Genomic DNA, 57,671 nt, shown 5'->3' with positions numbered 1-57,671 from the left:
GAGTCCTTCATCGCCTCCCTGGATGAAACCATCCAGCGCGCCGGTGAAAAGGGCGTGCAGGAAATCGTGATCGGCATGGCCCACCGCGGTCGCCTGAACGTGTTGGTCAACATCCTGGGCAAGACCCCGCAGGAACTGTTCTCCGAGTTCGAAGGCCGTCACGCTGACGACCTGCCGGCCGGTGACGTCAAGTACCACCAGGGCTTCTCCTCGGACGTGTCCACCCCGGGCGGCCCGGTCCACCTGTCGCTGGCCTTCAACCCCTCCCACCTGGAAATCGTCAACCCGGTGGTCGAAGGTTCGGTCAAGGCCCGTATGGATCGCCGCGGCGACAAGGATGGTTCGCAAGTGCTGCCGATCCTGGTACACGGTGATGCCGCCTTCGCCGGCCAAGGCGTGGTGATGGAAACCCTGAACCTGGCCCAGACCCGTGGCTACGGCACCGGTGGTACCGTCCACATCGTCATCAACAACCAGATCGGCTTCACCACTTCCGACCCGCGCGACTCCCGTTCGACGCTGTACTGCTCGGACGTGGTCAAGATGATCGAAGCCCCGGTGCTGCACGTCAACGGCGATGATCCGGAAGCCGTCGTGTTCGCCACCCAGATCGCTGTCGACTACCGCATGAAGTTCAAGAAGGACATCGTGGTCGACATCATCTGCTTCCGCAAGCTGGGCCACAACGAGCAAGATACGCCTGCTCTGACCCAGCCGCTGATGTACAAGAAGATCGCCCAGCACCCTGGTACCCGCAAGCTGTACGCCGACAAGCTGGTCACCCAGCAGACCATCCCCGCCGATGGTGGCGAAGAGCTGGTCAAGGCCTATCGCGCCGCGATGGACGCCGGCAAGCACGCCATCGACCCGGTGCTGACCAACTTCAAGAGCAAGTACGCCGTCGACTGGCTGCCGTTCCTGAACCGCAAGTGGACCGACGCTGCCGAGACCGCCGTGCCGATGGCCGAGCTGAAGCGCCTGGCCGCCAAGATCACCACCGTGCCGGAAGGCTTCAAGGTCCACTCGCTGGTCGAGAAGGTCCTGAACGACCGCGCCACCATGGGTCGTGGCGAGATGAACCTGGACTGGGGCATGGGTGAACACCTGGCCTACGCCAGCCTGGTTTCGTCCGGCTATGCCGTGCGCCTGACCGGTCAGGATGCCGGCCGTGGCACCTTCACTCACCGTCACGCCGTGCTGCACGACCAGAACCGCGAGCGTTGGGATGCCGGTACCTTCATCCCGCTGCAGAACGTGGCTGAAAACCAGTCCACCTTCACCGTGATCGACTCGGTGCTGTCCGAAGAGGCCGTGCTGGCCTTCGAATACGGTTACTCGACCGCTGAACCGAACACCCTGACCATCTGGGAAGCCCAGTTCGGCGACTTCGCCAACGGCGCCCAGGTCGTCATGGACCAGTTCATCAGCTCCGGCGAAGTGAAGTGGGGCCGTGCCTCGGGTCTGGTGCAGATGCTGCCCCACGGCTACGAAGGCCAGGGTCCGGAACACTCCTCGGCACGTATCGAGCGTTACCTCCAGCTGTGCGCCGACAACAACATGCAGGTCGTGCAGCCCACCACCGCTGCGCAGATCTTCCACCTGCTGCGTCGCCAGATGATCCGCCTGTTCCGCAAGCCGCTGATCATCATGACGCCGAAGTCGCTGCTGCGTAACAAGGATGCCGGTTCGCCCCTGTCCGACCTGGCCAAGGGTTCGTTCCAGACCGTGATCCCGGAAGTCGATGAAACCATCGACGCCAAGAAGGTCAAGCGCATCGTCGCCTGCTCGGGCAAGGTGTACTACGACCTGGTCAACGCCCGCAAGGAACGTGGTCAGACCGATACCGCCATCATCCGCGTCGAACAGCTGTATCCGTTCCCGCACAAGGCGTTCGCGGCTGCACTGAAGCAGTTCCCGAACTTCAACGAACTGGTGTGGGCGCAGGACGAGCCGCAGAACCAGGGCGCATGGCTGCAGATCCAGCACAACATCTTCGAGAATCTCTCCGAAGGTCAGAAGCTGGCCTATGCAGGCCGCCCGGCCAGCGCCTCGCCGGCCGTCGGTTACTACGACAAGCACTACGCACAGCAAAAGGCGCTGATCGAAACCGCCTTCGCCAAGCTCAAGGGCTTTGTCCTGACCAAGTAAGCATTGTTGCGAACGGGGCGTACTGCGAGGGCAGTACGTCCCTGTTTTCATAAAACGAATCACCCGAAAATCGGAGAACCCTAATGGCTCAAATCGAAGTAAAAGTCCCGCAGTTGTCGGAATCCGTCGCAGAAGCGACCCTGTTGCAATGGCACAAGAAGGTCGGCGAACCTGTCGCCCGTGACGAAAACCTGATCGACATCGAGACCGACAAGGTCGTCCTGGAACTGCCCTCGCCGGACGCCGGCGTCATCACCCAGATCATCAAGGCTGACGGCGCTACCGTCGTGGCCGGCGAAGTCATCGCCATCCTCGACACCGACGCCTCCGCTCAGGTCGCCCCGACCGAAGTCAAGGCTGCTCCTGCTCCGCAATCGACCAACGAACCGACCCCGGTGGCTGCTCCCGAGCTGGCTTCCAAGGGCGATGTCGCCATGCCCGCCGCCGCCAAGCTGCTGGCCGACAACAACCTGTCGACCTCGCAAGTCACCGGTACCGGCAAGGATGGCCGCGTGACCAAGGGCGACGTCCTGGGCGCACTGTCGGCTCCTGCTGCGGCACCCGCTGCTGCCGCCAAGCCGGCCCTGGCTGCTGTTGCCGCACCGGTCAAGGCTGGTCTGGAAAGCCGTCCGGAACAACGCGTGCCGATGAGCCGCCTGCGTGCCCGTGTGGCAGAGCGTCTGGTGCAGTCGCAATCGACCAACGCCATCCTGACCACCTTCAACGAAATCAACATGCAGCCGGTCATCGACCTGCGCAACAAGTACAAGGACAAGTTCGAGAAGGAACACGGCGTCAAGCTGGGCTTCATGTCCTTCTTCGTCAAGGCTGTCGTGCACGCCCTGAAGAAGTACCCGATCGTCAACGCCTCGGTCGACGGTAACGACATCGTCTACCACGGCTACTTCGACATCGGCGTGGCCGTCGGTTCGCCGCGCGGCCTGGTAGTGCCCATCCTGCGTGATGCGGACCAGATGTCGATTGCCGACATCGAGAAGAAGATCGGTGAATTCGGCCAGAAGGCCAAGGACGGCAAGCTGTCCATCGAAGAACTGTCGGGCGGTACCTTCACCGTCTCCAACGGCGGTACCTTCGGTTCCATGCTGTCGACCCCGATCATCAACCCGCCGCAATCGGCGATCCTGGGCATCCACGCCACCAAGGAACGTGCAGTGGTCGAAAACGGCCAGGTCGTGGTGCGTCCGATCAACTACTTCGCGCTGTCCTATGACCACCGCATCATCGACGGCCGCGAAGCCGTCCTGTCGCTGGTCGCGATCAAGGAAGCCCTGGAAGATCCGGCGCGTCTGCTGCTGGACCTGTAATGACCGCCGGAGGGGCTACTGCGCAACCCGATCTCGCTGCTGCGATGCTCGCCGTACGACAGTACGGCTGCGCTTCTCGCAGCGACCTCGGGCTGCTCGCTACGCCCCTCCGACGGCCCACAGAGTCAACTAGGCGCTGAAAAGCTCAAAGCGTTCAGCGCTTTTTTTTATCCGCGGATAGCTTGTCCGCGACAAACAGAATTGGAAATAACATGAGCAAGAATTTTGACGTCGTCGTCATCGGTGGCGGCCCCGGCGGCTACATTGCCGCCATCCGTGCAGCGCAGCTGGGCTTCAATACCGCCTGCATCGACGAATGGAAGAACGAGAAGGGCGGCCCCGCACCGGGCGGTACCTGCACCAACGTCGGTTGCATCCCCTCCAAGGCGCTGCTGCAATCGTCCGAGCACTACGAACATGCCAACCACGGCTTCGCCGAGCATGGCATCGAAGTCAAGGGCCTGGGTCTGAACCTGGAAAAGATGCTGGGTCGCAAGAACACCGTGGTCAAGCAGAACAACGACGGCATCCTGTACCTGTTCAAGAAGAACAAGGTGTCCTTCTTCCACGGCCGCGGCTCCTTCGTCAAGGGTGATGCCAACGGCTACGAGATCAAGGTTGCCGGCGCTGCCGAAGAAACCATCATCGCCAAGCACGTCATCGTCGCTACCGGCTCCAACGCCCGCGCACTGCCGGGCGCCGAGTTCGATGAAAAGCTGATCCTCTCCAACACTGGTGCACTGGCCATCTCCGAAGTGCCCAAGAAGCTGGGCGTGATCGGTGCCGGCGTGATCGGCCTGGAAATGGGTTCGGTCTGGCGTCGCCTGGGCGCGGAAGTGACCGTGCTGGAAGCCCTGCCGACCTTCCTGGGTGCCGTCGATGAACAGATCGCCAAGGAAGCCCAGAAGCTGCTGACCAAACAGGGCCTAGCCGTGAACCTGGGTGTGAAGATCGGTGCCATCAAGGCCGGCAAGAACAGCGTCTCCGTGGAATACACCGATGCCAAGGGTGAAGCCCACACCGGCGAATTCGACAAGCTGATCGTCTCCATCGGTCGTACCCCCAACACCATCGGCCTGAACGCCGAAGGCGTGGGGCTGAAGCTGGACGAGCGCGGCTTCATCGCCGTGGACGGCGACTGCAAGACCAACCTGCCCAATGTGTGGGCGGTGGGTGACGTGGTGCGCGGCCCGATGCTGGCCCACAAGGCCGAAGAAGAAGGCGTTGCCGTGGCCGAGCGTATCGCCGGTCAGCATGGTCACGTCAACTTCAACACCATTCCCTGGGTCATCTACACCTCGCCGGAAATTGCCTGGGTCGGCAAGACCGAGCAGCAACTGAAGGCCGACGGCGTGCAGTACAAGGCCGGTACCTTCCCGTTCCTGGCCAATGGTCGCGCCCGCGCGCTGGGCGATACCTCGGGTATGGTCAAGTTCCTGGCCGATGCCAAGACCGACGAAATCCTGGGCGTGCACATTGTTGGCCCGATGGCTTCCGAGCTGATTTCCGAAGCCGTGGTGGCCATGGAATTCCGCGCTTCGTCGGAAGACATCGCCCGCATCTGCCACGCTCACCCGTCGCTGTCCGAAGCGACCAAGGAAGCGGCCCTGGCCGTCGACAAGCGCGCATTGAACTTCTGATGCGCGATCAATGCGACAATACGCGTCGCCCGCACCTGCCACGCTCGTGTTGCACGCGTATTGAGCATTGAGATGCCAACCCAATGGGCGAGCCTGGCTCGCCCATTGTCGTTTTACAAGACCACACCATGGATGTCCGTCAATTCTACGAACAGTCGCTGTCCCAGCGCGGTTATCAATCCGACGAGGCGCAATTGCGCGCCATCGAGCGCCTGCAGCGCGCCTATGAGGAATGGGTCGCCTACAAGGCCCAGCGTGCCTCGACCTTCAAGCGCCTGATCAGCCGGCCGGCCGTGCCGCGCGGCGTCTACATGTGGGGCGGGGTGGGGCGTGGCAAATCCTTCCTGATGGACAGCTTCTATTCGGTGGTGCCTGTGGTGCGCAAGACGCGCCTGCACTTCCACGAATTCATGCGCGATGTGCATCGTCAGCTGGATGAGCTCAAGGGCATCGCCGATCCGTTGGACGAGGTCGCCAAGCGCATCGCCAAGAAATACCGCCTGATCTGCTTCGACGAATTCCATGTCTCCGACATCGCCGATGCGATGATCCTCTACAACCTGCTCAAGGGCTTGTTCGATCATGGCGTATCCTTCGTCATGACCTCCAATTACGAGCCCAGCACGCTCTATCCGGACGGCCTGCACCGCGACCGCATGCTGCCCACCATCGCACTGCTGAAGGAAAAGCTGGACGTCATGAACATCGACGCCGGCATCGATTACCGCAAGCGCGTGCTGGAACAGGTCAAGGTCTATCACACGCCCTTGAACGCCAAGACCGATGAGGAGTTGCGCAGTGCCTTCGCCGCCGTGGCCGAGGCGGCCGATGAAGATCCTCGGGTGCACATCGAGGCGCGCGAGATCCGCGCCCTGCGCCGCGCCGGCAGCGCCATCTGGTTCGATTTCGCGACCCTGTGCGGCGGCCCGCGTTCGCAGAACGACTATCTGGAGCTGGCCAGCCGTTTCCAGACCGTGATCCTCTCGGGCATCCCGCGCATGTCGGCGGCCATGTCTTCCGAGGCGCGCCGCTTCACCTGGCTGATCGACGTGTTCTACGACCACAAGGTCAAGCTGATCATGTCGGCGGCCGTAGAGCCGGACGAGCTTTATACGGTGGGGACCCTGTCCAACGAGTTCCACCGTACCGTTTCACGTATCATTGAGATGCAATCGAAGGAATACCTGGACGCGGACCGGCGCTCAATTGCCGACAGCCTCTCCTGAACATTTACCTGATGGACAAGAACCACATGCAAGGTCTTTTCGCCGATGCCAAGGGCGTCACCTCTTCCCTGTGCGGCCTGATGCTGGCGCTGGCCAGTGCCACCTGCGTGGCGCAGGCACAGGGGACGACTGCCGCCAGCCCCGAGGCGGCTTCCCCGTCGCTGCCGGTGCGAGCAGCCACGGCACCGGTGGCCGCGACACCTTCGACATCCTCGGCCACACCGGCAACCTCGGCCGCGCCCATGAGCCGCGAGCGGTTTGACGAACTGGAAGCCCGCGCACCGATTACCACGCGTTTCCCGGCCGGCACCATCAAGTCCGACGAGCAGGCGCAGAAGGCGCTGGACGAAGCCGCCGAAGACCGGCAGGCAATGGACCTGCGTTACATCCTGGACCAGCGCGCCTGCTACCCCAAGTTCCTGGTGGCGGATTGCCTGGAAGCAGCACGCGACCGCAAGCGTCTGGCTGAAAAGCGCATCAAGCAGGTGGAGTACGAGGCCAAGGTCTTCCAGCGCCAGGCGACGGTGGACGATCGTGACCGTTCTCTGGCCGATCAACGCGCCAAGGATGAGCAGGACGCCGCCCGCCGCCAGCAGGAACAGAAGGACAAGGAAGCCAGTTCCGCACGCAAGGTGGAGGAAAGCAACGCCAAGAACCGCGAGGTCCAGCAACGTATCGACCAGAACAAGGATGTACCGGCCGATTACCGCGTACGTCAGCATGAAGCCGAAGTGCGTCGTCAGCAGGCCGAGGAGGCCGCCCGCGCACCCGAGCGCGCAGCCAATGCCGCGCAACGCCAGCGGCGCATCCAGGAAGCAGAAGAGCACCGTCTGGAAGTGGAGCGCAAGAAGGCCGAGAACGAGCGCGAACGTGCCGAGCGCAAGAAGAAGCAGCAACAGGATTCGTCGACCACTGCTCCGGCAGCCAAATAACTGCTTAAGCAGGGTGGCGACCCAGCGGTACGCGCGCGTCGATTGGCGCGCGCGTGCCACTGGATTACACTAGCAAGCACATCCGTAACCAGCCAGCCATCATGACCAGTACGCATCGCGAAGATATCCAGCGCCGCATCATCGAACTTGAAGTCGAGCACCGTGATCTCGACAGCGTGATCGACATGCTCATCCGCGATGCCCGTTCCGAGGATCTGCAATTGCGACGCCTCAAGAAGCGCAAGCTGCAATTGAAGGATCACATCGCCCTGCTGAAGATGCAGCTGGTTCCCGACATCCCTGCCTGAGCGCCTGTTGCTGGCGCCGCCACCGCTGCGTGCGCCCACCGATGAGGCTCTCCCTCGAATTGCCGCGAGTGCGGCGCTACCGCTTTCTCACCACTTCGAAGTGACCGGCCGAGTCCGCGTAGAATAGCGGCTTCTTCCATTGACGTGCTGAAGCCGCAGGTAGCTGATCAAGCCTGCCTTCCCGTTTTTTCTACAGGTTTGCCGCAGTGACTGCTCCAGAAACTCCCACCGATATCGTCGATAGCAGCGCCAGCATGGTTCCCGCGGGTGACGAGGATGCGTCTCCTGGCGTACACGATGCCGAGATCGATCGCCTCTTCGGTGCCGGCGGTCCGCTGGGTGGTGCCGTGGGCAGCTACCGGCCACGCCATGCCCAGACCGAGATGGCCAAGGCCATTGCCACGGCCATTGCCGAGCAGGGAACGCTGATCGCCGAGGCCGGTACCGGGACCGGCAAGACCTTCGCCTACCTGGTCCCCGCCTTGCTGTGGGGCGGCAAGACCATCGTCTCCACCGGGACCAAGACCCTGCAGGACCAACTGTTCAACCGCGACATTCCTACCGTGCGCAAGGCGCTGCATGCGCCGGTGTCGATAGCGCTGCTGAAGGGCCGCAGCAATTACGTGTGCCATTTCCACCTGGAGCGCACGCTGCAGAATGGCCGCCTGACCGCGCGCGAGGATGTTGGCTATCTGCGCGAGATCTCCCGCTTCGTCAAATCCACCTCGTCGGGGGACAAGGCCGAACTGACCAAGGTCCCCGAGACCGCCTCCGTGTGGAACCTGGTGACCTCGACCCGCGATACCTGCTTCGGCGCCGAATGCCAGTATTACCAGGATTGCTTCGTCATGAAGGCGCGCAAGGAAGCGCAGCAGGCCGACGTGGTGGTGGTGAACCATCACCTGTTCTTCGCCGACGTCGCCCTGAAGGACAGCGGTATCGCCGAGCTGCTGCCCTCGGCCAATACGGTGATCTTCGACGAGGCGCACCAGTTGCCGGATACGGCCACGCTGTTCTTCGGCGAGACCATCTCCACCTCGCAGATCCTGGAGCTGTGCCGCGACGTGCTGGCTGAGGGCCTGAGTCATGCCCGCGACGGCGCCGACTGGGCGCGCCTGGTGGCACCGGTGGAGCGTGCCGCGCGTGACCTGCGCCTGGCGTTCCCGGAGGATTCGATCCGCCTGGCCCTGAACCAGATCGCCCCGTCCAGCGCATTCTTCCCGGCCCTCGACACGCTCAAGGATTGCATGGACGACATGATCGCCGTGCTGGACAAGCAGGCCGAGCGTGCCGAGACCATCGAACAATGCCGCGACCGCGCCAATGAGTTGCTGCGCCAGCTGGAAAACTGGGGCACGCCCGACGAAATCGCCAAGGCACAGGCGGAGGCGGCCGCCAAGGCGAGCGCTGCCGCCAAGTCTGAAGGTGAGCCTGGCGAGCCTGGCGAAGCCGGCACCGAGCCTGCCCAGAAGCCTTTCTATGTGCTGTGGATCGAGGCCTTCCAGTCGTCGCTGCAGTTGCATCGCACACCCCTGTCGATTGCGCCTATCTTCAACAAGCAGCGGGAAGGCACCCCGCGCTCATGGATCTTCACTTCGGCCACTTTGGCGGTGAAGAAGGATTTCAATCACTATGCGGCCCAGATGGGGCTGTGGAACGCGCCGGCGCAGTCCTGGCCCAGTCCCTTCAACTATGGCGAGCAGGGTCTTCTGTATGTGCCGCAGAACCTGCCGCAACCCAATTCCTACGAATACACCGACGCCGTCATCGACGCCGCGCTGCCCACCATCGAAGCTGCGGGCGGGCGCTGCTTCTTCCTGTGTACCACGCTGCGTGCCGTCAATCGTGCCGCCGAACGCTTGCGGGCGGAGTTCGAGGCGCGCGGGCACGCGTTTCCCCTGTTCGTGCAGGGCGAGGCCGGTCGGACCGAGCTGCTGGACCGTTTCCGCGCCGCTGGCAATGGCGTGCTGATCGGCAGCCAGAGTTTCTGGGAAGGCGTGGATGTACGTGGTGACGCGCTGTCGCTGGTGATCATCGACAAGCTGCCGTTCTCGCCGCCGGACGATCCGGTGCTGGCAGCGCGGATCAGCGAGATGGAAAAGCAGGGCTTGAACGGTTTCGTGCATCATCAGTTGCCGGCGGCCATCATCAATCTCAAGCAAGGTGCCGGACGCCTGATCCGGGACGAGGGGGATCGCGGGGTGCTGATGATCTGCGATCCGCGCCTGATCACCAAGAACTACGGCCGTCGCATCTGGCAGAGCCTGCCGCCGTTCAAGCGTACCCGCGAGCTGGAGGTGGTACAGGCCTTCTTCCGCGAGCAGGATGAGCGCCGGGCGGCCGCTGCAGCGGGCGAGGGCAACGGCCCGGAAGCCGGCTGAGATGGCCGACCTCACCTCCCTGGTGCCGGTACGGGCCTCCGCGCTGATGGTAGGCAAGCCGGCGCCCTGGCCGATCTACAACGAAGCCGGCAAATTGTTGCTGGCGCGCGGTACCTTGATCGACACTGCCGATCAGTTGGCTGGGCTGATCGAAAACGGTCTCTATCGCAATGCCCGCTGGATCGCCGAGCCTGATACCGAGTCGGTGCCGCTGCCGCAGGCGCGTGACGTACTGCGCCGCAAGCAAGGTGGCAAAAAGGCGGTCAAGCCCACGGCAAACGTGCGTGGCCAGGAAAGTGTGATCACGCTGGACGAGGTGCGCTGGAATATCGGTGACACCCTGTGGCTGCAGTTTGCCGACGATGCGACCCAGCGCTATGCAGTCTCGCTGGTGGGCTGCCTGCCCAATCGGAGCATCCTGGTCACCGCGCCACAGAAGGAGGGCAAGCAGCTCTTCGTGCGCGATGGCCAGCCCTTTGTGGTGCGTGCTCTGACGGGGCGTCGCGCCTATGCCTTTGCAGCCCAGTTGCTGAAGTACCAGCAGACACCGTTCGTCTACCTGCATCTTTCACTGCCCAAGGAAATACGCTCCACCGTGATCCGCCAGGCCACGCGGGTGGCGGTGGGTGCCGAAGGCTATCTGGCGCTGGACGGTGCCAATCCGCTGCCGGCCAGCGTGATCGATCTCAGCCTGGGCGGGGCCTCGCTGGTGGCGACCTCGCCGTCGGGCAAGGTGGCGGCGCAGAAGGGCGTGGTGGGGCAATTGCGCTTCGTGGCGGCCGTGGCCGACCAGCAACTGAGCCTGGACCTGCGGGTGGTGCTGCGCGCCGTCGAGGCGCTGGGCGAGGCTGATTTCCATCAGTACGGCGTGGAGTTCTCCGGCCTGAGCGTGCGCGACAAGCTGGTGCTTGCGGCCTATGTCTACCAGGAACTGAGCCAGCAGGAGTAGGGCCGCAGCAGGGTGCCAAGAATGTCGCTGGCGGGGGCTGCCCAACGCCCGGCTTCGGTTAAAATTCAGGCCATGAAAATCCTCATCAGCAACGACGACGGCTACCTCGCCCCGGGCATCAACGCCCTGGCGGAGGCACTTGCCCCCATCGCCGACATTACCGTCGTCGCGCCGGACAGCAACCGTTCCGGCAGCTCGAATTCCCTGACCCTGGATCGTCCGCTGTGGGTGGAGCAGGCCGCCAACGGCTTCTACTACCTCAATGGCACGCCATCCGATTGCGTCCACGTGGCGTTGACCGGCCTGCTCAAGGAGCGTCCGGACCTGATCGTCTCCGGCATCAACCAGGGCCAGAACATGGGCGACGATACGCTGTATTCGGGCACCGTCGCGGCGGCCACCGAGGGTTTCCTGTTCGGGATTCCATCGATCGCGTTTTCGCAATTGCACAAGGGCTGGGCCGAGCTGGATGCGGCGGCGCGCATCGCCCGCGAGATCGTGGAGCGTCGCTTCGACGCCCTGCCGCAGCCGTATCTGCTCAATGTCAATATTCCCAACCTGCCGTATGCGCAGATCAAGGGCAGCCTGGCCACGCGCCTGGGCAAGCGGCACATGTCCGAGCCGGTGCACAAGCTGACCGATCCGCATGGTCGCGACCTGTACTGGATCGGTCCGGCCGGGGCCGCTCGCGATGGCGGTGAGGGAACCGATTTCCACGCCACCGCCAATGGCTATGTCTCGATCACGCCGCTGCAGATCGACCTGACCCACGCCACCCAGCTGGACAACCTCAAGAAAGCGCTTGCATGAGCGACAAGTCCAGCCGCTTCCCGCTGAGCCTGTCCTCGGTGGTGGACAAGAAAAAGACCTCTGGCGGCGGCCGGGATCGAGATGTGGCAGGCCGGCCCCAGGCGACGACCCAGACTGCGGCCAAGAATGCCGCCCAGTCATCCCAGCGGGCCGCGCTCAAGCCGGTTCAGCAGGGGCTGGCACAGGCCCTGCGCGCGCCGCCGGTGCCACCACGGGCTCCGGTGGTTCCCGCCCAGCGTCTGCTCAGTGCCGCACCGGCGCCGCGTACGGCGATCAAGAACGTCATGACGGTGACCCAGACCAACGATTCCCACCATGCCTCGCCGCTGGCCTCGGAAGCCGTGCGCAAGGCCATGGTGGCGCGCGTGGCCAAGCAGGGCGTGGCCGATGCCAAGGTGCTGGCAGCGATGGAGGCGGTGCCGCGGCACATGTTCGTGGAGCCGGGCCTGGCCAGCCAGGCCTATATCGACGCTTCGTTGCCGATCGGCCATCACCAGACCATTTCCCAGCCCTACATCGTGGCACGGATGATCGAGATCATGCGCCAGAACCGCCACGGCGGACGCCTGGACCGCGTGCTCGAAATCGGCACCGGCTGCGGTTACCAAGCCGCAGTGCTATCGCGGGTGGCCGGCGAAGTCTATTCGATCGAGCGCATCAAGCCCCTGCATGAACTGGCCAAGACCAATCTGCGTCCATTGCGGATAGCAAATATCCGCTTGCATTACGGAGATGGTATGCTTGGCCTGCCGCAAGTGGCGCCTTTCGACGGCATCATCCTTGCCGCAGCCGGACTGGAAGTGCCGCAGGCCCTGCTGGAGCAGTTGGCCATCGGTGGCCGGCTGGTCGCCCCGGTGGGCGAACGTCAGCAAGTGCTGGAATTGATAGAACGCGTCGGCCAGCGTGATTGGCGGCGCAGTACCCTGGAACAATGCCATTTCGTGCCGTTACGGCCGGGTACGGTGTGATGCGGTCGCCCCGGCAAGGGGCGATGGTCACAGGTGGCAGGCAGCATCGGCGGATATCAGGATCCGCCAGGCATCATCGAAACAGGGAACGGGCGGCAACAAGCACAAGCATCCAAGCCGCGGATCGATGAAGAGAGCGGATGGGCAGGCAAGGGGGCCGCATTTCCCTGATGAACTTCTGGCGCTGGCTGCGTGTCAACTAGCGTCGTACAAAATCTTACGTAAGAGCATGAAGAAAATTCGTTTGGCTGTATTGGGCAGTGTCGTCAGTTTGCTGGCCGCCTGCGGCTCGACACCGAATCAGCAGCCGGCGCCCGTCGTCGACCGCACCACCAGCACCGTCAAGCCAGTGGACAATGCCGTCGTGCCACCGGCTCCGGTTCCTTCTGGGCGTGGCTATTACACGGTCAAGAAGGGCGATACCCTGTATCGCATCGCGCTGGATGTCGGGCAGAACTGGCGTGATATCGTGGCCTGGAACAACCTGACCAACCCGAACGACATCAAGGTCGACCAGGTGTTGCGGGTGGCGCCGCCTGATCGCGTCGGCGGTGCGCCGCAGACCGCTGCCGTGGTCGCGGCACCGGGCGCTGGTCTGGATGTGAGGCCGCTGGGCGCGCCGGGAGCAGCGGCGCCCGCAACGTCAGCGCCGATGGCGTCGGGCGGCAACAAGACCGGGCCGCGTGGTGACAAGCGTGCCTATTCGGACAGCGCCCTGGCCGAGCTGGAAAAGCCGGATGCAGCCCCGGCGGCGGCTCCGGTGCCTCCGGCAGTGGCCACGGCCAAGCCGGAGGCTCCGCATGCCGCCGACAAGCCGGCAGCAGCAAGCCAGCCGGCAGCCGGTGACGATGAGGGTGTGTCCTGGATGTGGCCGGCCGACGGCAAGGTGGTCGGGACCTTCGAAGGCGGCAAGAAGGGGGTCGATATTGCGGGCAAGGACGGTCAGTCGGTGCTGGCGGCCGCCGGTGGCAAGGTCATGTATGCCGGTAGCGGTATTCGTGGCTATGGCAACCTGGTGATCATCAAGCATACCAACAACCTGTTGTCGGCCTATGCCCACAACAAGACCATCCTGGTGAAGGAAGGCCAGAGCGTGACCAAGGGTCAAAAGATCGCTGAGATGGGTAAATCCGACAGCGACAGCGTCAAGTTGCACTTCGAGATCCGCCAACAGGGCAAACCTGTTGATCCCTCCAAATACTTACCGCCACGTTAGCGTATGACAAGCAATCGCCGCGATCACTTGCCAGACCAGGACCCTCGCGAAGAGGACATCGACGATCCCATTGATGAGATCGATGAACCGGAAGTGATCGATGGCGATGCCGATGCGGCCGCCGAGCAGCCCCAGGAAGCGGCACCCGCCGAGGGAGTGGACGAGCTCAAGAAGGTGCTGGCCGCCGAACTCTCCACCGACACCACCCAGCACTACCTCAACAAGATCGGCGCCAAGCCCTTGCTGACGGCCGCCGAGGAGCTGCATTTCGCCACCCTGGCCAAGCAAGGCCAGTTCGAGGCGCGCCAGAAGATGATCGAGCACAACCTGCGACTGGTGGTGTCGATCGCCAAGCACTACATCAATCGTGGCGTGGCCCTGCTGGATCTGATCGAGGAGGGCAACCTGGGCCTCATGCGCGCCATCGACAAGTTCGAACCCGAACGCGGTTTCCGTTTTTCCACCTACGCCACCTGGTGGATACGCCAGAGCATCGAGCGCGCCATCATGAACCAGGCGCGCACGGTGCGCCTGCCAGTCCACATGGTGCGCGAGCTGAACCAGATCCTGCGCGCCAAGTACCACCTGGAAGCACAGCATCGAGATGGTCGCGATGCCGGGGCGGAAGATATCGCCCATCTGGTGGGGCGGCCGGTGGAAGAGGTGCAAGACGTGCTGGCCTTGTCCGAACATGCGGCCTCGCTGGACACGCCGTTGGACAACGATCCCCAGGCCAGTCTGATGGACCTCTTGCCCAGCGCGGTGGAGGAGCATCCCGATACCCGTGCCGAAAGCCAGGAAACCGCTTTGCTGATCCGGGAGTGGCTGAAGAGCCTGTCGGAAAAGCAGCGGGTGGTCGTGGCCCGTCGTTTCGGCCTGGATAACGACGATCCCTCGACCCTGGAACAGCTCGCCGGCGAGATGGGCATCACCCGGGAGCGCGTGCGCCAGGTGCAGCAGGAGGCACTGGTCAAGCTCAAGCGGCTGCTGACTTCGCGCGGAGTGGGACGGGACGCCCTGTTCTGAGTCGACCTGCGGGGCGTGGCTCATCTGCGCTCCTGCTGAATTTTCGCTGATTTCTTTCGATTTCCTTCATCCAGCCGTGTCCGGATGTGCGACGCGCTTCCCTCCCGGTCCCGGATCGCGGACAATACCGCTTTTGTTTTCGGCCGCGGACTTCGGTCCCACCCAGTGGTTTCCCTCATGCAACAAGACATCATCATTGAAATCAAGTCGCTCGATATGGACGGGCGCGGCGTTGGTCATCTCGAAAACGAGGATGGCACGCAAGGCAAGGTCATCTTCGTCGAAGGTGCGCTGCCCGGCGAGCGGGTCAGTTTCCAGTCCTATCGCAAGAAACCGAAGTGGGAAGCCGGCGAGATGACCGCGCTGCACCGTGAGTCCTCGCTGCGGGTCAAGCCGCGCTGCGACTATTTCGGCACGTGCGGTGGCTGCGCCATGCAGCATCTGGAGCCTTCGGCCCAGGTTGCCATGAAGCAGCGCGTGCTGGAAGACAATCTCTGGCATCTGGGCAAGACCAAGGCAGAGGTCATGTTGCGGCCCATCTATGGTCCGACCTGGGGTTACCGTTACCGCGCCCGTATTTCGGTGCGCCATGTGGCCAAGAAGGGCGGGGTGCTGGTGGGCTTCCACGAAAAGCGCTCTTCCTTCATCGCCGATATGAAGACCTGCGAGATCCTGCCCCCGAATGTCTCGGCCATGCTGGTGCCGCTGCGTGAGCTGGTGGCCGCGCTGACCATCCGCGACCGGATGCCGCAGATCGAACTGGCGGTGGGCGAGGGTGATGATGGCAACAAGGTTACCGTACTGGTGTTGCGCATCATGGAGGCCCTGGCCCCGGCCGACGAGGTCTTGCTGAAGGCCTTCGCCGACCAGTACCGGATCGAATGGTGGTTGCAGACCAAGGGGCCGGACACGGCCGCGCCGTACTACCCGGCCCAGTCGAAGTTGCAGTACACGCTGCCGGAATTCGGCATCCGCATGCCCTTCAAGCCTACCGATTTCACCCAGGTCAACCATCAGATCAACCGCGTGCTGGTGGCGCGTGCGCTGCGCCTGCTGGATGTACAGCCGCAAGACCGCGTGGCCGACCTGTTCTGTGGGCTGGGCAACTTCACGCTGCCGATCGCCACGCTGGCGCGTGAGGTGGTGGGTATCGAGGGCAGCACGGCCTTGACCGAGCGCGCCCTGGACAATGCCAAGGTCAATGGTGTGGATGCCAAGACCAGCTTCTACTGCCGCAATCTCTTCGAGGCCAAGCCCGAGGATTTCGTGGCCCTGGGCAAGTTCGACCGCATGCTGATCGACCCGCCGCGAGAAGGTGCCATGGAAGTCTGCAAGGCCCTGGTGGAGTTGCCGCCGGAGCAACAGCACCTCAAGCCCAAGCGTATCGTCTATGTCTCCTGCAATCCCGCTACCCTTGCGCGCGATGCCGGAATGCTGGTCCATCTCGGCGGTTATTCACTCAAGTATGCGGGCGTGGTGAACATGTTCCCGCATACCGCCCACGTCGAGTCGATCGCGGTGTTCGACCTGCCGGAGTAAGGCCGGGGTCGGTTGATCCGGCGTACCAATGAAAAAGCCGGCTTGCGCCGGCTTTTTTGTTGCTCAGGATGCAAGAGGCATCGTTTGTCAGTCGCGGTTACCGCCCACGATACCCAGGATCGACAGCAGGTTGGCGAAGACGTTGTACACGTCCAGGTAGATCGCCAGCGTGGCGGAGATGTAATTGGTTTCGCCGCCGTTGACCACCTGTTGCACGTCAAACAGGATGTAGGCCGAGAAGATGGCGATGGCCACCACCGAAATGGTCAGTTGCAGCGCTGGCAAGTGCAGGAACATGTTGGCCAGCGAGGCGACCAGGATCACCAGCACGCCCGCGAACAGGAATTTCCCCAGGCCCGAGAAATCACGCTTGGAAACGGTGGCGATGGTGGCCATGCCGCAGAAGATGATCGCGGTGCCGCCGAAGGCGGTCATGATCAGCCCGGCGCCGTTGGAAAAGCCCAGCGTGAACTCGATCAGGCGCGACAGCATCAGGCCCATGAAGAAGGTGAAGCCCAGCAAGAAGGCCACGCCCCAGCCGGAATTCTTGGTCTTCTCGATGGCGTAGAAGAAGCCGAAGGCGATCGCCAGGAACAGCACGAAGCCGATCATCGGGCTGGCGGCAAAGAGGTTCAGGTGCATCTGCACGCCCAGCCAAGCGCCCAGCACGGTCGGGATCATCGACAGCGCCAGCAGCCAGTAGGTGTTGCGCAGCACGCGGTTGCGGGTGGCCAGGCTCGTGGTCGAGTGGCCGAAGGTCGTGTCCAGTTGGTTCATGTGTCCTCCGAAGCGTTGAATGCGAGCCAGAGAATAACACGGCGGCTCGTTGTTAAGACAAGTCTTCCCTCCTCATGGTTCGCGCCCACTTTGCTGACTTGTTCTGCCACTTGAACCGACAAGCAATGCCCCACTGCAGTGCACGCCGTGAAAGATGTGTGCCAGACATCTCAAAGGAGGTGAATTGACATGATATCTGATGGTTTCATGCTAAAATACAAGGTTCATTGAATTATCAATTCTTGGCTTTAAGCCATTATTTTTATTGGAGTTTTTCTCATGGCAATTGAACGCACCCTGTCGATTATCAAGCCCGACGCCGTCGCCAAGAACGTGATCGGCCAGATCTACACCCGTTTCGAAAACGCTGGCCTGAAGGTCATCGCTGCCCGTATGGCACAACTGTCGCGCGCCGAGGCGGAAGGCTTCTACGCCGTGCACCGCGAGCGTCCTTTCTTCAAGGATCTGGTGGACTTCATGGTTTCCGGTCCGGTCATGATCCAGGTGCTGGAAGGCGAAGGCGCGATCCTGAAGAACCGCGACCTGATGGGCGCTACCGATCCGAAGAAGGCTGACAAGGGCACCATCCGCGCCGACTTCGCCGACTCCATCGATGCCAACGCCGTGCACGGTTCGGACGCTGAAGAAACCGCCAAGGGCGAAATCGCCTATTTCTTCCCGGCGCTGAACGTCTATTCGCGTTAATCTGTTCCTGTTTTCCATCGGTCTTCCGGATCGGAGCGGAAACCGGCGCTGCAATTCCTGTCGCGTCTTTCCGTCCTGGTCCCGACCGCAAGCATCATGACTACAGCTCTCACCAATCTGCTGGATATGGATCCCGCGCAACTCGTCGCCTACTGCGGCGAGTTGGGTGAGAAGCCGTTTCGTGCCAAGCAGTTGCAGCGTTGGATACACCAGTTCGGGGTGTCTGATTTCGATCAGATGACCGATCTGGCCAAATCGCTGCGCGACAAATTGAAGACCCGCGCCGAAGTGCGTGCGCCGGCCATCATCAGTGACCATACCTCCACCGACGGTACACGCAAGTGGCTGGTCGACGTGGGCCAGGGCAATGCGGTGGAAACCGTGTTCATTCCTGAAGAAAACCGCGGCACGCTGTGCGTTTCCACGCAGGCGGGCTGTGCCGTGAATTGCCGTTTCTGCTCGACCGGCAAGCAGGGCTTCAACCGCAATCTGACCGTTGCCGAGATCATCGGCCAGCTGTGGATGGCGGAATTCGAATTACGCAAGACCAAGGGTATCGAGGGCGGTCCCAAGGGCGAGCGCCAGATTACCAACGTGGTGATGATGGGCATGGGCGAGCCGCTGCTCAACTTCGAGCCGACCGTGACCGCCTTGCGCCTGATGCTGGACGACAATGCCTATGGCCTGTCGCGCCGTCGCGTGACCTTGTCCACCAGCGGCGTGGTGCCGATGATCGACAAGCTGTCCCAGGAGTGCCCAGTGGCGCTGGCGGTGTCGCTGCATGCCTCCAACGACGCGCTGCGCGATTCGCTGATCCCGCTGAACCGCAAGCACCCCCTGCGCGAGCTGATGCTGGCATGCAAGCGCTATCTCGAATTCGCGCCGCGTGACTTCATCACCTTCGAGTATTGCATGCTTGATGGCGTCAATGACACCGACACCCATGCCCGCGAACTGGTCGCGCTGGTGAAGGAAGGCGAGACGGCCATCCCCTGCAAGTTCAACCTGATCCCCTTCAATCCCTTCCCCGAGTCGGGCCTGAAGCGTTCCCACAATCCCCGCATCAAGGCGTTCGCGCAAATCCTGATGGATGCCGGTATCGTGACCACCATCCGCAAGACGCGTGGTGACGACATCGACGCTGCCTGCGGGCAGTTGGCCGGTGAGGTCAAGGACCGCACCCGGGTGCAGGAGCGCATGCAGAAGATGGCGGAGTATCAGGACAAGTACGGCCGTGATTTCGGCCGCATCGTGGAGATCTCCGGGTGACGGCAAGGGGCCTGGATACCCTGGCTGGTTGCGCATCACCAGCCCTTGCCGTGGTGGCGAGGGCAGATGCACCTCTTTTTTTCGAATCCGTTGCAGGGGCGTCGATGTTGCGCTGGGGCGCAAGCATCGCACGTCCTTTTTGTGTTCTTGTTGAAATGATTGCGTGTGCTGCCGCTGAGCGGCAGGGCATGCTGAAGTGGTCGAAATTCCCGGGAGGGGCGCGACGCGGGTCGCGCAGGGACGCTCCAGAAGAATCCGGCCAGGGCCGGTTAAAAAAAGCTTTTCCATGTGGAGCATTTGATGAGTGATCAACAAATGAACGAAATGTCGTCGCAACAACCGCAGGATGCAGGTCAATCGTCCCAGGCCGTCCTCTTGCCGGGTGCCATGCTGGCCGCAGCACGCCAGAAGAAGGGCTGGTCGGTGGAGCAGGTGGCCAGCCTGGTCAAGCTGGCGCCGCGCCAGATCCAGGCCATCGAGGCCGACAATTACGCCGCCCTGCCTGGCCTGGCCGTGGCGCGGGGCTTCGTGCGCAGCTATGCCAAGGTGCTGGGGCTGGACGCCAATGCCTTGACCGCTGCCATGCCGCAGGAGTCGGCCGTGGCGCAGCGCGATCACATCGTGCCGCAGCATTCGCTGTCCACGCCTTTCTCGGAAGGACCGTTGCCGGCCATGATGATGAGCACCCGCGGCAATAGCTCGGCCTTGCCCATCCTGGCGGGCGTGATCGTGGTCGCCTTGCTGGCCGGTGCGGCTGCGGTGCGCTGGACCGATCTGGGGGCAGCCGTGCCGCAACTGGCCTGGTTGAAGTCGCACAAGAGCGAAGCGTCGGCCCCGGAAGCGGCGCAGAACGCTGAAGCCGTCTCTTCCGATACACCGGTCAATGCCCGTGTCGATACGATTGTCGAGCCGACCGGAAATGAGGCGGCCAAGGAATCATCGGCTGCTGCCACCGCAACGCCCGCGCCCGCTCCGGTAGCGTCCGTCGCTGCTCCTGTGGAGGCGGCGACTCCGGCCGCTGCGCAACCGGCTTCGACCGTGACGGCGGCGCCTGCTTCGGCCACATCGTCCTCATCGTCTTCATCGTCTTCATCGCCCTCGTCGTCTGCCCAGATGGCCGCGACCACTGTTCCCAGTGGCCTGAACATCGTCAACAGCAAGGACCTGCTGCGTCTGACCTTCCGCGAGGACTCCTGGGTCGAGATCCGTCGTGCCGACAAGAGCACCGTGATTTCGCGCCTGCTCAAGGCTGGCACCACCGAAACCTTCGACGTCTCCGACGCCACGACCCTGATCATCGGCAATGCCTCCGGCGTCGACGCCACCTTGCGCGGCCAGCCGCTGAACCTGAAATCCCCGGGCGGCAGCAACGTCGCACGGCTGAACCTGAACTGAACCGTCTGCCTATCATGTCTTCCTCCCCGATCGCTTCCGGGCCGCTGGCCCGCCGCAACAGCCGCCGCGTGATCATCAGCCACGGTGCGCGGGAGATCGTTGTCGGCGGTGGTGCGCCGGTGATGGTGCAATCCATGACCAACACCGATACCGCCGACGCCATCGGGACGGCGATCCAGATCAAGGACCTGGCCCGCGCCGGTTCCGAAATAGTCCGGCTGACCGTCAATACGCCCGAAGCGGCGGCAGCGGTGCCGGCCATTCGCGAGCAACTCGACCGCATGGGCGTGGATGTGCCGCTGGTGGGCGATTTCCACTACAACGGCCACACCCTGTTGACCGACTATCCCGAGTGTGCCCAGGCGCTCTCCAAGTACCGCATCAATCCCGGCAACGTCGGCAAGGGTGCCAAGCGCGACACCCAGTTCGCCCAGATGATCGAAGTGGCCTGCAAGTATGGCAAGCCGGTGCGCATCGGCGTCAACTGGGGCAGCCTGGACCAGGCGCTGCTGGCGCGCATCATGGATGAGAACGCCGGGCGTGCCGAACCTTGGTCGGCGCAGGCGGTGATGTACGAAGCACTGGTCACCTCGGCCATCGAAAACGCCCAGCGTGCAGAAGAGCTGGGCATGGCCGGCGACAAGATCATCCTGTCCTGCAAGGTCTCCGGTGTGCAGGACCTGATCGCGGTCTATCGCGAACTGGCACGCCGTTGCGACTATCCCTTGCACCTGGGTCTGACCGAGGCCGGCATGGGCAGCAAGGGCATCGTGGCCTCCACTGCCGCGCTGTCGGTGCTGCTGCAGGAAGGCATCGGCGACACCATCCGTATTTCGCTCACCCCCGAACCGGGCGGCGACCGTACCAAGGAAGTGGTGGTCGGCCAGGAAATCCTGCAGACCATGGGCCTGCGCAAGTTCACCCCGATGGTGATCGCCTGCCCCGGTTGCGGTCGTACCACCTCCACCGTGTTCCAGGACCTGGCAGACAAGATCCAGACCTTCCTGCGCGAGCAGATGCCGGTGTGGAAGGGCAAGTACCCTGGCGTGGAAGCCATGAATGTGGCCGTGATGGGTTGCATCGTCAACGGCCCGGGTGAGTCCAAGCACGCCAATATCGGCATCAGCCTGCCTGGCACCGGCGAATCCCCGGCGGCACCGGTGTTCATCGATGGGGAAAAGAAGATGACCCTGCGCGGCGAACGCATCGCCGAGGAATTCCAGAATGTGGTGCTGCAATACGTCGAATCACACTATGGCCAGGGCAGCCATGCCTGATTGAGCTGCAGGATTGGGCTGCAGCTTGGGCCGCCCAGCGTGGCTGGAGGCGGCAGGCCATGCGTTACACTTGCCCACTTGCGCTGGACCGCTCGCATGAATGATGCGACAGGTGACAGCTTCCAGAATTGAAGTTTCAAGACAACACTCTCCGGTATTCGGTATGTCAGAACAAAAGAAAGTCGAAAAAATCGTTGGCGTCAAAGGGATGAACGACATCCTGCCCGCCGATGCGCCCTTGTGGGAGCTGTTCGAGAACACCGTGCAATCGGTGCTCAAGAGCTATGGTTTCCAGCAGATCCGCACCCCTATCGTCGAACCGACCGCGCTGTTCGCACGCGGCCTGGGCGAGGTGACCGATATCGTCGAGAAGGAAATGTATTCCTTCACCGACTCCATGAACGGCGACAACCTGACCCTGCGTCCGGAAAACACCGCCGGCGTGGTGCGTGCCGCCCTTGAGCACAACCTGACCTATGACGGCCCAAAGCGCCTGTGGTACGTCGGCCCCATGTTCCGCCACGAGCGTCCGCAGCGCGGTCGTTATCGCCAGTTCCACCAGGTCGGAGCGGAGGCGGTCGGCTTCAGCGGCCCGGATATCGATGCCGAACTGATCATGATGTGCCAGCGCCTGTGGGATGACCTCGGCCTGTCCGACATCCGCCTGGAGCTGAACTCGATCGGCAACGCCGAAGAGCGCAACAAGCACCGTGCCGACCTGATCGCCTATTTCGAGCAGCACAAGGACCTGCTGGACACCGACGCCCAGCGCCGCCTGCACGCCAATCCGCTGCGCATCCTCGACACCAAGAATCCGACCATGCAGGAAATGGTCAACGCCGCCCCCAAGCTGCTCGACTACCTGGGCGAGGAGTCCCGCGCGCACTTCGAAGGCGTACAGAAGATCCTGCGCCACAACAACATTCCGTTCACCATCAATCCGCGCCTGGTGCGCGGCATGGACTACTACAACCGTACCGTGTTCGAGTGGGTCACCGACCAGCTGGGCTCGCAAGGCACGGTCTGTGGCGGCGGCCGCTACGACCCGCTGATCGAAATGTTCGGCGGCAAGCCGACGCCGGCCTGCGGTTTTGCCATGGGCGTGGAGCGCCTGCTGGAGCTGATGAAGGCCAACGGCGAGCAATATGCGCCCAACCAGTGCGATGTCTATCTGGTTCACCAGGGTGATGATGCCCAGCTGCAATCTTTCGTCCTGGCGGAACGTTTGCGGACTGCCGGGCTCGATGTTGTGCTACATTGCGCATCGTCCAATGGTGGTGGTTCGTTCAAGGCGCAGATGAAGCGCGCCGACGCCAGCGGCGCCGCCTTCGCCATCATCATCGGCGAGGACGAGCTCAAGGCAGGCACTGCCACCGTCAAGCACATGCGCGAAGGCAACGCCGAGGAAGGGCGCGCCAACCAGAGCAACATGGCATTCGATGCCGTGGTCGACTACATCGTGGAGCAGATCGTCGGCGACCACGACCACGATCATGATCACGTGCACTACCACCCCTGAGCAAGCGTCATCCGTCAACACAGTTTTCTAATCGCAGAGTTACATGGCATACGATCTCGAAGAACAAGAACAGCTTGATTCCATCAAGGCCTGGTGGGCGAAGTACGGCAACCTGGTGACCTGGGCGCTGATCATCGCACTGGCCGCCTATGCAGCCTGGACGGGCTGGAACACCTACCAGGCCCGCCAGTCCGGACAGGCCTCGGTGTTGTACGAAGAGCAGCAGAAGTCGTTCGCCGCCAAGGACAATGCCAAGGTGCAGCGCGCTGCCAGCGACATCCAGGACAAGTTCAGCGGCACGGCCTACGCCGAGATGAGCGCCCTGGTGGCTGCCCGTTCGGCCTTCGATGCCAATGACATCGAGACCGCCAAGAAGCAGTTGCAATGGGTGATCGATCACGGTCGCGGCAAGGAATACAAAGCTATCGCCGCAGTGCGTCTGGCTGGCGTGCTGCTGGATGCGAAGTCCTATGATGAAGCCTTGAAGCTGCTCTCCGGCGACTATCCGGCCCAGTTTGCCGGTGCCATCGCCGACCGCAAGGGTGATGTGCTGCTGGCCCAGGGCAAGCGCGATGAAGCGCGCACCGCCTACAAGCTGGCCCTGGAAAAGAGCGACGCCAAGGATCCCGGTCGCCAGCTCATCCAGATCAAGCTGGACGCCATCGGCGGCGAAGCGCCCAAGGCCTGATCGGCTGACTGATATCGCGCCGGCATGAGGTCCGTCACGGCGGGCGTCGTGCCTGCCGCCCGGGTTGCGGAGAGCATCCCGGGAATTGAACCGCAATCCCACCGCGAATCCATTCATCGCTTAGAGGAAACAGAATATGCGTAGTGTGACAGCCACCGCTGCCCAGGCAACATCCTTTGCTCGTTCCCCTCGCACCGGTAAGCTGGTGCTGAAGCTGGCTGCGGTTGCAGCCGTGGTTACCTTGTCCGGCTGCTCGCTGTTTTCCAGCAAGAAGGATCCGAATCCGCCGGCACCGCTGGTCGAATTCACGCAGAAACTGCGCGTACAGACCGCCTGGTCGGTCTCGGTGGGCAAATCCGGCAGCTTCCAGTTCAGCCCGGCCTACGCCGCCGGCAGCATCTTTGCCGCTGCCAATGATGGCAGCGTGGTCCGCATCAACGCCCAGAACGGCCAGACCCTGTGGCGCAGCCGTACCGACATGGACCTGACCGCCGGTGTCGGCACCGATGGCAGCACCGTGGTGGTGGTGGGCCAGAAGGGCCGTATCCAGGCTTTCGATGCTGCTTCCGGCAAGCCTACCTGGAACGCCCAGGCGCCCAGCGAGGTGCTATCCTCGCCGGCAGTGGGTGAAGGTCTGGTGGTCATCCGCAGCATCGACAACCGCGTGACGGCGTATGATGCCGACAATGGCAGCCAGCGCTGGATGGTCCAGCGCAACGTGCCCTCGCTGACGCTGCGCAATGCGCCGGGCATCGCGATCGGTTCGCAGACTGCCTTCGTGGCGCTGCCAGGTGGCCGTCTGTCGGCCCTGGCTCTGAATAACGGCGGTCCGCGCTGGGAAGTGCCGGTCGGCGATCCGCGCGGCACCACCGAGCTGGAGCGTATTTCCGATGTGTCCGGTGTGCCGGCGCTGGGTTCGCGTGATATCTGCGCCGCGTCCTACCAGGGCCGTATCGGTTGCTTCGACTTGTTGAATGGCAATGTGCGCTGGATCAAGGAGTTCTCCAGTGACGTCGGCGTCAATCTGGACGATGCCTATGTCTATGCCGCCGATATCGGCGGTGCCGTCACCGAATTCGCCCGCGATACCGGTGCCGTCATCTGGCGTAACGATCGTCTGAAGAATCGCATGCTGTCGGCCCCGATCGCCGTGGGCAAGGCGGTGGCAGTGGCTGACTACCAGGGCTATATTCACTTCCTGTCGCGTGAAGATGGTGCCTTCGTGGCGCGTCTGTCCACCGACGGAAGCGCAATCCAGGCGCCCCCGGTCTCGACCGGATCGTCTGTTGTTTTCCAAACCAAATCAGGAACAGTGGTCTCCGTCGTCGCTGAATAAGTGACGAACGACCCTTAAAGAAAAGAAATGAAACCGGTAATTGCACTTGTAGGCCGTCCCAACGTCGGCAAATCGACGTTGTTCAACAGGCTCACCCGCAGCCGCGATGCGCTGGTGGCGGACCTGCCCGGCCTGACGCGCGATCGTCACTACGGCGAAGGCCGGGTCGGCGAACGTCCGTTCCTGGTGATCGATACCGGTGGCTTCGAACCCGTCGCCAAGGACGGGATCATGTATGAAATGGCCAAGCAGACCAAGCAGGCCGTGGTCGAGGCCGATGTCGTGGTCTTCATCGTCGACGGCCGCCAGGGGCTTACGCCGCACGACAAGACCATCACCGACTTCCTGCGCAAATGTGGACGTTCGGTGATGCTGGTGGTCAACAAGTCCGAAGGCATGAAGTACACCTCGGTCACGGCCGATTTCTACGAACTGGGCATGGGCGATCCTTACGTGATCTCCGCTGCCCATGGTGACGGCGTGGCCGATCTGGTGGAGGAAGCACTGGACCAGATCGAAGCCCAGCGCGCCCAGGAGCCGGAGCCGGAAGAGGCTGCCGTGCGCGGCACCAAGATCGCCATCGTCGGCCGCCCCAACGTCGGCAAGTCGACCCTGGTCAATACCTTGCTGGGCGAAGAGCGTGTGATCGCCTTCGACATGCCCGGCACCACCCGTGACTCGATCGAGATCCCATTCGAGCGCGAAGGCCGTCACTACACCCTGATCGACACCGCAGGCATCCGCCGCCGCGGCAAGGTGTTCGAAGCCATCGAGAAGTTTTCGGTGGTCAAGACCCTGAAATCGATTTCAGACGCCAACGTCGTGCTGCTGCTGCTGGACGCCCAGCAGGACATCTCCGAACAGGACGCCCACATTGCCGGCTTCGTGCTGGAGTCGGGCAGGGCGCTGGTGGTCGGGGTGAACAAATGGGATGGCATGCAGAGTGACCAGCGCGACCAGATCAAGATGGATCTGGAGCGCAAGCTCAATTTCCTGTCCTTCGCCAAATTCCACTTCATCTCGGCGCTGAAGTCGACCGGCATCGGCCCGCTGATGAAATCCATCGATTCGGCCTACGCCGCCGCCATGGCCAAGCTGAGCACGCCGCGCCTGACCCGTGCGCTGGAAGAGGCGCTGGAGCACCAGCAGCCGCGTCGCAAGGGTTCGATCCGTCCCAAGCTGCGCTATGCGCACCAGGGTGGTCAGAACCCGCCGGTGGTGGTGATCCACGGCAATGCCCTGGAAGCCATCGACGACAACTATAAGAGATATCTGGAAAAGCACTTCCGGGAAACTTTCTCTCTGGTGGGCACTCCACTGCGTATCGAGTTCAAGTCGGGCAAGAATCCTTTCATCCGGCAGGAAAAATAAATCGTAAACCTGCTATTCGATCAATGTTTTTGGCGTTGGAGCGAAAATCGTTTAAATTGAATAGCATAAAGTTGGTAAAGCACTTGATATTCTTTGAAGTGCCTCCAAGTCCTAATCACAACAACACCGTGGAGCTGCCATGAGCAACAAAGGGCAATTGTTACAAGACCCATTCCTGAACGCATTGAGAAAAGAGCACGTTCCCGTCTCTATCTATCTGGTCAACGGCATCAAGCTGCAAGGCCATGTGGAATCTTTCGATCAATACGTGGTCCTGCTGCGCAACACCGTTACGCAAATGGTTTACAAACACGCCATCTCCACCGTCGTGCCTGCACGTGCGGTCAACCTCAGTCTCGAATCCTCGTCCGACGAATAATGGTCTACCTGGCCGGCTTGACGCCGTGGGCATTCTGACATGCGTGCCGCGTTAGTCGGCTTGGACTTCGGCAAGAACGACTTCGCCGCAAGTCTGGATGAGCTCTTCCTTTTGGCCAAATCGGCTGGTGCAGAACCGGTGATCACCATCACCGGTCGTCGCGCCAGCCCGGATGCCGCTCTCTTCGTTGGTACCGGCAAGGCACAGGAAATCGCCGACGCCGTCGCCGACCTCCAGCTCGAACTGGTCATCTTCAACCATGCCCTGTCACCGGCCCAGCAACGCAACCTGGAGCGGGTGCTCAAGGTCCGTGTGCTCGACCGTACCAGCCTGATCCTTGATATCTTTGCGCAGCGCGCCAAGAGCCACGAGGGCAAGGTGCAGGTCGAACTGGCCCAGCTACAGCATCTCTCGACCCGTCTCATTCGCGGCTGGACCCACCTGGAACGGCAAAAGGGCGGTATCGGCCTGCGCGGTCCCGGTGAAACCCAGCTGGAAACCGACCGCCGCCTCCTGGGCGAGCGCGTCAAGGCGCTGCGCGCCGTGCTGGCCAAGCTGCGTCGGCAGCATGCCACCCAGCGTCGTGCGCGTGGGCGCAGCGAAACCTTCTCGGTCTCGCTGGTGGGTTATACCAACGCCGGCAAGTCGACCATCTTCAATGCCATGGCCAAGGCGGGCGTGTATGCCGCCAACCAGCTTTTTGCCACGCTGGACACGACCTCACGTCGCGTCTACCTGGGCGAGGTGGGACACGTGGTCATTTCCGACACCGTCGGCTTCATCCGCGAACTGCCGCACCAACTGGTGGAAGCCTTCCGTGCCACGCTGGAAGAAACCATCCATGCCGACCTGCTGCTGCACGTCGTGGATGCCGCCAGCCCGGTGCGGATGGAGCAGATCGACGAGGTCAACCTGGTCTTGAAGGAAATCGGCGCTGACCACGTGCCCCAGATCCTGGTCTGGAACAAGATCGACGCTGCCGGCCTGGAACCGGCGGTCGAGTATGACGAGTATGGTAAAATCCAGCGGGTTTTCGTCAGTGCCAAGTCTGGTGCTGGCCTGGATCTGCTGCGCGAAGCGATCGCCGCTTCGCTCAAGGCCGCCTTGGAGGCCAGGGGTCGCAGCCGTTCCACGCCAGTCGATTCCGTAGACATGCACGCCTGAGCCGTTCGAGGGGACGGCCTTTCGCACGTTCCCGGCGCGCATTCCTCCTTGATTCTCTTAATCCATCACTTCAGACGGATCGCAAACGCATGCTTGTGTCTTTATTCAGGAAAATCGGTGTCAAGTTTTCGTTGAACGACCCCCAATGGGGACGTGGTTCGCAAAACGACAACCGCGAGAATCAGAATAACGGAAGTAACGGCGACAAACGGCCCGAAAAACCGTCCGGCAACAACGACGGTCCGCCCGACCTCGACCAGCTCTGGCGCGACTTCAACCAGCGCGTCGCCGGCCTGCTCGGCCGCAAGGGTGGTGGTGGCTCCGATGGCGGTAACGGTGGCGGCGGCTTCAATCGCGGCGACGTCAAGGGCGCCGGCATCGGTGTGGGCGTCATCGCCGTCATCGTCGCCTTCCTCTGGCTGGCCAGTGGCTTCTTCATCGTGCAGGAAGGCCAGACCGCCGTGGTCACCACCTTCGGCCGCTACAGCCACACCACGCTGCCGGGCTTCAACTGGCGCTGGCCTTACCCCATCCAGGGCCATGAAATCGTCAACATGTCCCAGGTGCGTACCGCCGAGATCGGCTACCGCGGCAGCGTGCGCAACAAGCAGCTGAAAGAATCCCTGATGCTCACCGATGATGAAAACATCATCGACATCCAGTTCGCCGTCCAGTACAAGCTCAAGAATGCCGCCGAATGGCTGTTCAACAACCGCGATCCGGACGATTCCGTGCGCCAGGTCGCTGAAACCGCCATCCGCGAAATCGTCGGTCGCAGCAAGATGGATTTCGTCCTCTACGAAGGCCGTGAAAAGGTCGCGCTGGACGTGAGCCAGCGCATGCAGCAGATCCTGGATCGCTACAAGTCCGGTGTGCAGATCACCAACGTCACCATGCAAGGCGTGCAACCGCCCGAACAGGTACAGGCTGCCTTCGACGACGCCGTCAAGGCCGGTCAGGACCGTGAGCGCCTCAAGAACGAAGGCCAGGCCTATGCCAACGACGTGATCCCGCGCGCCTCCGGTGCCGCCTCGCGTCTGCTGGAAGAAGCTGAAGCCTACCGCTCCCGCGTGGTGGCCAATGCCGAAGGTGATGCCTCGCGCTTCACCCAGGTGCAGGAAGCCTATGCCAAGGCCCCGGCCGTCACCCGCGACCGCATGTACATCGAGACCATGCAGCAGATCTTCGCCAATACCACCAAGGTCATGGTCGACGCCAAATCAGGCAGCAATCTTCTGTACCTGCCGCTGGACAAGCTGATCCAGCAAAGCGGCAGCGACGCGGCTCCGGCCGCCGGCAAGCAGCAGGCGCCCGCGGCCAGCCAACCGTCGCTGGGCGCAGCGTCCTCCAATTCGACTGCAGGAAACGACACTGTGTATTCTTCCGAGCTGATGCGTGATACCAGAAACCGCGATCCCCGTGAGTCGCGTGAAAGGGAGGTGCGCTGATGGGCCGCCTCGTCACTTCCGTCATCGTCGCCGTCGTCGCGATCTGGCTGGCCTCTTCCACCATCTTCGTGGTGGACCAGCGTTCTTCGGCCATCGTCTTCGCCCTGGGCGAAGTCAAGCAGGTCATCAACGAGCCTGGCCTGCACTTCAAGCTGCCGCCGCCGTTCCAGAACGTGATGTACCTGGACAAGCGCATCCAGACCCTGGATACCCCGGACGCCGACCGTTTCATCACGGCTGAAAAGATGAACGTGCTGGTCGATGCCTACGTCAAGTGGCGCATCGTCGATCCGCGCCTGTACTTCGTCAGCTTCGGCGCTGACGAGCGTCGCACCCAGGACCGCCTGTCGCAGATCGTCAAGGCCGCGCTGAACGATGAAATCACCAAGCGCACCGTGCGCGAAGTCATCTCCAGCCAGCGCAACAACGTCATGGATGCCATCCAGGCCCGCGTGGCCAACGAGGCCAAGCAGATCGGCGTGGAAGTCATCGATGTGCGTCTGCGTCGCGTGGACTACGTGGACCAGATCAACGCCTCGGTGTTCGAGCGCATGAAGTCCGAACGCGTGCGCGTAGCCAACGAACTGCGTTCCACCGGTGCAGCCGAATCGGAAAAGATCCGCGCCGATGCCGACCGCCAGCGCGTGGTGATCCTGGCCGAAGCCTATCGTGAATCCGAAAAGATTCGCGGTGCCGGCGACGCCAAGGCCTCCCAGATCTATGCCCAGGCTTTCAGCCAGAATGCCGATTTCTACAAGTTCTATCGCAGCCTGGAGGCTTACCGCGCCAGCTTCAAGAACCGTCACGATCTGATGGTGGTAGACCCGAGCTCGGAGTTCTTCAAATACTTCAAGGGTGTGGGTGGCAACACCACCAGCGCTGCAAAGAAGTAAAAATCCGCCGAACAGGCGATAATGTGAAGCTTCCTGCGCCGCCTCCGAGTGAAGCGGGCAGGGCGAACAGGATGGATGCCGCTGGTAGAGGGCATCTTTCCTTTTTTGGTCGGACACAATGTTCCGGGATGCAATTTTCCCGGGATGCAAGAAGAGGGGCGGCAGCTTTTCCTGTACCGCCCCGGTTTTTCGTCTGGCCGCTTGTTATTGCCGTGGTGGCCATTGCCATGATGGCCGTCGCAATGCACATCGCCGGTCCACGTATCCGTTTTTTTAGCTTTGACTTTTGTTTATGCCTAACTGGCTTCTTCCCGAAAACATCGCCGATGTCTTGCCCTCCGAAGCGCGCAAGATCGAGGAACTGCGTCGCCGCCTGCTCGACAATTTCCGCCTCTATGGCTACGAAATGGTCATGCCGCCGCTGCTGGAGTACCTTGAATCCCTGCTCACCGGGGCCGGCCAGGACACCGACCTGCGCACCTTCAAGCTGGTCGACCAGCTCTCCGGTCGTACCCTCGGCGTGCGCGCCGACATGACTACCCAGGTGGCGCGTATCGACGCCCACCTGCTCAATCGCGCTTCCGTGACCCGCCTGTGCTATGCCGGCAGCGTCCTGCATACCCGCCCGACCGGCCTGCATGCTACGCGCGAACCGATCCAGATCGGCGCCGAGATTTACGGTCATGCCGGCATCGAAGCCGATGCCGAAATCCAGGAACTGGCCTTGAATTCGCTGGCCCTGGCCGGCATGCGCACCATCCGCCTGGACCTGTGCCACGTGGGCGTATTGCGCGCCATCATCGCCAATGACCCCGCCGCCAAGCGTCAGGAAGCCAACCTGTTCGGCCTGCTGCAGGCCAAGGACGTGCCTGGCCTGCAGGAAATCACCGCCGGCTTCCAGGAAGGCACCCGTGCCGCGTTGCTGGCCCTGCCCAACCTGTACGGCGACATCTCCGTCATCGCCCGCGCCCGCATCACCCTGCCGGCGCTGCCCGGCATCGGCCAGGCGCTGGACGAGCTGCAGGCCCTGGTGGAACTGGCCGCCGGCCATGAAGGTGCGGCCGTCACCATCGATCTGGCCGACCTGCGCGGTTATCATTACCACAGCGGCGTGATGTTCTCCGCCTATGTGCCGGGCCTGCCCAATGCGGTGGTGCGCGGCGGCCGCTACGACCATGTGGGTGAAGCCTTCGGCCGTGCGCGGCCGGCCACCGGCTTCTCCCTGGACCTGCGTGAACTGGCACGACTGATGCCAGGCGCAGAACGAAAACGCGCCATCCTTGCCCCTTGGGGCAGGGACGCCGGTCTGCGTGAGAAAATAGCGCAATTGCGGCAAGCGGGAGAGATCGTGATCCAAAGCCTTCCCGGCCACGAACACGATCAGGACGAATTCGATTGCGACCGTGCACTCGAATTCAGCAATGGAAACTGGATTATCAAAAACTTGGGTTGAGTCATGTTACAGAACAGCAATGCAAAGAATGTCGTCGTCATCGGTACGCAATGGGGCGACGAAGGTAAGGGCAAGATCGTCGATTGGCTGACCGATCACGCGCAAGGCGTGGTGCGTTTCCAGGGCGGCCACAATGCCGGCCACACGCTGGTCATCGGTGGCAAGAAGACTGCGCTGCAACTGATTCCCTCGGGCATCATGCGCGAAGGCGTGGCCTGCTACATCGGCAATGGCGTGGTGCTGTCGGTGCCCGACCTGCTGCGCGAGATCGACAAGCTCGAAGCCGCCGGCGTGGAAGTGTGCTCGCGCCTGAAGGTGTCGGACGCCTGTCCCCTGATCCTGCCCTATCACGTGGCCCTCGACGTGGCCCGCGAAGCCGCCCGTGGCGATGCCAAGATCGGCACCACCGGCAAGGGCATCGGCCCGGCCTATGAAGACAAGGTGGCCCGTCGCGCCATCCGCGTGGCCGACCTGCTCAACGAAAAGCGCTTTGCCGAGAAGCTGCTGGCCAACCTGGACTACCACAACTTCGTCCTGACCCACTACCTGAAGACCCAGCCGGTGGACTTCCAGAAGACCCTGGACGAAGCCCTGGCCAACGTGCCGCGTATCAAGCCCATGGTCACCGACGTCTCCAGCGACCTGTACGCCATCCATCAGGCCGGCGGCAAGATCCTGTTCGAAGGCGCGCAAGGCAGCCTGCTGGACGTGGACCACGGCACCTACCCGTTCGTCACCTCCAGCAACTGCGTGGCCGGCAATGCCGCCGCCGGTGCGGGCGTGGGCCCGGGCATGCTGCACTACATCATGGGCATCACCAAGGCCTACACCACCCGTGTCGGTTCCGGCCCGTTCCCGGCCGAACTGCCCACTGATGTCGGCACCGGCAAGCACCTGGCCTCGGTCGGCCATGAATTCGGTACCGTTACTGGCCGTGCCCGCCGTTGCGGCTGGTTCGATGCCGCGCTGCTGAAGCGCTCGGTACAGATCAACGGTGTCTCCGGCATGTGCCTGACCAAGCTGGACGTGCTGGACGGCCTGGAATCGCTGAAGCTGTGCACCGGCTACAAGTTGAACGGCAAGACCGTCGACATCTTCCCGGTCGGCGCCGAAGAAGCCGCAGCCTGCGAACCGATCTACGAAGAGATGCCGGGCTGGTCCGAGACCACCGTCGGCGCCAAGTCGCTGGATGCACTGCCGGCCAATGCCCGTGCCTACATCAAGCGCATCGAGGAACTGGTGGGCGTGCCCATCGACATGATCTCCACCGGTCCCGACCGCGAAGAGACCATCGTCCTGCGTCACCCGTTCAAGTAATCAGGCCATCGCCGTAACACGTAACAAAGCAACACGAAGCAATCAATAATATGAAGATCTCTGACGATAAAGACCTCTGGGTCTCCTGGGACGACTACAACCGCCTGATCGAACGACTGGCGCTGAAGGTCTATGAATCCGGCTACCAGTTTGACCAGGTGCTGTGCCTGGCGCGTGGCGGCCTGCGCCCGGGTGACGTGATGTCCCGCATTTTCGATGTCCCGCTGGCCATCCTCTCGACCAGCTCCTACCGCGAAGCCGCCGGCACCATCCGCAGCTCGCTGGACATCGCCAAGTACATCACCATCACCAAGGGAACCCTGGGTGGCCGCATCCTACTGGTGGACGACCTGGTCGATTCCGGCGTCACCCTGCAAAAGGTGATGCTGCACCTGAAGGAGCACTACCCGGCCGTCACCGAGATCAAGAGTGCCGTGTTGTGGTGGAAGGCCTGCTCGGTCGTGGAACCCGATTTCCACATCGACTACCTGCCCACCAATCCGTGGATCCACCAGCCCTTCGAAGAGTACGACGGTCTGGGCCCGCACCAGCTGGCGGCCTGGATCAAGAAGGGCGCCTGAGTATCGTCTTCACCAACGATGCTTCAGATGTGAAAAGAGCTTGCCGTGGCAAGCTCTTTTTTTGTCCGTCGTATGGATCCGTCGTACTTGTCTGATGCGCGGATCGGGACCATCAGGACCAGGGAATGACCTTCTGCTCCTTGAAGGTATCGAAGAGCCGGTAGAACATCTGCTCCGTCTCCACGTATTCATGGAAACCCAGCCGGCGCGCCTTGCTGCCATCGCCGAACATGTCGTAATCCCAGGAGAACACGAAATCGGCAAATTCCCAGGCCGACAGTGAAGCATAAGGATGCGCTTTCAGTCCGTGCGCGGTGACGATACTTTCCCACAAGGGCGCCTTGTCCGCCATCACCTCGGCCAGTTTCAGCGGCAGCGGCGGCCCCACTTCCATGCCGAAATACTGCGCGATCCTGGGCCACATCTCGCTCCAGCGGAACAGGTCGCCATTGCCGATATTGAAAGCATGGTTGGCCGCCGCCTCGTGGGTGGCCGCCCAGACCGTGCCCTTGGCCAGCAGGCCGGCATCGGTCATCTCCAGCAGCCTGTCATAGGCTCCGGGCTTGCCGGGAAATCGCAGCGGCAAGCCCATCGCCTTGGACATGCAGGCATACAGCGCAATGGCCAGCGCCAGGTTCATGGGATTACCCAGTGCGGCGCCACCCACCACCGCCGGGCGTGGCGCCGACCAGCTCCAGCAGCGGCCGGAATCGATGCGCCGCTGTTCCAGCCAGCGCTGCTGGTCGAACATGAATTCGGGCGGCATGAACTGCGCGTCACTTTCGCGTGCCGGTGTCTTGAAGGGACCCAGATGGCCGCCATACACCTTGTAGCCCTGCATCAGGCTCACGTGCTGCAGCCCTGGCGCGTGCTTCTCCACCGCCTCCACCGTGTTCTGCAGCATGGCCAGGTTGGGCGCCACTAGTTCGGCCCAGCTGGGACGATGCTGGTAGGCGGCGTAGAACACATGACTGACCTGTTCCAGCGGCGCCAGCTGGCGCTCGGTGTCACTGGCATCGAGCAGATCGACGGCGACGTGGCGCAGGCGATCCTGCTTGCGGCTTTCGCCGCCACGACGCGACAGGCCGATCACCTCCCATTGCGGCAGGGACAGCAGGTGGGTGATCAGCTGACTGCCGATCACGCCGTGGGCGCCGACCACCAGGGCGGTCTTGCGTGGGGTTGCGTTCGGGGACATGCGGGCCTCCATCAGTTCAGCAGGTTTCGGTACGCTGGCTGGCGGGCGAATGCACCGGCTTGCCATCCATCTTCCAGCTCAGCAGGGCCACCGCGATGCCCGCCAGCGGCAGCAGGGCGGCCACATAGGGAACGGCATGCAGGCCCGGGCCATGGTCGATGGTCACGCCGCCCAGCCAGGCCCCGGCTGCATTGCCCAGGTTGAAGGCAGCGATATTGGCCGAGGAGGCCAGGTTGGGCGCGCCGGTGGCCTTTTCCAGCACCCGCATCTGCAGCGGCGGCACGGTAGCGAAGGCCGCCATGCCCATCAGGCCGACGCCGACGATGGCTGCGATCTTGTTGCCATTGGTCAGGCCGAACAGCACCAGCACTACCGCCAGCAGTACCAGGCTGCCCAGCAGCGTGGCCATCAGGCGCTTGTCGGCCAGCTTGCCACCGGCCAGGTTGCCGATCACCAGCCCCAGGCCGAACAGCAGCAGGATGGGCGACACGGCAGACGCCGGGAAGCCGCTGATATCGGTCAAGATCGGGGCGATATAGGTGAAGGCCGCGAACACGCCACCGAAGCCCAGCACCGTCATCAGCAGGCCCAGCATCACCTGCGGGCGCATCAGTACGCGCACTTCCTTGCCGAAGTCAGCCTCTTCACCGCCTTGCGAACGCGGTACCAGCACGGCGGTGGCGGCCAGGGCGATCACCCCGATCACGGTCACTGCCCAGAAGGTGGCGCGCCAGCCGTAGCTCTGGCCCAGCCAGGTGCCGAAAGGCACGCCCAGCACATTGGCCACCGTCAGGCCGGTGAACATCAGCGCGATGGCAGAGGCCTGCTTTTCCTTGGGGACCAGGCTGGTGGCCACCACCGAGCCGACCCCGAAGAACGCGCCGTGGGCAAAGGATGCCACCACCCGGCCCAGCATCAGCGTGGCATAACCCGGCGCAATGGCACAGGCCAGGTTGCCGATGACGAAGACCACCATCAGGGCAATCAGCAGCGTCTTGCGCGGCAGGCGGCCGGTGGTGGCAGTCACCAGCGGTGCGCCCACGAACACGCCCAGCGCATAGCCGGTCACCAGCAGACCGGCCGAGGACAGGCTCACGCCCAGGTTGGAGGCCACTTCCGGCAGCAGCCCCATGATGACGAACTCGGTAGTCCCGATGGCGAATGCGCTGATGGTCAGCGCCCAAAGTGCAATTGGCATGGCAATCCTCTTGTTGTGGTGTGGAGTAGGCCGGCTTCTCCAGTTGGATTGCCAGCGATGTGAAGGATTGTGCGCGCAGTCTTTGTTGAGAAAAATGCCGTTACAATCAAAGAATATTTGATCCGGAGTCAACAATGAATATCCAGTCCGAGGAATTGCGCACCTTCGTCGCCGTGGTCGAGGCCGGCACCCTGTCGGCGGCGGCCGAAGTGCTGGAGCAGACCACCTCCGGCGTGAGCCGCGCGCTATCGCGGCTGGAAGAAAAACTGGGCGCCAGCCTGCTGACCCGCACTACCCGCCGCATGGAGCTGACCGAAGAGGGCGGGGCCTTCCTGGAACAGGCCCGGGCCATCCTCGCAGCCATGGAGCAGGCTGAAGAAACGGTGCGCATGCGCACCCGCAAGCCGGTCGGCAAGCTGCGTGTGGACGCAGCCGTCCCTTTCATGCTGCACTGTATCGTTCCGCATGTCGGTGCGTTTCGCGAGGCCTATCCGGACATCGAACTGGAGCTCACCACCAATGACCGCTTCATCGACCTGGTGGAGCAGCGTGCCGACATCGCCATCCGCATCGGCGAGCTGCAGGACTCCACCCTGCATGCCCGTCCCCTCAGTTCGGCGCGGCTCAACATCGTCGCCAGCCCCGCCTATCTGGCGCGGCACCCCGCGCCGGCCTCGGTGGAGGCGCTGGAGCAGCACCAGCTGATCGGCTTTTCGCAACCGGACATCCTCAATCATTGGCCCCTGCGCCACAGCGCCGGCGACCGCTACCAGACCCGGCCGGCCTTGCGCGCTTCCAGCGGCGAGACCATCCGCCAGCTGGCGCTGACGGGGCAGGGCATCGCCTGCCTCTCCAGTTTCATGACCGACGACGATATCGCGGCAGGACGGCTGGTGCGCCTGTTGGCGCAGAACGATAGTGGCTTCCGCCAGAAGATTTCAGCGGTCTACTATCACAACACCCAGCTGTCGCGCCGCATCAGCTGCTTCCTCGATTTTTTGCAGTGCAAGCTTTAAATCGGAAACGTTTTGCCTTAAACCAAGTCTGAGCGCCAACATTGCCGCAAGGGGGAAACGACCTGTGGCCGCCATCACACGAACTTGATCCGGAGAGAACAAGATGAAGCAAATACCCACCGGTAGGGCTGCAGGTCGCCCATGGATCACCCACTGGCCGCGGCAGGTCCGTCGCCTGCTGCCGGCTGCGCTCGCCCTGGGGGCCGCGCTGCTGCTGCCGGCGCCGTCCGCCAGCGCCGCCGCTGCCAGTGTCCAGACCTTCTCGCCCCAGGGCGAAGTCCAGCGCATCCGCCAGGTAAGGGCGCGCTTCTCCGAAGCCATGATCAAGTTCGGTGACCCCAAGGCTGCCTCGCCCTTCGACGCCGATTGCGCCGTGGCCGGCACTGCCCGCTGGGCCGATGAGAAGAACTGGGTCTATGACTTCGAACGCGACCTGCCGCCCGGTACCCGCTGCAGCTTCACTCTGCGCAGCGATGCCCGCTCGGCGGCGGGCAATGCGGTGGCCGGCAAGACCCGCTTCCAGTTCAGCACCGGCGGACCGGTCGTGAGCCGCGTACAGCCTTATGACGATGCTCGCATCACTGAAGACCAGGCCTTCATCCTCTATCAGAATGGCCCGGCCACCGAAGCCTCGGTACGTCAACACCTGTACTGCGAAGCCGAGGGTATCAACGAGCGCATCCCTACCAAGGCAGTCGGTGAGTCCGACCGCAAGGCCTTGCTGCAGCAGTTCGCCAAGGGCGTCGATCCGGCCTCGGTGACCATCGTCCAGTGCCAGCAGCGCCTGCCCAATGAAGCGCACGTCAAGCTGGTCTGGGATCGTGGTATCGCCGCCGCGGCCGCACCGGCCATCGTTACCAGCAAGCCGCAGGTCTTCAGCTTCCAGGTGCGTAGCGAATTCACGGCCAGCCTTTCCTGCCAGCGCGAAAACGCCAATGCCGCCTGCTCGCCCATCCTGCCGGTGACCATGTCGTTCTCGGCGCCGGTACCTCGCAAGCTGGCCGAGCAGATCGTGATGAACGCCAGCACCGGCAAGATCAAGCCCACCCTGGACGGCGACAAGGACGCCGCCGTGCGCGAACTGCGCTTCAAGCCGCCGTTCCCGGAAAAATCCGAGTTCAGCATCAGCCTGCCTTCCGGTTTCAAGGACGAAGATGGTCGCACGCTCTCCAACGCCGCCGCCTTCCCGCTGAAATCGGCCCTGGCCGATTTCCCGCCGCTGGCCAAATTCCCGGCCGCGCCCTTCGGCATCATCGAACTCAACGCCGATCCCACGCTGCCGGTGACCCTGCGCCGGGTCGAAGCCGGCTTGCAGCTGCGCGGCAAGGATGGTCGCGCCATGCCCGGCAAGGTGGCCGATCTCAAGGTCGATGGCGACCAGGCGGTGATCGCCTGGCTCACGCGCCTGAACAAGTATCACGAGAAATGGGGCGACCCCAAGAAGGTGGATTCGCGCAGTGTCAGCCTGCTGGCCAAGGAGCCGGGCGCGAAGAAGCTGGACCTGCCCGCGCAGAAGGATGCCAAGGACGGCGAGTGGCCCTTCGAAGTGATCGGCATCCCCTTGAAGGACCCCGGCTTCTACGTGGTCGAACTGGAATCGCAGAAACTGGGGGCCTCCCTGCTGGGCAAGCCGCAGCCCATGTACGTGCGCACCAGCGCGCTGGTGACCAACATGGCCGTCCACGTCAAGCTGGGCCGCGCCAACGGCGCCGTTTGGGTGACCCGGCTGGACGACGCCAGACCGGTGGCCGACGCCGAGATCCGCGTCGCCAATTGCGAAGGCACGTCGCTCTGGCAGGGCAAGACCAATGCCAATGGCGTGGCGATGATGCCAGCACTGGAGGACGCCTGCGCCCATCGTCCCTACAGCGAGGACAATGCCGACAGCATCAATGGCCTTTTCGTCAGCGCCCGCAAGACCGACGAACGCGGCCGTCAGGACATGGCCTTCGCCCTGACCTCCTGGAACGACGGTATCGAATCCTGGCGCTTCAACCTGCCCACCGACATGGACCGCGCCGCCACCGTGCGCGCCACCACCATCTTCGACCGCAGCCTGTTCCGTGCCGGCGAAACGGTCTCGATGAAGCACGTCATCCGCAGCGAGACCCTGCAAGGCTTCGGCCTGTTGCGCAAGGAAGACCTGCCCACCCGCGTGCGCGTCAGCCATCTGGGCAGTGGCCAGCAATTCCAGTTTCCCCTGACCTGGCGCGGCAACAAGAGCGCCGAGACCAGCTTCGTCCTGCCGCGCGAAGCCAAGCTGGGGACCTATGAAGTGGTGCTGGACCAGGGCAAGGTCGATACCAGCGCCAGCACCAGCACCAGCACCAGCACCAGCGCAAACGAGGGCGAGGCCGAAGACGGCTACGGACGCGGCACCTATGTCACCGGCAGCTTCCGCGTGGAAGAATTCCGCCTGCCGCTGATGCAGGGCCGCATCACGCCGCCCAAGGGCGCCCAGGTCGCCATCAAGGAATTGCCGCTGGACCTGCAACTGAACTACATCAACGGCGGTGGCGCGGCCAACCAGACCGTGCGTGTATCGTCGCTGCTGCGTTCGCGCGGGGTGAACATCGCCGGCTACGATGGCTTCTCCTTCGACGCTCCGCGCAGCGATGATGACAGCACTGCCGACGACCAGAAGATCGTCGCCGACAAGCTCGCCGTCACCCTCGACAAGAACGGCAGCGGTCGCGCCGTCATCGGCAAGCTGCCAGTGCTGCAACGCCCGCAGGAACTGCTCACCGAGATGACCTACAGCGACCCCAACGGTGAAGTGCAGACCATCTCCAGCGTCACGCCACTGTGGCCATCGGCGGTGGTGGTGGGCCTGCGCACGGGCAACTGGGTGTCGGTCAAGAAAAAGCTGACGCTGACCTCCGTCACCCTCAATACCGCCGGTCAGCCGCAGGCCGGTGTGCCGGTGGAAATCCGTGGCCTGGCGCGCAAGACCAATTCGCACCGCAAGCGCATGGTGGGCGGCTTCTACGCCTACGAAAACGACGAGAGCAAGCAAGACCTCGGCAAGCTTTGCGCCGGCAAGAGCGACCAGCACGGCATGTTCACCTGCGACACCGAACTTTCCGAGGCCGGCAATGTGGAACTGATCGCCAGCGCCAGGGATGGCAACGGCAATGCGTCCTCGGCCCGTTCCTCGGTGTGGGTCACCGGGCGTGGCGAAGTCTGGTTCGATGGCGAGAACCAGGACCGCATCGACATCCTGCCCGAGAAAAAGAACTACCAGCCCGGCGAGACCGCCACCTTCCAGGTGCGCATGCCGTTCCGTCACGCGACTGCGCTGGTTGCCGTGGAGCGTGAAGGCGTCATCGATACCCGCGTGGTGCAACTGTCCGGCCAGGACCCCACCATCAGCGTGCCGATGAAAGCCGAGTATGGTCCCAATGTCTATGTCTCGGTGCTGGCCGTGCGCGGTCGCATGCGCGAGGTGCCGTGGTATTCCTTCTTCGTCTGGGGCTGGAAGGAGCCACTCAACTGGTGGCATGAATTCCGCACCTATCAGGGACCCGGCCCCATCGTCGATCTCTCCAAGCCGGCATGGAAGTTCGGCATCGCCGAAGTCAACATCGGCGATGCCGGCCATCGCCTGCAGGTGGCGGTGACGACCGACAAGCCCACCTATCCCATCCGCGCCATCGCCAAGGTGCAAGTGCAGGTGAAGCTGCCCAACGGCAAACCGGCCGCCGGGGGCGAATTCGCCCTGGCCGCCGTCGATGAAGCCCTGCTGGAGCTGCAGCCCAATGGCAGCTGGGATGTCTTGCGCGCCATGCTGCAACGACGCAGCTATGGCGTGGAAACCTCCACCGCGCAGATGCAGGTGGTCGGCAAGCGCCACTACGGCAAGAAGGCCACACCGGCCGGTGGCGGCGGTGGTCGCGCCCCCACGCGTGAACTGTTCGACACCCTGCTGGTATGGAACCCCAACGTTACCCTGGATGCAGAGGGCAGGGCGCAACTGGAGGTGCCGTTGAACGATGCACTGACCTCCTTCCGCATCGTGGCCATCGCCGAGAATGGCGTCAGCGATTTCGGGACCGGCAGTATCAGCATCCGCTCCACCCAGGATGTGCAGGTCATCTCCGGCCTGCCGCCCCTGGTGCGTGAAGGCGACAGCTTCAACGGCAGCGTCACCGTGCGCAATACCACTACCCATGACATGACCCTCAAGGTCAGCGCACGTGCGCAGGGCAGCGCGCCCGCCAGCACCCTGACGCTGCCCGAGCGCGACATCAAGATCGCGGCCGGGCAGTCGGCCGAAGTGATGTGGCCGGTGCAGACACCGGAAGGCATCAATCAGCTGGCCTGGGAAATCAGCGCCCAGGAGCAGGGCGGCCAGAAGGCCAAGGACGCCATGAAGTTCAGCCAGCGCGTGGTACCGGCGGTCCTGGTGACGGTGCAGCAGGCGACCCTGTTCCAGCTGGACAAGAGCGCCGCCCTCAGCGTCTCCCGCCCGGCCGACAGCCTACCCGGACGCGGTGGCCTGGCCATCTCGCTCAAGCCCAGCCTGGCCGGTGGCAGTGATGCGCTGACCCGCTACTTCGTCAACTACCCCTTCGCCTGCCTGGAGCAGAAGACCTCCAAGGCCATCGGCCTGCGCGATGAAGCGGCGTGGCAGAAGATCGTGGCCGACCTGCCGACCTATCTCGACGGCGACGGCCTGGCCTACTACTTCCCGCCCAGCGACAGCGGCGCGCGGCGTGGCAGCGACACGCTCACCGCCTACCTGCTGGCGGCCACCAACGAGGCTGGCTATGCCATCCCGCCCGCCAGCCGCGACAAGATGCTCGACGGCCTGGCCGGCTTCGTGGAGGGCAAGGTGATGCGCGAGTTCTGGTCGCCGCAGAAGGACCTGGACGTGCGCAAGCTGGCCGCGCTGGAAGCCCTGTCGCGCTACAACCGCGTGCAGCCTGCCATGCTCGGATCGATCCAGATCAACCCCAACCAGTGGCCCACCTCCGGCCTGCTGGACTGGATCGCCATCCTGCAGCGGGTCACCGCCATCCCCGAACGCCAGAAGAAGCTCGACGAGGCCGACCAGATCCTGCGCGCCCGCCTGAACCTCCAGGGCACGCGCATGGGCTTCTCCAATGAAGAGGGCGACTACTGGTGGTGGCTCATGAGCAGCGGCGACGCCAATGCCAACCGCCTGATCCTGCTGGAACTGAACAACCCCGCCTGGCGCGACGACCTGCCGCGTCTGGTGGCCGGCGCCATCGGCCGCCAGCAGCGCGGCCACTGGAGCACTACCACCGCCAACGTCTGGGGCAGCCTGGCTCTGGAGAAATTCGCCCGCAAGTTCGAATCCGAACCGGTCACCGGCAGCACCCGCGCCACGCTGGAGCAGGGTGGGGGCAACACTGCCGCTACTGCCACCAGTGCCACCCAGAGCCTGGCCTGGAGCAGCGCCGCCAACGGCGGCAAGCTGCAACTGCCCTGGCCGGATGGCAATGCGCAAGGCGGCAGCGTGCGCTTTACGCAAGAGGGCAATGGCAAGCCCTGGGTCACGCTGCAAAGCCTGGCCGCCGTCCCCCTGAAACAAGCGTTCGCGGCCGGCTACCGCATCAGTCGCAAGGTCGAGGCCATCGAGCAGAAGCAGGCCGGCGTCTATACCCGTGGCGATGTGCTGCGGGTGACGCTGGACATCGATGCCCAGAGCGAGATGACCTGGGTCGTGGTCAGCGATCCGGTGCCGGGCGGTGCGACCCTGCTGGGTTCCGGCCTGGGGCGTGATTCCACCATCGCCCAGGGCAAGCAGGACAGCCCGCGTGATCGCGGCATGGGCTGGCTGGCCTACGAGGAACGCAGCTTCGAAGCCTATCGCGCCTACTACGAGTCCATGCCCAAGGGCCGCACCAGCATCAGCTACACCGTGCGCCTGAACAATGCCGGCGAATTCAACCTGCCGCCCACGCGGGTGGAGGCCATGTATGCACCGGAAATGTTTGGCGAAGTGCCGAACGCCAAACTGGTCGTCAAGGCGGCACCGTGATCGCCAGCGGCATGCCCTGGTCCCGCGCCGGCGCAGGCAGTGCGCTGGTGCTGGCCTTGCTGCTGCCGGCCAGCGCGGGGGCAGTGCCTTCGTTTGCCGAGGTACAGCGCGACTTCCTCCCCTCCGAGGCCAGCCTGCTGGACCGCAACGGCGAACTGCTGCAGCGCCTGCGTGTGAACATGGACGAACGCAAGCTCGCCTGGGTAAAGCTGGAAGATGTTTCGCCCGCCCTGCGCCAGGCCCTGATCGCCTCCGAAGACCGGCGTTTCTACCAGCACAGCGGCATCGACTGGAATGCCGTCGCGGCCTCGGCCTGGGGCAATCTCTGGAATACCCGGACCCGCGGCGCCTCCACCATCACCATGCAACTGGCGGGTTTGCTCCATGACGACCTGCGCCGCAAATCCGGTGCACGCACGCTGACGCAGAAGGTCTCGCAGGCGTGGATCGCGCAATCGCTGGAACGCAGCTGGCGCAAGGACCAGATCCTGGAGGCCTACCTCAACCTGGTCTCCTTCCGGGGCGAGCTGGTGGGTGTGCATGCCTTGTCGCGCGTCATGTTCGGCAAGCACCCCAGTGGCCTGGATCAGGGTGAAGCCGCCATCGCGGTCGCCCTGATCCGCGCCCCCAACGCCACCCCGCGCCGCGTGGCCGAGCGCGCCTGCGCCATCCTCAAGGAGCAGGGCGCTGCCGAACAATGCAATGGCATGGATGGCCGCACCGAACTGGTCCTGGCCCGTGCCGCCGCCAAACGCGACCTGCCGGGCGCCAGCGATGCACCGCAGCTGGCCCCCCACCTGGCGCGCAAGCTCTTGAACACGCCCGGCCAGCAAGTGCGCTCCACGCTGGACGCGCCCTTGCAGCGCTTTGCCTCGCAAGCCCTGCGCCATCAACTGGCCGGCCTGGCCGAACGCAACATCGAGGATGGCGCCATCATCGTCATCGACAACGCCACCGGTGAGGTGCTGGCCTGGGTCGGCTCCAGTGGCAGCCTGTCGGCGGCCGCCAATGTCGATGGCGTGGTCGCGCAGCGCCAGGCCGGCTCGACGCTCAAGCCTTTCCTCTACGAACTGGCGATCGAAAAAAGGTGGCTCACGGCGGCCTCGCTGCTGGACGATTCCCCCGTCAACCTCGCCACCAGCGCCGGACTCTACATCCCGCAGAACTACGACAAGCAATACAAGGGGTTGGTCAGCCTGCGCACCTCGCTGGGTTCTTCCCTGAACATCCCCGCCGTGCGCACGCTGGTGATGGTCACGCCGGAACGCTTCTTCCGCCGCCTGCAGGCACTGGGCTTCAACCTGCGCGAGAGCGGCGACTACTACGGCTACAGCCTGGCCCTGGGCAGCGCCGACGTGACCCTGGCCAACCTCGCCAATGCCTATCGCGCATTGGCCAACCAGGGCCGCTATTCCCCCTTGCGCATGCGACTGGATGACGCCCGCACCGCGCCGCGCCCGGTACCGGTGATGGACGCCGATGCCGCCTACATCATCGGCGACATCCTCTCCGACCGCAGCGCCCGCGCCCGCACCTTCGGCCTGGAGAACGCGCTGTCCACCCGTATCTGGACCGCAGTCAAGACCGGCACTTCCAAGGACATGCGCGACAACTGGTGCGTCGGCTATTCCTCGCGTTACACCGTCGGCGTGTGGGTCGGCAATGCCTCCGGTGCCCCGATGTGGGATGTCTCCGGCGTGACCGGCGCCGCACCGGTGTGGCAGGAGGTGATGCAGTACCTGCATGAACGCGGCCGCGGCAGCAGTCGGGATGCCCGCAATAGCCCGCCGCAGAAGCCGGCCGGCGTACAGGCCCAGACGATACGTTATGAACAGAATGTGGAGGCCGCGCGCACCGAATACTTCCTGCCCGGCACGGCGCAGTCCGAGATCCGCATCGCGCACGCGCGCGAAATCCGTCCCGCCATCACCTATCCGACCGCCGGCATGCTGGTAGCGCTGGACCCGGATATCCCGCCGGCACGCCAGCGCATCCGCTTCCGCGCCCAGGGTGCGCCGGCTGGCAGTCGCTGGGTGCTGGACGGCAAACGCATGCCGGAGTCGGTCATGCAGGCAGGGCGGGTCAAGGCCCAGAAGGTGGCTGCTTCATCGCAGCAGAACGATGTGGAAGAACTCGGTTTCGACTGGATGCCCTGGCCGGGCCGGCATGTGCTGGCCTTGCAGGATGCGTCGGGCAAGGAGCTCGATAGTCTGCGATTTGAGGTGAGGGGGGCCGTTGCACGCGGTGACGGCCAGGAGATTCGGCGGGAGCGCCGGTGAAGTTGTGCGAATCGCCGGCATGTTGCTCATCGATGGATTTTCAGCGCAGAGGTGAGAAGAAGGCTTCCATCATGTGGCTGCGATGACACAGTGGCGAGTTGCGCTTAAGAATAGTGCTGGATAAATTTACAGTAACAAAAAAATCTTGCAAAATAGTAGTTTGCAAGAAAATTGAGGGTTCAAATGACTTCGTCCTCATCTATCTCATCGCGTATCCGCTACCTACGCGAGCGCCGCGAACTCAGTCAGGAGGCGTTATCCGAGCAGGTCGGTTTCAAGGATCGGCAGACCTTATCGAGTATCGAAAACGGCCACCGCAAGGTCGATGCGGCTGAAGCGGTCGCCATCGCCAAGGCACTGGGGGTGAAAGTGTCCTACTTCACGGATCCTTTCGAACTTGCCGGGGAGGGGCGATTTTCTTGGCGCCAGCGCGATGTTGCCACCGAGGCTCTGGATGCCTATGAAAACAAAGCCGGACGTTGGTTGGCTGCGTACCGGCACCTGGCCCGACAGCTCGGCCGGAGCGTCAATTCGAAGATGCTGCGTGTGGCACTGGATAAGAAAAGTTCGTTTGAAGAAGCCGTTGCCGAAGGCGACGCCGTGGCACGCGCTCTGGAGCTTGGCGATGTCCCAGCGCAGCGCCTGTCTCAGGTACTCGAAGAACTATTGGGGACGCTGGTTCTTTATGTGGATACCGAGCCCGGTATTTCCGGAGCGGCCTGTCAGTTGAGTCAGCTCAATTGCGTATTGATCAATCGTGGCGAGCCGCAGGCACGGCAGGCTTACGATCTGGCGCATGAACTTTTCCATCTTTTGACCTGGGAGCAGATGCCGCCACAGCGCATAGAGGGCGATATCCCCGACGCCTCCCACAAGAGGGTGGAGCAATTGGCGGAGAATTTCGCATCGGGCCTGTTGATGCCTACCGCCGTGATGGAGCGCATGCTGCGGGCCGAGCCCTTGCCAGCGGAGGAGGAAACTTATTCCAGATGGATCGCCGCGCATGCTGAACGACTGGAGGTTAGCGCATCAGCAATGATGTGGCGCCTGGTGAATATGGGGGTGATCAGTGTGGCTGCAGCCAAGCGGCTTTCGGAGCGCGGCCTGATCGCAGGCTCGTCGAGGAGGCAGCCTAAACCCGCTGCGCGGTTCAGTCGCGTCTTCATCGAGGTATTGCATGCGGCGTTGTCGGATGGCCTGATCTCGGTTCGCCGGACGGCCGAGGTCCTCCAGATGCCGATCGAGGACCTTGCCGCGCTGTTCGCCGAGCATCGACTGGATGCCCCCTTCGACCTGTAGGAGGCGTATTTTGCTCAAGCCCCCGAATGTCGTGCTTGTCGATACCAATGTGCTTATTGAGGCCCATCGAACGGGCTGTCTCACTGCCATTGCAGGGGCATTTTCCTTGCACACCGTAGAGGCCGTGATCGTGGAAACCCAGACGGGTTTTCATTTGCGAAGAAAGACCCAGACCATTGATGAGAAGTGGCTACGTGATCACATGCGGCACATTGCCACTATTTCTGATGAGCAGCTTTTTGTCTTTGACGAGCAGCATGGAGAGGTTGGCTTGCACGATGGGGAAAAAGCGCTGGTTATCTACGCCGAGACCCTGATGGGGAAGGACGTCTGGTACCTGAACAGTCCCGATAAGGCGACAGTACGGTATGCGGTTGGCCGTGGCTGGAATGACCGGCTCATTTCGCTGGAAGCGATGTGTGAGCGTATCGGTGTTCGTCCCAAGGAATCCTTCGCGGGCAATTTTACGGAGCGCTGGCTTGGTCAAGCGAAGACGGATATGGCGTTGGCGCTATTGACGAAGGGATGATGGCTGAGTGACTGCGCAGGCGCTTTGCTCGTGGTCCCCAAAACGCAAAAGGCCGGTCGATTTTCATCGACCAGCCTTTTATGTTTTGCTGCGCACTGAGGCACTCGGTCACGTCCCGCGACCCCGTCTGGCCTTGCAGGGCCAGACCTTCTCGTCCCTCCCGCAAAGAGCGCAGGCGCTTTGCCCGTGGGCCCCAAAACACAAAAGGCCGACTGACTTGCGTCAATCGACCTTTTTTGTTTTGGTGCCCACGGAGGGACTCGAACCCCCACACCTCGCGGCACATGGACCTGAACCATGCGCGTCTACCAATTCCGCCACGTGGGCCTTTTCGCAGCAGCAATCAATCCGCCGTGCTTGAAAGAGGCTGCATTCTAATGGCATTTTTCTTCGCCGTCACTACCTAATTTCAATTTTTTATCCCTGCTGTTTCCACCCGGCGCAGGTTGCACTGCTGCGACTGCGTGCGCGTCGTCCAAGCCTTCAACACCCCCCCCTTCAGCCGGATGCGATTCCGGCGAGACACCCACCTTCCCACGCCCATTTCCCTACCGAATTTTCAGGCAGGGGTTCTTGCGCAGCCTCAATCCTTCACTAAATAGTTTACACAAGGCAATTCTTTGGCTATATTGCATACGTATGCAAAGCAGCTCAAGTCAGCTTTGCATACTCCCTCTCAAAACCACAACATCAACAGGAGACCACCTTGAGGATCCATGCTGCTCTCGGCATGGCTGCGCTTTCGCTCGGCCATTTCGCTACTTTCGTCCAGCCCGTCCAGGCCCATGAAACGTCCAACATCGTCATCTATGGCCTGGTCGATTCCGGGCTGAGCTACTACAGCAACAGCGTCGCGCTCAATGGCGGCCAGATTGCAGCATCCGGTTCGGCGCTGCGGCTGGATAACGGCATCGCGGCCGGCAATCGCGTCGGCTTCTCCGGCAGCGAAGACCTGGGCGGCGGCATGTCGGCCGTCTTCAAGCTGGAAAATGGCTTCGACGCGGCCAAGGGCAGCATGGGGCAGGGCGGTCTGCTGTTCGGACGCCAGTCCTATGTGGGACTGAACACGGCCGCCGGCTTGTGGGCCATCGGACGCCAGTACGACTTCATGTTCGATTACCTCAACCTGATGGGGTATACCAACGCCGGTCACAACAACATCGGCGCCAGCGGACAGGGCCTGGATGGCATGAGTGCCATCGCTGCGACGGCACAGCTGGGCAATCACACCTACGGCGCGCGGGTCAACAATGCGCTCAAGTTTTCCAGCAACAGCTTTTCGGGTTTCCGTTTCGGGGCCTTGCTGGGATTGGGTGAGCAGGCCGGTTCGCAGTCGCGCGGCAGCAGCGCGCAGGCAGGCCTGAACTATGGGCAGGGCAACCTCCTCATCGGCGCGGTGGCGGGCGTCTCCAGCGTGCCGGGCAGCGACAGCCAGTACGCCACCAAGCGACTGGCCGGCGCGGGTGCCAAGCTGACGTTGGACAAGCTGGCCCTCTACGGTTCCTACACCCAGGTGCATTTCGACGGTCTGGTCAGTTACGCGGCACGCGGGATCAGCTGGAAGGGCGCGCGGGTGGACACGCTCGATATCGGCGCCGATTACCAGTTCACGCCGGTGGTCAATGGCGGTCTGTCCTGGCAGCACCAGACCCGCAACAGCGATCTGGGTGCGGCCGATCAGGTCACGGCTTCACTTTCCTATTCGCTGTCCAAGCGCACTTCGCTCTATTCCACCGTGGCTTACCAGCATGATCGCGCCTTCGGTGCATTGAACGTGTTCGGCGCCGGCACACCGTCGTCCAATGGGGTGCAGGTGGTCTCGCGCGTGGCCATGCGCACGGCCTTCTGAATGGCCCAGGGGAGGAGTCGAACATGAAACAAGATCGTCGAGGTTTCCTGCTGTCGTCCGCAGCCATGCTGGGGGCAGGTGCAAGTGGCAGCCTGCCGTTGCTGGCGCGGGCACAACCGCAAGCGAACGGGGTGACGCCGGGCAAGCCCTTCAAGGGTGTCGAGCTGAATGTGCTGACCGTGGTGGCGCCGCAGTTCCGCGCCCATGAGGCGCGCCTGGCGGCCTTCGAGGAGTTGACCGGCATCCGCGTCAAGTACCAGTACGTGCCCTTCACCAGCATCCGCGACAAGCTCACCGCCGAGATGGTGGCCGAGAACGGCGACTACGATGTGGTCTCCGTCATGGATGTCTGGGCGCCCTCGCTGAAGAACCTGCTGCATCCGCTCAACGACGGCATTCGCGACAAGGGCATCGACATGACGCGCTATCCCGATGCCTACCTGCGCGCCAGCCGCAACGAGTCCGGCTATATCGGACTGCCCATTCGCGGTCACGTGCAATTGCTGTTCTATCGCAAGGATGTGCTGGCCGATCTCAAGCTGCCCGTCCCCAAGACCTGGGCCGAGGTAGTGAAGGTGTCGCAGGCTATCCAGGCCGGTGCCGGCATGCCGGGCATTGCCATGTACTACGGCAAGAACGCTGGACAGAACCTGATGGTGTGGTTCGACTTCCTGTGGGGGCGCGGTGGTGAGCTGCTGGATGCGCGCAACCAGCCCGCCTTCCATTCGCCGGCCGGCATCGCAGCCACCCAGGATTACCTGGACCTGATGTTGAAGCACAAGGTCACCCCGGCCGGTTCGGTCAGCTTCAACGAGACTGATGCCGTCAATTCCATGGCCCAGGGCAAGTGCGCCATGTTGCCCACCTGGTGGTGGCGTTACCAGGGGCTGACGGATGCCAAGTCCTCCACGCTGTCGCCGGAGAAGGTGGGCTTTGCGCCCATGCCGGGCTACCCCGGTGTGGCCACGCCGTCCCACACCAACCTCTGGCTCTACGGCATCGACCGCCATTCGAAGAAGAAAGCGGCAGCCATGGAATTCCTGGCCTGGCTGACCCAGCCTGCCATCGAGAAATCCCTGCTGCTGGATCCGGCCCAGCACGAGATCGTCAGCGTGCAGAGCGCCAACCTGGCCGACCCCGCCGTCAATGCGCTCTCGCAGGGCATGCACAAGATGGCTGGCGAGGTCTTGAAGAACGCCCGCGTGCTGCCGCTCATCCCGCAGTGGCCGGTGATCTCCGACATCCTCGATACGGCGATCTCGAAGATGGCGCTGGGCACCGTCCCGGTCAAGGAGGGACTTGACGACGCTGCCAGAAAGGTCCGCAAGCTGGTCTGACCCAGTCTGACCTGGCCTGCCTGTCCTCCTCCCGGAGGGCAGGCAGCCCTGCCGTGGCGGCCAGGCCGGCCGTCCCAACCTGATTCCAACCCCGTTCCATGAAAAACAATCGTCTGGCGTACTTGCTGATGCTGCCGGCGCTGCTGGTCATCGCCGTCACTACCGTATTCCCCTTGCTGTATTCCCTGGCGCTGTCGTTCCGCAGCTGGAAGCTGTCGTACTCGTCGGCGCCCGGACCCTTCGTCGGCCTGGACAACTATGCCGAGCTGCTGGCCGGTGATTCCGAATTCGTCGCCTCCATTGCGACCACGCTGTCCTTCGTCGGCATCGACGTGCTGGCGACCTGCCTCATTGCGCTGGGTTGCGCCTTGCTGTTGCGTCGCGCCGGCCGCGTGACCTCGGTGGCGCGCGCGCTGCTGATGCTGCCCTTCGTGATGAGCCCGGCGCTGATCGGCATTTCATTGCGTTTCTTCCTCAACCCGGAATACGGCGTCATCGCCGCATCGCTGGGCAAGCTCTTTCCCGGGCTGGCCAGTCTGATCTGGCTGGCGCATCCGGCCTGGGCCATGGTGGCGCTGGTGATCAGCGATGTCTGGCACTGGGCGCCCTACATGACGCTGATCCTGCTGGGTGGCCTGGCTTCGGTCCCCAAGGAGACCGAAGAAGCGGCCGCCGTCGATGGCGCCTCGCCCCTGCGCATCTTCGTCGATATCACGCTGCCGCAGCTCAAGCCGGTGGTGGCGGTGGTGATCCTGCTGAAGACCGTGTTCGCACTCAAGGCCTTCGATGCCGTCTTCGCCCTCACCGATGGCGGGCCGGGCAATGCCACCACCACGCTCGCCTACCTGGTCTACCAGATCGGCTTCAAGTACTACGACATGGGCTATGCGGCGGCAGCCGGCTATGTCCTCACGGCGGTGATGCTGGTGCTGGCCGGCTTCTACATGCGCCTCGCTTTCAAGAAAGGAATCTGAATGAGCAAGCCCTGCAACCCCGGCGTCATGACATCGCGGCTGGCGCGGATCGGCGGCTTGATCGGCGTCTACGCCATCATCGGCTGCATCCTGCTGCCCATCCTCTGGATCGTGCTGACGTCCTTCAAGACCCCGCGCGATGTCTACACCCTGCAGCTCTGGTTTACCCCCACCTGGGACAATTTCAGGACCGTCTTCGCCGCCCCCTGGCATCTCGGCGACAAGCTCGCCAACAGCCTCTGGGTGGCGCTGGGGACGGTGCTGGTGGCGATCCCGCTGGCCGTGACGGCGGCCTATGCGTTCTCGCGTTTCCGCTTTCCCGGCCGGCAGGCGCTGTTCGTGGGCATCGTGGCCTCGCAGTTCATCCCGGCGGCCATCGTGGTGCTGCCTTACTTCCTGATGTTCAAGCAGCTGGGGCTGCTCGACACCCGCAGCGCATTGGTGATCGTCAACCTCTCCATCGTGTTGCCGTATTCGATCTGGATGATCAAGGGCTTCATCGATGCCGTCCCAGTGGATATCGAAGAGTCCGCCATGATCGACGGCGCATCGCTGGGCCGCATCATCGCCACCATCGTCGTTCCCACGGCGCTGCCGGGCATCATCACCTCGGCTGTCTTCAGCTTCACGCTGACCTGGAACGAGTTCATCTTCGCCCTCATCACCTCCAAGCAGAACGCGGTCACGCTACCCATCGCCCTGGTGGCGCTCAGGACCGAGCGCGGCGACCTGTGGGAGCTGATGGCGGCGGCCGGCATGATCATCGCGCTGCCCATGTTCCTGCTGTCGATGACGGTGCAAAAACAATTCATCAAGAGCCTGACCCAGGGTTCGGTGCGATAGCGCACCCCCTATCAGCCCAGCCAATATCAAGAATGGAGAAGACAGAATGACCACGCTGCGCCTGCAAGGCATAGACAAGAAATGGGACGGCTTCCATGCCGTCAAGAATCTCGATCTGCAGATCGAGGACCGCGAATTCCTGGTCCTCCTGGGGCCGTCCGGATGCGGCAAGACCACCACCATGCGCATGATCGCTGGGCTGGAAGAGCCGACCTCCGGTGACCTGTATTTCGACGCACAACGCGTCAACGGCATCGCGCCGCGCCTGCGTGACGTGTCCATGGTGTTCCAGAACTACGGGCTCTATCCGCATATGACGGTACGCGACAACATCGCCTATCCGCTCAAGCTGCGCCGCCAGCCGATGGCCGAGATCGAAGCCGCCGTGCAGCGCGCCGCCGGTCGGGTGGAACTGCAGCACCTGCTGCAGCGCCGGCCGGCCGAACTCAGCGGTGGCCAGCGCCAGCGCGTGGCCCTGGCGCGTTCCATCGTGCGCAAGCCACGCGTGTTCCTGATGGACGAGCCCTTGTCCAACCTTGACGCCAAGCTGCGCGGCACCATGCGGGCCGAGCTGCGTCACCTGGCGCGGGAGCTGGAGGTGACCACCGTCTATGTCACCCACGACCAGGTCGAGGCCATGACCCTGGCCACGCGGGTGGCCATCATGAAGGAGGGCGTGCTGCAGCAGATAGATACGCCCGAAAACATCTACAACCGTCCCGCCAACGCCTTCGTGGCTGGCTTTATCGGCTCGCCGGCGATGAACCTGTTGCACGGCGACGGCGACCAGGACCGCTTCCTGGTCGGCGGTGGCCATGTGGTGGCGGTGAAGCCACCGCGCGCGGGCAAGCTGATCCTGGGCGTGCGTCCCGAGGACGTGCAACTGGCCAGGGAACCCGGCACAGCCAACCTGCTGGGCGAGGTCTATGCCTTCGAACTGCTGGGGGACAACACGCTGGTGACGGTCAAGCTGGAGGGCCAGTATTTCGTGGCCAAGCTGGAAAAGGGCGAACGCGTGAAGGAAGGCGACCCCATCGCCTTCTGCATCCGCCCGGAACGTCTCTACTGGTTCGACGCCGAAAGCGGCGACCGCATCGATCAATGAGGCAAGACCAACGACACAGGATCACAGACACAGGATCAACGACACAGGAACAATGAGATGAGCATCTATCTGACCCAAGAACAAGCCGAGGCACGCCATATCCGGAAGACACAATACGTCTCCTGCGACGAGGCCTTCCTGGATTGCCGCCTGCCGGGCTCCATGCCCAAGGAAAACTATTCCATCATCGGCCCCGGCGTGACCCAAAGCGCCAGCCAGGTGGTGAACCTGAAGGAGCCGCACGGTTTCAACATCGGCGCGGCCGCCATGCCTCACGGTGTGACCAACAACCTGCACATCCACTTCACCAGCGAAGTATTCATCTGCACCCGTGGCGAGTGGTTGCTGCGCTGGGGACCGCGAGGCGAGGAGGGCGAGTATGTGCTCAAGGCCGGCGATATCGTCTGCCTGCCGACCTGGATCTTCCGCGGCTTCACCAATGTCGGGCCGGATGACGGCTGGCTGTTTTCCTGCCTGGGCGGGGACGACACCGGCGGGGTCATCTGGAGTCCGGATATCATGGGCCAGGCCAACGAGACCGGCCTCTATCTGGCCGAAGACAACCAGCTCATCGACCGCCGCGCCGGTCAGACCCTGCCCCTGGGTTTGAAGTGGATGGCGCCGTTCCCGGCGGAGGAAGTGGCGCGCCTGCGCAAGGTCTCGCCGGAAGAAATGCGAGGCCGTGTCACCACCGCCGAGGACCGCGCCTTCAGCAGTCACGCGCTGCTTGATGCCTGCCTGCCCGGCCATGCCAGCCAGCTGGCGCCGGTGATCGGCTATGGCATCACCCAGGACCGCAACCAGCGCCCCCGGGTGCAGGACCCGCAGGGCTTCTCCATCGAATGGATGCGCTTGCCACCCGGGCAGGAGGCCGGCCCCTTCCTGATCAGCCAGAAGATGGTGGTCATCTGCATCCGGGGCAGCGTGCGCGTGGCCTTCAATGAAGATGCCTCCAGCGTGGTGGAGCTACAGGAGCAGGACACCCTGTCCATCCCGGGTGAGGTCTGGCGCTGCTTTGCCAATGCCTCCGGCAGCGATGTCGAACTCTTGCTCATCTGCGCCGGTGACGAGCGCAAGCGCCCGCGCTTCACCGAAACCATCCAGGTGGCCGTCGGCGCCCGTGGCGTGGCGCTGGATGCCAGCGACTACCTGTGCCGCACCGAACTGATGCCCAGCACCAGTCACTGGCTCAAGTGATGTCCCTTATCCCGATACGAAAGGAAACCGCATGCGCCCCAACGACTTGAGGAGCAAATCGGAGAACGGCCTGCCACTGGTCAACGCCTGGCTCTCCATTCCCAGCGCCTATGCCGCCGAGGTGGTGGCAGCCCAGGGCTTTGATTCGGTCACGGTCGATCTGCAGCACGGCATGATGGACTTCGCGCAGGCGGTCGCCATGCTGCAGGCCATCAGTACCACCCAGGCGGTGCCCCTGGTGCGCAGTAGCAGCGCCGAGCCCAGCCACCTGATGCGCCTGCTGGACGCCGGTGCCTATGGCGTCATCTGCCCGCAGGTCGACACGCCGGAGATCGCGCGCCAGTTCGTGGCGGCGTGCCGTTACCCACCCATGGGCAATCGTTCCTTCGGGCCGGCCCGGGGTCTGCTGTATGGCGGCCCTGATTATTTCGACCACGCCAATCACACCGTGCTGACGCTGGCCATGATCGAATCGGTGGAGGGCATGCGCAACATGGAAAGCATCATGGAGACCGATGGGCTCGATGGCATCTATGTCGGCCCCAATGACCTCGCGCTGTCACTGGGCGAGCGACCGGGCGCTAGCTTCGCGCCCCGGGTAGAGGAGGCCATCGCTGTCATTCTGGAAGCGGCACGCAAACGCAATCTGATGACCGGTATCTTCTGCGCCGATGGCGACAGCGCGCAGGCGCGGCTGCAGCAGGGTTTCTCGCTGGTCACCCCGGGCAATGACGTGGGTAGCCTGGGTAGAGAATTGCGACGGCGTCTGGAACGCAGTCGCGGTGGACGCAGTCTCTCCGGGCATGCTCTCCAGCCGGCTGCGCGGGAGGGCGGAGGAGCCGGTGGCTATTGAAGCAAGGCACGGCGGCGCGGCGGGTGCCTTGCCGCTGGTGCTGCTGCCCGGCACGCTGTGCGACAGCCGCATCTGGCTCGCGCATGTGGCTGCGCTGTCTCGACAGCGCGAGGTCATCGTGCCGCAGATCGGGCTGGAAGTCAGCTTGAGCAGCGAAGCCAGCCGTTTGCTGGCAATGCTGCCCCGGCGTTTCGCGCTCGGCGGTTTTTCGCTGGGTGCGATCCTGGCCTTCGAACTGGTGCGCCAGGCCAGGCAACGGGTGGCAGGCCTGTGCATCGTGTCATCCACCGCCCGTGCCGATGCGCCGCGCAACCTGACGCTGCGGCGCCTGCAGCTGGAACGCTTCGAGGCTGGCGAGGTGCAGGCACTGATGGAGCAGGAGATGTTGCCCGGCTATTTCCATCCGGGTGCTGATGCCGAGAGCCGACAGCGCTGGAGCGAACGGGTGCTGACCATGGCGCGGGAGACGCCGGCGGCGGTCTTCCGCAACCAGGTCCGCTACGCCATCAGCCGGCCCGATTCCATGTCCACCCTGGCCGCCATGCAGGTGCCGGTACAGGTGCAGTGCGGCCAGAACGACCAGCTCTGCCCGCCGCAGCGGCAGGCCGAAATGGTGTTCGTACGCAGTGGATGTTCGCTGGTCAGGGTCCCGGACTGCGGTCACTTTCTCCCCATCGAGGCAGAGCGTTCCAGTATCATCTCGATGGAAAAATGGCTGGATTGCGTACGCAACGGGATACCTGAACAGGCGGCATGAACAACGAAGCAAAGAAAATCGACAGCGCGGCCGACGGTGGCAAGAAGCTCGACATCGCCCGCGCTCTGCCCACCTCCAAGGACGTGGCCAGGCTGGCGGGGGTCTCGCAGTCGGCTGTCTCGCGGGTGTTCACACCGGGCGCATCGGTCTCGGACGCCACGCGTGAGCGGGTGCAGGCCGCGGCCCGTCAACTGGGCTACAAGCCCAATGCCTTTGCGCGTGGCCTGATCACCCGTCACTCGCGCCTGATCGGCCTGGTCTTCCCGCAGCAGGCCACACCGATCTATTCACTGGCGCTGGCGGAGTTTTGCCAGCGACTGCACCAGGCCGGCTACCAGACCCTGATCGTCACGGCCGAGAATTTCAGCAATGCCGATGAAGCCGTGCGCACCTTCTTCGATTACCAGATCGAAGGCCTGGTGGTGGCCTCCGCGACCTTGTCCTCCAGCCTCGCGCGCGAATGCGCGGAGCAGGGGCTGCCGGTGATCCAGTTCGCCCGCCGCGAGCGCGATCCCAGCATCAGCGCGGTGTTGAGCGACAACCAGCATGGCGGCAAGCTGGCCGCCAGCACGCTGGTCGCCGCCGGTTGCACCTCGCTGGCCTACATCGCCGGCAACCCGGGTACCTCCACCAATGAAGAACGCTTCCGGGGATTTGCCGCCCATCTGAAGAAAACGCAGGTGCAGGTGCCGCTGGTGATCGACGCCGCATTTTCCTACCAGGACGGCTGCGCCGCCGCGCATCGCCTGATGCAGGAAGCACCGCGTACCGATGGCGTCTTCTGCGCCAGCGACATGATTGCCCTGGGCTTCATGGATACCTTGCGCAGCGCCTATCGGGTGCGCATTCCTGAAGATATCTCGGTCATTGGCTTCGACGATGCGCCGGAGGCAAGCTGGGCTTCCTATCAACTGACCACCATCCGCCAGGATATTCCGCGACTGGTGCAGGAAACCTGCGACCTGTTGATGGCGCAGATGGAGCAGGGTGGTGGTGCACCGGTGATTCGCGAGCTTGCGGTGAAACTGGTGATGCGGGGGACGGTGAGGGCGAGCACGGCATAGCGGGAATTGGCGAGGGCGCAGGCGCTTTGTTCCTGTGCCCCAAAAGAAAGGTTCATCGCAGATTTCCGGGGAACGCGGCTTTGATTTTGAGGAAGAAGTACTCCTCATCTCGATAGCCGTATGCCT

Annotated in this window: 45 protein-coding genes and 1 tRNA gene (1 of these 46 running past the window's edge); 42 read left to right on the top strand and 4 right to left on the bottom strand. The window is 63.1% G+C overall.

The genetic code is table 11. The features are described 5' to 3' along the window. From HWE04_RS12160 to rlmD, 13 genes are all read left to right on the top strand, one after another. Positions 1–2,148 carry the 3' portion of a 2-oxoglutarate dehydrogenase E1 component gene (locus HWE04_RS12160; protein WP_241812553.1) on the top strand. It extends 717 nt beyond the left edge of the window, so the window shows 2,148 of its 2,865 coding nt (coding positions 718–2,865); its start codon lies beyond the left edge, outside the window; the stop codon is at positions 2,146–2,148. An 83-nt stretch (positions 2,149–2,231) separates the two neighbouring features. After that, a complete protein-coding gene (gene odhB, locus HWE04_RS12155; RefSeq protein ID WP_234293988.1) occupies positions 2,232–3,473 on the top strand; it encodes a 2-oxoglutarate dehydrogenase complex dihydrolipoyllysine-residue succinyltransferase in 1,242 nt (413 codons plus the stop codon). 212 nt (positions 3,474–3,685) lie between these two features. Further along, on the top strand, positions 3,686–5,113 hold the full coding sequence (gene lpdA / locus HWE04_RS12150; protein ID WP_241812552.1) for a dihydrolipoyl dehydrogenase: 1,428 nt from the start codon (positions 3,686–3,688) through the stop codon (positions 5,111–5,113). A 128-nt stretch (positions 5,114–5,241) separates the two neighbouring features. Next, positions 5,242–6,339 carry a cell division protein ZapE gene (gene zapE / locus HWE04_RS12145; protein WP_006463292.1) on the top strand — a complete coding sequence of 366 codons (1,098 nt, stop codon included), beginning with the start codon at positions 5,242–5,244 and terminating at the stop codon, positions 6,337–6,339. A gap of 11 nt (positions 6,340–6,350) precedes the next feature. After that, on the top strand, positions 6,351–7,271 hold the full coding sequence (locus HWE04_RS12140) for a hypothetical protein (RefSeq protein ID WP_166757959.1): 921 nt from the start codon (positions 6,351–6,353) through the stop codon (positions 7,269–7,271). A gap of 101 nt (positions 7,272–7,372) precedes the next feature. After that, the gene (locus HWE04_RS12135; RefSeq protein WP_006463294.1) at positions 7,373–7,579 is read left to right on the top strand and encodes a YdcH family protein; all 207 of its coding nucleotides are present in this window, start codon (positions 7,373–7,375) and stop codon (positions 7,577–7,579) included. 254 nt (positions 7,580–7,833) lie between these two features. After that, positions 7,834–9,960, top strand: coding sequence for an ATP-dependent DNA helicase (locus HWE04_RS12130; protein ID WP_241812627.1), 2,127 nt, complete (start codon positions 7,834–7,836; stop codon positions 9,958–9,960). A gap of 1 nt (position 9,961) precedes the next feature. After that, a complete protein-coding gene (locus HWE04_RS12125) occupies positions 9,962–10,909 on the top strand; it encodes a flagellar brake protein (protein ID WP_241812551.1) in 948 nt (315 codons plus the stop codon). Positions 10,910–10,981: 72 nt separating this feature from the next. Next, positions 10,982–11,719, top strand: a complete 738-nt coding sequence (gene surE / locus HWE04_RS12120; protein ID WP_006463297.1) for a 5'/3'-nucleotidase SurE — start codon at positions 10,982–10,984, stop codon at positions 11,717–11,719. Continuing rightward, positions 11,716–12,687, top strand: a complete 972-nt coding sequence (locus HWE04_RS12115; protein ID WP_234293984.1) for a protein-L-isoaspartate(D-aspartate) O-methyltransferase — start codon at positions 11,716–11,718, stop codon at positions 12,685–12,687. Before surE ends, HWE04_RS12115 begins: the two co-directional genes overlap by 4 nt. Positions 12,688–12,916: 229 nt before the next feature. Next, the gene (locus HWE04_RS12110) at positions 12,917–13,903 is read left to right on the top strand and encodes a peptidoglycan DD-metalloendopeptidase family protein (RefSeq protein ID WP_241812550.1); all 987 of its coding nucleotides are present in this window, start codon (positions 12,917–12,919) and stop codon (positions 13,901–13,903) included. A 3-nt stretch (positions 13,904–13,906) separates the two neighbouring features. Then, entirely contained in the window at positions 13,907–14,929 is a 1,023-nt protein-coding gene (gene rpoS, locus HWE04_RS12105) for an RNA polymerase sigma factor RpoS (protein WP_077235660.1), read from the top strand. Between the two features lie 177 nt (positions 14,930–15,106). Then, positions 15,107–16,468, top strand: coding sequence for a 23S rRNA (uracil(1939)-C(5))-methyltransferase RlmD (gene rlmD, locus HWE04_RS12100; protein ID WP_006463301.1), 1,362 nt, complete (start codon positions 15,107–15,109; stop codon positions 16,466–16,468). 87 nt (positions 16,469–16,555) lie between these two features. On the opposite strand, the gene HWE04_RS12095 is transcribed toward rlmD, so the two are convergent. Further along, a complete protein-coding gene (locus HWE04_RS12095; protein WP_077235658.1) occupies positions 16,556–17,245 on the bottom strand; it encodes a Bax inhibitor-1/YccA family protein in 690 nt (229 codons plus the stop codon). Between the two features lie 279 nt (positions 17,246–17,524). Between HWE04_RS12095 and ndk the strand changes: the two genes are divergently transcribed. The 15 genes from ndk to HWE04_RS12020 all read left to right on the top strand — a co-directional run bounded on the left by ndk (position 17,525) and on the right by HWE04_RS12020 (position 34,040). Continuing rightward, complete coding sequence (ndk, locus tag HWE04_RS12090; RefSeq protein WP_077235657.1) at positions 17,525–17,950, top strand: nucleoside-diphosphate kinase; 426 nt, start codon at positions 17,525–17,527, stop codon at positions 17,948–17,950. A gap of 96 nt (positions 17,951–18,046) precedes the next feature. Next, positions 18,047–19,219, top strand: a complete 1,173-nt coding sequence (gene rlmN / locus HWE04_RS12085) for a 23S rRNA (adenine(2503)-C(2))-methyltransferase RlmN (RefSeq protein WP_039875259.1) — start codon at positions 18,047–18,049, stop codon at positions 19,217–19,219. Between the two features lie 300 nt (positions 19,220–19,519). Continuing rightward, positions 19,520–20,614, top strand: a complete 1,095-nt coding sequence (locus tag HWE04_RS12080; RefSeq protein WP_241812549.1) for a helix-turn-helix domain-containing protein — start codon at positions 19,520–19,522, stop codon at positions 20,612–20,614. A 14-nt stretch (positions 20,615–20,628) separates the two neighbouring features. Next, complete coding sequence (gene ispG, locus HWE04_RS12075) at positions 20,629–21,891, top strand: flavodoxin-dependent (E)-4-hydroxy-3-methylbut-2-enyl-diphosphate synthase (RefSeq protein ID WP_241812548.1); 1,263 nt, start codon at positions 20,629–20,631, stop codon at positions 21,889–21,891. Between the two features lie 163 nt (positions 21,892–22,054). Then, positions 22,055–23,410 carry a histidine--tRNA ligase gene (hisS, locus tag HWE04_RS12070; RefSeq protein WP_077235655.1) on the top strand — a complete coding sequence of 452 codons (1,356 nt, stop codon included), beginning with the start codon at positions 22,055–22,057 and terminating at the stop codon, positions 23,408–23,410. Positions 23,411–23,453: 43 nt separating this feature from the next. Then, on the top strand, positions 23,454–24,098 hold the full coding sequence (locus HWE04_RS12065) for a YfgM family protein (protein WP_182992338.1): 645 nt from the start codon (positions 23,454–23,456) through the stop codon (positions 24,096–24,098). Between the two features lie 136 nt (positions 24,099–24,234). Continuing rightward, positions 24,235–25,434 (top strand): outer membrane protein assembly factor BamB, encoded by a 1,200-nt coding sequence (gene bamB, locus HWE04_RS12060; protein WP_077235653.1) that lies wholly within the window; start codon positions 24,235–24,237, stop codon positions 25,432–25,434. A 27-nt stretch (positions 25,435–25,461) separates the two neighbouring features. After that, the gene (gene der / locus HWE04_RS12055; RefSeq protein WP_006463310.1) at positions 25,462–26,805 is read left to right on the top strand and encodes a ribosome biogenesis GTPase Der; all 1,344 of its coding nucleotides are present in this window, start codon (positions 25,462–25,464) and stop codon (positions 26,803–26,805) included. Positions 26,806–26,944: 139 nt separating this feature from the next. Then, a complete protein-coding gene (gene hfq / locus HWE04_RS12050) occupies positions 26,945–27,184 on the top strand; it encodes an RNA chaperone Hfq (RefSeq protein WP_006463311.1) in 240 nt (79 codons plus the stop codon). Positions 27,185–27,223: 39 nt separating this feature from the next. After that, a complete protein-coding gene (hflX, locus tag HWE04_RS12045) occupies positions 27,224–28,348 on the top strand; it encodes a GTPase HflX (RefSeq protein WP_006463312.1) in 1,125 nt (374 codons plus the stop codon). Positions 28,349–28,437: 89 nt separating this feature from the next. After that, positions 28,438–29,796 (top strand): FtsH protease activity modulator HflK, encoded by a 1,359-nt coding sequence (gene hflK, locus HWE04_RS12040; protein ID WP_039875267.1) that lies wholly within the window; start codon positions 28,438–28,440, stop codon positions 29,794–29,796. Next, on the top strand, positions 29,796–30,689 hold the full coding sequence (gene hflC, locus HWE04_RS12035; RefSeq protein ID WP_006463314.1) for a protease modulator HflC: 894 nt from the start codon (positions 29,796–29,798) through the stop codon (positions 30,687–30,689). Before hflK ends, hflC begins: the two co-directional genes overlap by 1 nt. 292 nt (positions 30,690–30,981) lie before the next feature. Then, a complete protein-coding gene (locus HWE04_RS12030) occupies positions 30,982–32,142 on the top strand; it encodes an ATP phosphoribosyltransferase regulatory subunit (protein ID WP_241812547.1) in 1,161 nt (386 codons plus the stop codon). A 3-nt stretch (positions 32,143–32,145) separates the two neighbouring features. After that, positions 32,146–33,459, top strand: coding sequence for an adenylosuccinate synthase (locus HWE04_RS12025; protein WP_006463316.1), 1,314 nt, complete (start codon positions 32,146–32,148; stop codon positions 33,457–33,459). Between the two features lie 50 nt (positions 33,460–33,509). After that, the gene (locus HWE04_RS12020; protein ID WP_077235649.1) at positions 33,510–34,040 is read left to right on the top strand and encodes a phosphoribosyltransferase; all 531 of its coding nucleotides are present in this window, start codon (positions 33,510–33,512) and stop codon (positions 34,038–34,040) included. Positions 34,041–34,152: 112 nt separating this feature from the next. Here HWE04_RS12020 and HWE04_RS12015 read toward each other — a convergent pair whose 3' ends face one another. Together HWE04_RS12015 and HWE04_RS12010 are read right to left on the bottom strand one after the other, a co-directional pair. Beyond that, positions 34,153–35,238, bottom strand: coding sequence for an SDR family oxidoreductase (locus HWE04_RS12015; RefSeq protein WP_241812546.1), 1,086 nt, complete (start codon positions 35,236–35,238; stop codon positions 34,153–34,155). 16 nt (positions 35,239–35,254) lie between these two features. After that, positions 35,255–36,436, bottom strand: a complete 1,182-nt coding sequence (locus HWE04_RS12010; protein WP_241812545.1) for an MFS transporter — start codon at positions 36,434–36,436, stop codon at positions 35,255–35,257. A gap of 134 nt (positions 36,437–36,570) precedes the next feature. On the opposite strand from HWE04_RS12010, the gene HWE04_RS12005 reads away from it, so the two are divergent. The 5 genes from HWE04_RS12005 to HWE04_RS11985 all read left to right on the top strand — a co-directional run bounded on the left by HWE04_RS12005 (position 36,571) and on the right by HWE04_RS11985 (position 47,566). Then, on the top strand, positions 36,571–37,452 hold the full coding sequence (locus HWE04_RS12005; RefSeq protein ID WP_241812544.1) for a LysR family transcriptional regulator: 882 nt from the start codon (positions 36,571–36,573) through the stop codon (positions 37,450–37,452). Between the two features lie 103 nt (positions 37,453–37,555). Continuing rightward, positions 37,556–43,459: an alpha-2-macroglobulin family protein gene (locus HWE04_RS12000; RefSeq protein ID WP_241812543.1), complete on the top strand. Its 5,904-nt coding sequence runs from the start codon at positions 37,556–37,558 to the stop codon at positions 43,457–43,459. Between the two features lie 11 nt (positions 43,460–43,470). Further along, positions 43,471–45,738, top strand: coding sequence for a penicillin-binding protein 1C (gene pbpC, locus HWE04_RS11995; RefSeq protein WP_241812626.1), 2,268 nt, complete (start codon positions 43,471–43,473; stop codon positions 45,736–45,738). 183 nt (positions 45,739–45,921) lie between these two features. Beyond that, a complete protein-coding gene (locus tag HWE04_RS11990) occupies positions 45,922–47,037 on the top strand; it encodes an ImmA/IrrE family metallo-endopeptidase (protein ID WP_241812542.1) in 1,116 nt (371 codons plus the stop codon). Between the two features lie 10 nt (positions 47,038–47,047). After that, on the top strand, positions 47,048–47,566 hold the full coding sequence (locus tag HWE04_RS11985; RefSeq protein WP_241812541.1) for a hypothetical protein: 519 nt from the start codon (positions 47,048–47,050) through the stop codon (positions 47,564–47,566). Between the two features lie 242 nt (positions 47,567–47,808). Here the strand turns inward: HWE04_RS11985 and HWE04_RS11980 are convergent. After that, a tRNA-Leu gene (locus tag HWE04_RS11980) sits at positions 47,809–47,893 on the bottom strand. A gap of 379 nt (positions 47,894–48,272) precedes the next feature. Between HWE04_RS11980 and HWE04_RS11975 the strand changes: the two genes are divergently transcribed. The 9 genes from HWE04_RS11975 (at position 48,273) to HWE04_RS11935 (ending at position 57,545) form a co-directional block, all read left to right on the top strand. Continuing rightward, positions 48,273–49,415, top strand: a complete 1,143-nt coding sequence (locus tag HWE04_RS11975) for a porin (RefSeq protein ID WP_241812540.1) — start codon at positions 48,273–48,275, stop codon at positions 49,413–49,415. 23 nt (positions 49,416–49,438) lie between these two features. Beyond that, positions 49,439–50,752 (top strand): ABC transporter substrate-binding protein, encoded by a 1,314-nt coding sequence (locus tag HWE04_RS11970; RefSeq protein WP_241812539.1) that lies wholly within the window; start codon positions 49,439–49,441, stop codon positions 50,750–50,752. Positions 50,753–50,850: 98 nt separating this feature from the next. Continuing rightward, positions 50,851–51,726, top strand: a complete 876-nt coding sequence (locus tag HWE04_RS11965; RefSeq protein WP_039875269.1) for a carbohydrate ABC transporter permease — start codon at positions 50,851–50,853, stop codon at positions 51,724–51,726. Further along, on the top strand, positions 51,727–52,569 hold the full coding sequence (locus tag HWE04_RS11960) for a carbohydrate ABC transporter permease (protein WP_241812538.1): 843 nt from the start codon (positions 51,727–51,729) through the stop codon (positions 52,567–52,569). Between the two features lie 46 nt (positions 52,570–52,615). Beyond that, complete coding sequence (locus HWE04_RS11955; protein ID WP_241812537.1) at positions 52,616–53,674, top strand: ABC transporter ATP-binding protein; 1,059 nt, start codon at positions 52,616–52,618, stop codon at positions 53,672–53,674. A gap of 57 nt (positions 53,675–53,731) precedes the next feature. Next, positions 53,732–54,871: a hypothetical protein gene (locus tag HWE04_RS11950; protein ID WP_241812536.1), complete on the top strand. Its 1,140-nt coding sequence runs from the start codon at positions 53,732–53,734 to the stop codon at positions 54,869–54,871. A 31-nt stretch (positions 54,872–54,902) separates the two neighbouring features. Further along, the gene (locus HWE04_RS11945; RefSeq protein WP_241812535.1) at positions 54,903–55,724 is read left to right on the top strand and encodes an HpcH/HpaI aldolase family protein; all 822 of its coding nucleotides are present in this window, start codon (positions 54,903–54,905) and stop codon (positions 55,722–55,724) included. Then, positions 55,714–56,481 carry an alpha/beta fold hydrolase gene (locus HWE04_RS11940; RefSeq protein WP_241812534.1) on the top strand — a complete coding sequence of 256 codons (768 nt, stop codon included), beginning with the start codon at positions 55,714–55,716 and terminating at the stop codon, positions 56,479–56,481. Before HWE04_RS11945 ends, HWE04_RS11940 begins: the two co-directional genes overlap by 11 nt. Beyond that, a complete protein-coding gene (locus HWE04_RS11935) occupies positions 56,478–57,545 on the top strand; it encodes a LacI family DNA-binding transcriptional regulator (RefSeq protein WP_241812533.1) in 1,068 nt (355 codons plus the stop codon). The genes HWE04_RS11940 and HWE04_RS11935 overlap by 4 nt, the downstream gene beginning before the upstream one ends. Positions 57,546–57,671 lie beyond the last annotated feature (126 nt).

The sequence above is a fragment of the Herbaspirillum sp. C7C2 genome (genome assembly GCF_022627865.1).
Classification (GTDB): domain Bacteria; phylum Pseudomonadota; class Gammaproteobacteria; order Burkholderiales; family Burkholderiaceae_D; genus Herbaspirillum; species Herbaspirillum frisingense.
This window is presented reverse-complemented; position numbering and strand designations above follow the sequence as displayed.

What these genes read in the sequence shown, in the direction of transcription:
- odhB (WP_234293988.1), top strand. Translation starts at nt 2,232, where the DNA reads ATGGCTCAAATCGAAGTAAAAGTCCCGCAGTTGTCGGAATCCGTCGCA.
- lpdA (WP_241812552.1), top strand. Translation starts at nt 3,686, where the DNA reads ATGAGCAAGAATTTTGACGTCGTCGTCATCGGTGGCGGCCCCGGCGGC.
- zapE (WP_006463292.1), top strand. Translation starts at nt 5,242, where the DNA reads ATGGATGTCCGTCAATTCTACGAACAGTCGCTGTCCCAGCGCGGTTAT.
- HWE04_RS12140 (WP_166757959.1), top strand. Translation starts at nt 6,351, where the DNA reads ATGGACAAGAACCACATGCAAGGTCTTTTCGCCGATGCCAAGGGCGTC.
- HWE04_RS12135 (WP_006463294.1), top strand. Translation starts at nt 7,373, where the DNA reads ATGACCAGTACGCATCGCGAAGATATCCAGCGCCGCATCATCGAACTT.
- HWE04_RS12130 (WP_241812627.1), top strand. Translation starts at nt 7,834, where the DNA reads ATGGTTCCCGCGGGTGACGAGGATGCGTCTCCTGGCGTACACGATGCC.
- HWE04_RS12125 (WP_241812551.1), top strand. Translation starts at nt 9,962, where the DNA reads ATGGCCGACCTCACCTCCCTGGTGCCGGTACGGGCCTCCGCGCTGATG.
- surE (WP_006463297.1), top strand. Translation starts at nt 10,982, where the DNA reads ATGAAAATCCTCATCAGCAACGACGACGGCTACCTCGCCCCGGGCATC.
- HWE04_RS12115 (WP_234293984.1), top strand. Translation starts at nt 11,716, where the DNA reads ATGAGCGACAAGTCCAGCCGCTTCCCGCTGAGCCTGTCCTCGGTGGTG.
- HWE04_RS12110 (WP_241812550.1), top strand. Translation starts at nt 12,917, where the DNA reads ATGAAGAAAATTCGTTTGGCTGTATTGGGCAGTGTCGTCAGTTTGCTG.
- rpoS (WP_077235660.1), top strand. Translation starts at nt 13,907, where the DNA reads ATGACAAGCAATCGCCGCGATCACTTGCCAGACCAGGACCCTCGCGAA.
- rlmD (WP_006463301.1), top strand. Translation starts at nt 15,107, where the DNA reads ATGCAACAAGACATCATCATTGAAATCAAGTCGCTCGATATGGACGGG.
- HWE04_RS12095 (WP_077235658.1), bottom strand. Translation starts at nt 17,245, where the DNA reads ATGAACCAACTGGACACGACCTTCGGCCACTCGACCACGAGCCTGGCC.
- ndk (WP_077235657.1), top strand. Translation starts at nt 17,525, where the DNA reads ATGGCAATTGAACGCACCCTGTCGATTATCAAGCCCGACGCCGTCGCC.
- rlmN (WP_039875259.1), top strand. Translation starts at nt 18,047, where the DNA reads ATGACTACAGCTCTCACCAATCTGCTGGATATGGATCCCGCGCAACTC.
- HWE04_RS12080 (WP_241812549.1), top strand. Translation starts at nt 19,520, where the DNA reads ATGAGTGATCAACAAATGAACGAAATGTCGTCGCAACAACCGCAGGAT.
- ispG (WP_241812548.1), top strand. Translation starts at nt 20,629, where the DNA reads ATGTCTTCCTCCCCGATCGCTTCCGGGCCGCTGGCCCGCCGCAACAGC.
- hisS (WP_077235655.1), top strand. Translation starts at nt 22,055, where the DNA reads ATGTCAGAACAAAAGAAAGTCGAAAAAATCGTTGGCGTCAAAGGGATG.
- HWE04_RS12065 (WP_182992338.1), top strand. Translation starts at nt 23,454, where the DNA reads ATGGCATACGATCTCGAAGAACAAGAACAGCTTGATTCCATCAAGGCC.
- bamB (WP_077235653.1), top strand. Translation starts at nt 24,235, where the DNA reads ATGCGTAGTGTGACAGCCACCGCTGCCCAGGCAACATCCTTTGCTCGT.
- der (WP_006463310.1), top strand. Translation starts at nt 25,462, where the DNA reads ATGAAACCGGTAATTGCACTTGTAGGCCGTCCCAACGTCGGCAAATCG.
- hfq (WP_006463311.1), top strand. Translation starts at nt 26,945, where the DNA reads ATGAGCAACAAAGGGCAATTGTTACAAGACCCATTCCTGAACGCATTG.
- hflX (WP_006463312.1), top strand. Translation starts at nt 27,224, where the DNA reads ATGCGTGCCGCGTTAGTCGGCTTGGACTTCGGCAAGAACGACTTCGCC.
- hflK (WP_039875267.1), top strand. Translation starts at nt 28,438, where the DNA reads ATGCTTGTGTCTTTATTCAGGAAAATCGGTGTCAAGTTTTCGTTGAAC.
- hflC (WP_006463314.1), top strand. Translation starts at nt 29,796, where the DNA reads ATGGGCCGCCTCGTCACTTCCGTCATCGTCGCCGTCGTCGCGATCTGG.
- HWE04_RS12030 (WP_241812547.1), top strand. Translation starts at nt 30,982, where the DNA reads ATGCCTAACTGGCTTCTTCCCGAAAACATCGCCGATGTCTTGCCCTCC.
- HWE04_RS12025 (WP_006463316.1), top strand. Translation starts at nt 32,146, where the DNA reads ATGTTACAGAACAGCAATGCAAAGAATGTCGTCGTCATCGGTACGCAA.
- HWE04_RS12020 (WP_077235649.1), top strand. Translation starts at nt 33,510, where the DNA reads ATGAAGATCTCTGACGATAAAGACCTCTGGGTCTCCTGGGACGACTAC.
- HWE04_RS12015 (WP_241812546.1), bottom strand. Translation starts at nt 35,238, where the DNA reads ATGTCCCCGAACGCAACCCCACGCAAGACCGCCCTGGTGGTCGGCGCC.
- HWE04_RS12010 (WP_241812545.1), bottom strand. Translation starts at nt 36,436, where the DNA reads ATGCCAATTGCACTTTGGGCGCTGACCATCAGCGCATTCGCCATCGGG.
- HWE04_RS12005 (WP_241812544.1), top strand. Translation starts at nt 36,571, where the DNA reads ATGAATATCCAGTCCGAGGAATTGCGCACCTTCGTCGCCGTGGTCGAG.
- HWE04_RS12000 (WP_241812543.1), top strand. Translation starts at nt 37,556, where the DNA reads ATGAAGCAAATACCCACCGGTAGGGCTGCAGGTCGCCCATGGATCACC.
- pbpC (WP_241812626.1), top strand. Translation starts at nt 43,471, where the DNA reads ATGCCCTGGTCCCGCGCCGGCGCAGGCAGTGCGCTGGTGCTGGCCTTG.
- HWE04_RS11990 (WP_241812542.1), top strand. Translation starts at nt 45,922, where the DNA reads ATGACTTCGTCCTCATCTATCTCATCGCGTATCCGCTACCTACGCGAG.
- HWE04_RS11970 (WP_241812539.1), top strand. Translation starts at nt 49,439, where the DNA reads ATGAAACAAGATCGTCGAGGTTTCCTGCTGTCGTCCGCAGCCATGCTG.
- HWE04_RS11965 (WP_039875269.1), top strand. Translation starts at nt 50,851, where the DNA reads ATGAAAAACAATCGTCTGGCGTACTTGCTGATGCTGCCGGCGCTGCTG.
- HWE04_RS11960 (WP_241812538.1), top strand. Translation starts at nt 51,727, where the DNA reads ATGAGCAAGCCCTGCAACCCCGGCGTCATGACATCGCGGCTGGCGCGG.
- HWE04_RS11955 (WP_241812537.1), top strand. Translation starts at nt 52,616, where the DNA reads ATGACCACGCTGCGCCTGCAAGGCATAGACAAGAAATGGGACGGCTTC.
- HWE04_RS11950 (WP_241812536.1), top strand. Translation starts at nt 53,732, where the DNA reads ATGAGCATCTATCTGACCCAAGAACAAGCCGAGGCACGCCATATCCGG.
- HWE04_RS11945 (WP_241812535.1), top strand. Translation starts at nt 54,903, where the DNA reads ATGCGCCCCAACGACTTGAGGAGCAAATCGGAGAACGGCCTGCCACTG.
- HWE04_RS11935 (WP_241812533.1), top strand. Translation starts at nt 56,478, where the DNA reads ATGAACAACGAAGCAAAGAAAATCGACAGCGCGGCCGACGGTGGCAAG.